Source organism: Ochrobactrum soli (genome assembly GCF_003664555.1).
GTDB classification, from domain to species: Bacteria; Pseudomonadota; Alphaproteobacteria; order Rhizobiales; family Rhizobiaceae; genus Brucella; species Brucella teleogrylli.
On sequence record NZ_RCHH01000014.1, the window covers coordinates 1 to 55,482 of the forward strand.

Genomic DNA, 55,482 nt, shown 5'->3' on the forward strand with positions numbered 1-55,482 from the left:
ACTCGATCCAGAGCCACTTGCACGGCCTGGGATTCTCAATCCGGAAGATGCCTATCGTATCGCGAAGGAATATTTTGACGACCGACTACCGCACGCAAGAGTTTTTGCAAAAACGGCGGGATTTCTTCTGCAGGAGGGTGACATTAAAGAAGCAACCTTCATCCTTCATCAGGCGATAGAACAGGCTTATTCCACCTTCCTATTGGTAACGACAAACTACTCTCCATCTTCACACAACCTAAAATTCTTGCGCCGGCTTGCAGAAGGACAACGCAATGAACTGGCCAAGGCATGGCCGCAAGATCAACAGCGCTACAAGGCATGGTTCAATATCGTCAACGAAGCCTATGTGAAGGCGCGCTATTCTCCGCATTTCGACATTACTGAAGAAGCACTCCGCTGGCTTTTGAAACAAACGAACCTCCTCATCGCCGAGATAGAGAAACTATGTGCCGTTCACCTGGCGAAAAAGAGTGAGGCCCAATAAATGCACATCCCTCTTCGCGTTAGACAGTCATGAACCGTCAATCTACGGTTCTTCAATGGCCGACATGGGACCGTTGAACGAACGCGCTTGGCGAGAGGTGCCAGCGGTTGGTGTAGAAGATACGAACTGCGGTACTCCGGCATCGAACATCAGACGGGAGCCGCAGAACACGACGGGCTTCTTTGCCACAAAGGCTGACCATGTTGGACTTCCTTTCGTTTTCTCAAGCACCTATCGGACGACACCTCGTCCGCGATCGACGCGATGTTGCTGGTGTACGGCGATAATCTCCAGACTCCTTTCTGTTCGAACCGCTTGCTGCAGAACCTGCAAACGCTCCCGCATGACCTGGAATGCCCGGTGTTGCGACGGTGCAATGTGATTGGCTACATCCTTTTCACCAAGCAAAATTGCACCCCAACCGAAACGCTCATCAAGAGCCCGACTAACAACAACAAACTCCCTGGCTATGCGTGGGTCGAGCGAATTTAAACTAACCTGGCGCTTGTTTCCCCTCTGCCTTCGCTCGTTCCGCTTATTAACCAATTGCGAAAGAGCATTTTCGGCCGCCCGCGACAGGCCGGGAATGGCAACCGCCATGCGCCGCCGCTCCTCGATGACTGCTTGTGTCTCCACGTCCAGGGCAGTTGCCCACGACGCACCGAGTGAACGCACCCGACTCGCCACTTCCGGCACAGCTTGAACTGCTTCTTTCCGTTCACGTCCGGCAGCAAATAGCCTGTCCATCAAGCGATCGGAACCACGTAATGCACCATAGGCCGTGGGATCGTTGCTAAGCGCTGCAGCAACTCGCTCACCCCCAAACCCCTTCATGACAAGTTCTTCGACCTTTGCGACAGCTCCCGCAGGATCCCGCCAGATAAGTGTCGCTGTCTCGGTGAGTGCCGCGCGATGATCCCGATAAAGTGTGACATCGATCGCGCGCCTTCGCGCTTCCTCTTCCACCGATGTTTTGAACTCCGTCACGGCAGCAAGCATCGGTAGCATCGGCATAATCTCCTTATGATTTTGGATACTCGCACCGGCAACGATCCTTGAACGATCCTGTTTCTCGGCTAGGTGCTGTTCTGCCGAAAAGCGCCTGACGACGTTGAACAGACGCATGAGTTTTTCGCGGTGCTCGGGTGAGATATTCTCCGGCATGCGTTCAGTCATGTGACGCTCGGCAACCACGTCGGCCTTCTTGGTAAAGGCACTCCAACCGAAGCGAGCCGTCAGAGCGTCGTTGACAGCCTTAACCTCCTGAACCAGTTGGCGGTCCTCCACGACGTAGCGGAAAGCGGTCTTGTAAGCATCGCCCCCACCCCGTTCACGGATAGTCTCAATTTCGATGAGACGCGCCATCGCCGGCTTCGACAGCATTGGGATCGACAGGGACATATGTGCACGCCGTTGCTGCTCACGGATACCGAAGCGTGCGGCCTGACGTCGGAATTCGGTGGCATGGGCGCGCGCCAGCGGCACGAGTTCCGACAGCGCACCCAGCGCCGCATTTTGATCATCACGCGCAGCCCGCCCGTCGACAAAGCGATCCGAACCATGCAGACAGCCGAGGCGCTGCGGCCTGGTCAGGAGATTATCGGCGAGCTGGCGCGGCTCGGTTCGTGCATCGGAAGCGAGAACGTTCAGTCTGGCGAGCGCACCGTCTGCATCACGATAGATCCTTTCCAGCACCGGTCGGAGAATTTCGTTCCGCTCCTTCCAACGATCCGAGCGAAGCTGTGCACGACGGGCGTCTTCGTCGATACTGCGGGCAAAAATCGAAGCGGGCGCGATCAGGTATTTTCCGGCTGTGGAAATTTCCACTGCGTAGGTTTTATTGCCAGTCTCACTATACGTCACGCCACGTTCGCGTTCGATTGCAAAGCCGAGTGCAACACTCGCTCGCTCCCAAAGCTTCGCAATATGCGTCCGCTTTTTCCCAATCCACGCCAGTCGTCCCGAAACATTTTCCTGCATTCCGGTAGTGATCGCGGCGAGTGTATCGATGCCACGCCGCCACGCAAAATCCTGCACATGGGCCCGGTAACCCTCTTCACTCTCGAAATCGAGCGTTGTCGTCTTGGCGCCTGACCGAGACAATCGCGCCACCAGTTGCGTGAATAACTCTGGCCGATGACTCTCGCGCTCAAGGCGCTGCTCGCGCGCATGGGCCGTTTCCTGCAATCCCGCCACCCAGACGTTTCGCTCAACCTGCCGCTCCTCGATCCGCTTTTCACCAGTCTGCTCGTCGACGACGGTCACTTCCACCTTAACCTGTTCAACACCATCTTTGCGCAGTGTGACAGTATCGCCTTTGCGGACACCACTCTCGCCCAATGCCTTTGGAAGGCTGACGCCCCAAAGGCGATGAACGGCACCGTCATCGGTTTTTACATCGGCATAAGGGCTTTCCTTGGCGTCTTCGTCCTCAGGCCGGAATTTAGCCTCGCCGATCTCCACCAGTTCGCCAGCAACGCCAGTGGCATGATCGACACGTGGCTTTCGTCCCCACTCCGGTCTAGGTTCAAAATCCTCGCGTGCTGCATAAAGATCGGCGCGATCGCGGTGACGGGTCATCGAGACATAGGTCAAATGCTGATCCATCATGCCTGAGGCAAGCACAAAGGTCCTGTCCACGGTGACCCCTTGAGATTTATGAATTGTGGCGGCGTAACCATGATCGATATTGCGATAGCTGTCCTCGCTGATCACGACCTCTCGGCCATTATCGAGACGAACTCTTAACAACGTTCCACCCCGCTTATCGCCGGTTGATATGACCGTACCGAGCATTCCGTTCTTCACATATTGCGGACCGAAATGGCGCGCACGTTGTTCGACAAAACGGGCGTTCTCCAGGAAAATAATCCGATCGCTGACCGCAAATTCACGTGCCCCCCGCTCCGTCTGGAATTCGCACGCACCGGTCAGTGCCCCTTCCTCCGCCATCACCTGGCGCAGAGATGCATTGAGACGCTTCACGTCCTCATTGGTATGCGCCAAGACGAGCAACTCGTCACCGCGAAGCTGCCGCGCGGTTTCCTCATTCTCGGCTTTGTGCAACAGGTCGCGCCGTGCATCGGTCCAATCCTCGACGATACGATTGATGATTTCGGTTCGTGTTTCTGCCTCGGCGAGGCGCCCCTGCCGCGCATAGATATCGAGACCTTTTTCCACCTCGCCGTGCGCGAACAGACGAGAAGCCTCGCGTGCCCATTCGTCCCGCTGGCGCCGCACACCGGCAAGTTCGGCAAAACCAATACGGTCACTGATCACGCGAAACGCGGCACCTGCCTGTATTGGCTGAAGCTGCATGGCGTCACCAACCAGAACGACCTTCGCGCCGGCATCCTCAGCCACCTTCAGCACGCGTGCCATCTGTTGCGAGGAGATCATGCCAGCTTCATCGATGACAAGCACGTCGCCGCTTTCAAGCAGGTCCCGACCGCCAACCCATGCCATTTCCAGTGATGCAAGGGTTCGGGACTTGATGCCTGAACTTTCCTCCAGCCCCTCTGCTGCCTTACCAGCAAGTGCCGCCCCGACTACACGACAACCTCGGCTTTCCCAGGCAAGGCGTGCTGCAGCAAGCAGCGTCGACTTGCCCGCACCAGCCAGACCGATAACGGCAGCAATGCCATTGTCCCCGGTGACATGACGGACCGCATCAATCTGTTCGGGATCAAGCTGGAAGGGCTTTTGTGGATCCTGTGTCTCGATTTGACGGATTGCAGCAGCGGTGGCTTTCTCCGATATAGCGAAGCCCGATCGCTTGGACAGAGCATTCGCCGACTGCGCCATGTCATATTCGATGCGAAGAATCTCACGCGTGGTGAAAACGGCGGGCTCTGCCACCTTGCCCGTTTCCGTGTCGACCCGCTGCGCCTTCAATAATACGAGATCATCCGAGGCCATTAACTGTGACCGGATATTGGTGAAATCGACGGGATCATCGACATAGCGATGCAGTGCCCTGGCTATATCCTTCTCATCGAAGGTGGAGCGTTCGTTGGCGAGTTGCTTTAGTAAAAGCTGCGGCTCCGCCAACAACCGGTCTGCCATTTCCTGACGACGCGCCAGGTCGCCGGGCGCAAAAAACATCTCAATCCCCTTGCGCGCGAGCGCCGCCTTTTCTGGCCCGAGGTGCTTTTGCGCGATGCCGTCGAGGCCTTGCTCGGCATAAGAGCGACCGTCGAGGCGTATCTCGTGACCAGCAAGCGCCAGATGCCGATTGGCCGTATCTGCCCAGGCAATCTTCCACGCCTTCATGGTCTCCTTGTCGCCGGCCCAAAGCGTGTAGACGATCCTGCCGTTTGGCCGATCCGGTGTAACGACGCGCAACTGCTCACCGTCCTCTCCAAGAACCGGCACCTTTTTCGGCCCGAACCCTTCTTCCGCCAGGGGTCTGAGCGCCGTCATCAGATGGATATGCGGATTGCCATCCTTGTCGTGATAGACCCAGTCCGCGATCATGCCTTTTGCGGTCAGATTGTCCTGGACGAATTCCTGGACCAAGGCGATATTCTCGGCACGCGTCAGCTCCTCTGGCAAAGCGATGATCAATTCACGCGCAAGCTGTGCGTCTGCCCGCTTCTCAGACGCATCAACCGCGTTCCAAAATATCTCGCTGGCTTTCGCGACGGACTTCCCCTCGACAGCTGACTTCAGCCACGCTGGAATCTCATTCGGAAGCGCCAGTTCCTCATGCACCAGTTCGTTCGCGCCACCGCGATAGCTAAATGAAGTACCGGCCTGTTCGTCCATCATACGAGCGCGATGACGATAGGCCGCAGCCGAGACGATACTGCGTCCCGCTCCCCTTCCAATCACCTGCGCTCTGACGAACATAATCGCCACGTCTGGTTTCCTCTTCTTTCAAGCACGTCGCTCCAGCGACGTATATTGCGCCCTCAAACCGATCGGGCCGCGGGCCGGATTCCGATTCACCAGAAGACGATCAGACTAAAAATTCCGGCATCGGCGTTTTGGGGACTTGTGCAAAGTAACGTATTTTACTATCGTATTCTAGATAGTTAAAAGCGAAATCGAAACTTTGTTGCATGAAAAGGAAACGACAGATGGCCGCAAAATCGTCAATTCTGGATATCGATGCCCAGATCGAGAAGCTGCGTGAACGCAGACGTGCCGCAATCGTTAAATCAGCCGAGCGCTTCGCCAAGGCGGCCACCAAGTCGGGATTAGCGGAGTTGGAAATTGCAGACGAGGACATCGATCGCATCTTCGAAGAGATCACCGCACGATTTCAAAAAGAGAAGAAAGGGACCTCTGGCTCAACTGCTCCGGCACGTCGATCAACGGATCGTGACACTGGAACGTCGGAGGCGATTTCAAATGATGGCTGACCGCAAACTCGAAGCCCGCGAAAAATTCCTGCTTGGTGGCATCGTGGTCAAGGCAGGACTGTCGAGGGCTGACCGGGCTTTTCTGCTCGGCGGCCTGCTTGAACTGGCGCGCGTGACAATAAACTCTCCCGAATATCGGCGGCTACGCGATATTGGCGAAGAGGCATTCAAGTCCCAGGTACAAAAGGTTGAGGCCGTGCGTGACCAGGAGATGCGCGAATGGCATTGAAGGGAAAACTGAGCCCGAGCCTGTTGCTCGTCTTCGTGCCGGTCATTGTCACGGCAATCAGCGTCTATATTATCGGCTGGCGGTGGGCGGAATTGGCGACCGGCATGGCGGGCAAAACAGCATATTGGTTTCTGCGCACCGCTCCGTTACCTGCACTTCTGCTCGGACCGGTCGCCGGACTGTTGACGGTCTGGTCTTTGCCCATGCATCATCGGCGACCGATAGCCATGATGAGCCTCCTGTGCTTTCTCGGAGTCGTTGGCTTCTATGTCTTGCGAGAATACGCGCGTCTGGCTCCATCCGTTGAGCGCGGTCTTGTCAGCTGGGACACCGCACTTTCCTATCTCGATATGGTTGTCGTGGTCGGTGCGTTGTGTGGCTTCATGGCAGTCGCTGCATCGGCCCGTATCTCCACTGTCGTTCCCGAACAGGTCAAGCGTGCCCGACATGCAGCCTTCGGTGACGCCGATTGGCTTTCTATGTCGGCTGCGGGAAAACTCTTCCCACCGGATGGCGACATCGTTGTCGGGGAGCGTTACCGCGTTGACAAGGAAATCGTGCACGAATTGCCCTTCGATCCCGACGATCAAACAACATGGGGACAAGGCGGCAAGGCGCCTCTCCTCACCTATGGGCAGGATTTCGATTCCACGCATATGCTCTTTTTTGCCGGATCGGGAGGTTACAAAACCACCAGCAATGTCGTGCCGACGGCGTTACGCTATACCGGACCGTTGATCTGCCTCGACCCCTCAACCGAGGTCGCGCCAATGGTCGTAGAACATCGCACAGCCAAGCTGGGCCGTGAGGTCATGGTGCTCGATCCGTCAAACCCGTTCATCGGCTTCAACGTACTTAACGGGATCGAAACTTCAAGCAAACCAGAAGAAGACATCGTCGGCGTTGCCCACATGCTCCTGTCGGACACTGCACGCTTCGAAAGCTCGACCGGCTCCTACTTTCAAAGCCAGGCGCATAATCTTCTAACGGGCTTGCTCGCACATGTGATGCTATCGTCAGAATATGAAGGTCGGCGAAATCTGCGCAGCCTGAGACAGATCGTTTCCGAACCTGAGCCATCGGTGCTCGCCATGCTGCGCGACATTCAGGAGAATTCGGGTTCGGCGTTCATTCGCGAAACCTTGGGCGTCTTTACCAACATGACCGAACAGACATTCTCCGGCGTTTATTCGACCGCTTCGAAGGACACGCAATGGCTCTCGCTTGACAATTATGCGGCACTTGTCTGCGGTAATACCTTCAAACCGAGCGACATAGTCACGGGTAAGAAGGATGTGTTTCTTAACATCCCCGCGTCAATCCTGCGCTCCTATCCGGGCATAGGTCGAGTGATCATCGGGGCGCTGATCAACGCCATGATACAGGCCGACGGCCACTTCAAACGACGGGCACTTTTCATGCTCGATGAGGTCGACCTACTCGGCTACATGCGCGCGCTGGAAGAAGCACGCGATCGCGGTCGCAAATACGGCATATCCATGATGCTGATGTACCAATCCGTTGGACAACTGGAACGACACTTCGGAAAGGACGGAGCGATCTCATGGATCGATGGCTGCGCCTTCACGTCCTATGCGGCAATCAAAGCGCTTGATACAGCGCGCAATGTCTCGGCCCAATGTGGCGAGATGACAGTCGAGGTGAAGGGGAGTTCGCGCAACATCGGCTGGGATATAAAGAACGGTGCATCGCGCAAATCAGAAAACGTCAATTTCCAGCGCCGCCCTTTGATCATGCCGCACGAAATCACGCAATCGATGCGGAAAGACGAGCAGATTATTATCGTGCAAGGACACAGTCCGATCCGCTGCGGCAGGGCGATCTACTTCCGAAGGAAGGATATGGATGCTGCAGCAAGCGCCAATCGGTTCGTGAAGCCACATATTTGATCTGTGATATGCTGTGAACACAGGCGTCTTGATTACCGTCATTCCCACTAACGATCGGTGCGACGATAACGTTCGAACGGATCTTCGGCCCCCGGTGGCGTGATCCAGTCGACAAAAAGCGTGTAGCCGAGCGCAAAGGCGACCAAGACAAGTCCCATCAGGCCGAACGCCCAGAACGGCATGCCGTGAGCAGCATCGGGATGGGCAAAAACGACGATCGACATCGGCAGCATGACCAGTGCGGCCAATACCAACATACCGGTGAACGGTCGTAACATGCACAAGAGATAAAAGGCCAAATACCACGCGCTGTAGAATATCGAACGGACGAAAAGACCGAGAATGGCAAATGGTAGCCTCGCCACAAACAGAGGGAGGCGCCAAAAAGCGTTTCTGGACGCTTCAACTGAAACCGGATTAGTTGAGCGAGGTTTGGCAGTTACCAACTTGATCTCCTGCTATGTGCCGCCAGGCAAATCTTTGCCTGTCTTGCTGGTGCGATTTACTCGCTTATTTGCACGAGTCTATCTACGGCAAAAGTACATTGCAAGCGTTGGCATTGCGTCGCATGTGTTAGCCATGAATGGAAACAGAAGCGAGAGTTTAGCGCGGCGTCGAGGTCGCCTGAAAGCGACCTCCGGTTAAACCCGCAATTTCCAGTGGATTGACCGCGTCGCGGCAGTATCTGTCCCTATCATCGATCCACACCGATCGTCATACTGATCAGACCTTAACCTGGGAGGATATTTTCCATGACGACAGCAACCGAGATCGCGGACAAGATCGCCGCCGAGCAGAACCTGACCAAGTCTCAGGCGAAGGCCATTGTGGACAGCGTGTTCCGGCAGATCGCCGAAGCGGCGAAGACCGGCGCCGAGACGAATGTGCCGGGCTTCGGCAAATTCAAGGTCAAAGAGACGCCGGCACGCGAAGGCCGCAATCCGGCGACGGGAGAGACAATCAAGATCGCGGCGTCGAAGAAGCTGACTTTCACGCCAGCGAAAGCGGTGAAGGACGCGCTCAACGGCTGAGGCCGCGCAGCGCGCCCGAGACATGAAACCGCCCTCAATAGGGCGGTTCGTTCTTGAGGAAAGCCGCCTGCTCGACCCAGAGCGCCTCGCGCTCCGCCAGCGCCTTCGCCAGTTCCTTCTCGATCCAGCGGCGCTCGTTGCGATAGACGGCGTTCCGCAGCTCGGCGCGTAGTTCCTCGATGTGCTGATCGATCGACATTGGATATCTCCTTGGTGTTTGTGAAAGACGCCGCCCGCAGTCATGGCAGGCTGGAGGGGTCAAGGAGCGCGGAACGCGACCGCCGGAGGCGGCGAGTGGGGGAGCCGATTTTGTTGGCGGGCGCGCAAGCGATCGGCGGCAAAATTGGGGGGAACCGCTCGTCCTTGAGGCATTCAGGCTGGCATGGCACACTTGGACGGACTGAGCAGACAAAGTTTGGTTCCGTTTGGCACCCGGAAGGAGTGACAGTGGGCTCGATGCCCGCTTTCACTCCCATGTTCACACGGGCCAATCAGTGGCAAAATGCCGGAGCCGGCCCCGATCGCTCGGAGCCGGCTTCCTGCCGCTCAGTTCGGGTTGTTCCAGAGGATCACCTTCTTTGCCGGATCTCCGCCGGGAGCCGGAGCGACATTGCCGAAGATCACACCGATTTCGGGCGCCTCAAGCTTTACCGAGAGGTATTCCTCACCGGTCTGGCGGGCGACGCGGTTCCATCCCGCGCCGATCTCGAAGCCGGTCCGACGATGGATGACGCGGAAGTCGGGGGCTTCGTCGCTTGACTTGCTCGCGTTCGGGACGATTGCGATCGGCGCGTTGACCCGGATGGTGGCGAAAACGCCTTCGAGGCTGCCGTCGGTCTTTTGCATCAAGGTTGCGATCGTGGTGGCCATGGTAGTGTCTCCTGCGGTTGCTCGGGACCATTCCCGATGGCGCACGAAGAGACGGCCGACCTGCTGCGGTCAGCTCGGCTGAAAATTTTGCAAAATTCTATTTTCCGTCAAGGCAAGGGAACCGAAATCGAATTTTGCGAAATTCTCGGGCGGGTCTTACCCCGTCAGGGGTTGACCGCAAAAGCAGGCGGTCGTCTATACGAGCGACATACAACGGGAATGGTTCGGGGCAATCGAGGGGAGCGAAACCATCATGCCTGCCCGACCCACCATTGAACGGAACCGGGCACAGGCTTGCGCGCGTACCTTCGCCGCCATCTGCGCCAATGCGCCATCTCCAGCGCCGCTCCACCCGCGCGGGGGGCATGCGATGAATTCCCTCAGCCGCCATCCCTTTACGGTCCACGATGATTGGCGTGGTGATCGTCCTGCCCATTGCCGGTCATGCGGCAACATCTGGTGAAGCCGGAAATACCCGTGTCCGATATGTGGTCTTCAGCAAGGTCGCCCCCGCCAACGTCCGTCCAGCCGGACAGCATGAAGTTATCCGGAGCACAGCCTGCCGAAAGGCAAACGATACCTGAGCGATCAGGCTGGCTTCGCCGGTGCCAGCCAAGCCGATGTGTAGGGTGGCATCGATTGCACCCGGGTGGTCTTGCATCATATCTTGAAACAGAAACGTCATGAGCGTATATACATTCATGTGTATACGAAAGGAGGTGCAGCTATGCCCCATCTCGCCCGTGTTTTTCAGGCAGGCAACTCACAAGCCGTTCGCCTGCCGAAAGAGTTCCGCTTCAATGTCGAGCGCGTGGAGATCACGCAGGAAGGCGATGCGCTCATCCTTCGCCCGCATGTCGAGACCAAGGAGGCATGGGCATCGCTGAGGGCTGTACTCACCCGCGGGGTCAGCGACGATTTCATGGCGGATGGCCGAAAACAGCCCGACCAGCAGGACCGGCCGGAGCTTGATGCGGTGTTTTTGTGATCTCCCATCTTCTCGACACCAATGCCGTGATCACCTTGATCGGTCGGCGGTCAGATACACTGGTCAGTCGTGTTCTCGGCAGCGTTCCGGGGACGATCGGCCTTTCTTCGATTGTCGCTCATGAGCTTTATTTTGGCGCTCACAAAAGTGCAAAGATCGAGCATAATCTCGAGACGTTGCGCTTGCTGCTCGCCGATTTTCCTGTCCTCGATTTCGACCAGAGGGATGCCTACGTCGCTGGAGAGATCCGGGCGACCCTTGCCGCCAAGGGGACGCCCATCGGCCCCTATGACGCGCTTATCGCCGGTCAGGCAAAGGCGCGAGATCTCGTGGTCGTTACCAACAATACCGGCGAGTTTGCGCGTGTCGAGGGCTTGCGCGTGGAAGACTGGACGCGTTAAACAGACCGTTCCCGGACTGCGGCCTGCTCCTCCCTCACCTCATTCATGCACGGTTAGTGAGATGACCTCTCGACTTTCCAGATTTTCAAGAAAACGGCGCTCATGCGCCGTCTCCTGAGAACTGCCAGACCGGGATCCCGAACCGACGGGCCTTGTCGGCAAGATTCCCGGTGATCCCGGAACCAGGAAAGACGATGACACCTGTCGGTATCACCGATAGCATGGCGTCGTTGCGGCGGAATGGTGCCGCCTTGGCGTGCTTCGTCCAGTCAGGCTTGAAGGCGATCTGCGTCACCTTGCGCGCTTCGGCCCAGCAAGCGGCGATACGTTCGGCTCCTTTGGGCGAGCCACCATGCATCAAGACCAGATCGGGATATTTAGAATGGGCCTTGTCGAGAGCGGCCCAGATCTGCTCATGATCGTTGTAATCCATACCGCCGCCGAAAGCGATCTTGGTGCCGGCCGGGATCAACACCTCGGTCTCGGCACGCCGGCGGGCGGAGAGGAAGTCTCTGGAGTCGATTATCGCTGCGGTCATGTTGGCATGACTGACCTTGGAGCCGGTGCGCGGTCGCCATGCTGATCCGGTCTGCGCCTCGAATAGATCGGCTGCGAAGTCGCGCATGAACTCGAAGGCGTTGCGGCGTTCGAGGAGCGTGATGCCTTCAGCGACATGCCGCTCCAGCTCGACACTTTTGACCTCCGAGCCATCCTGCTCCCCCTGTTCGGTGCGCTGCACGTCCTCGTTGCGCCGAAGTTCTCGCTGGATGCGCACGCCAGCGCGGTGGAAGAGGTTGGGCACCGACCAGAGCAGGTCCTCCAGATCGGGTTCCAGCCGAGTGTCGCCGAGCATCTCAAACAAGGCGCCAAAGATCGTGGTCAGCGCCGACTGAACGACCGGCTCCTCGGGCAGCGGTCGCGGGTCCGGTTCGTCCTGGAATGGGCGGTGGCCGTAAAGCTGCATCTCGTAGATGAAGCGGTCGGTTGGCGAGGATTCGTGGTGCGGTTCAAAGGCGTCGTCGTTGGGAAGCATGAGGTTCATGATGGTCTCCGTCGGTTGTGCCGCGCCTCTCGCGGCCTGACGGCGATCCCTGTCCATGCGGCGGCAGGCCGGAACCGTGGCGCTCTGCGCCGCGGCCCAGCGAAGCGCCGGGCGGCGGAGGAAGGGTTTCTTGCCCCCGCGAGGAATTACGGGCCGCGGCGCGGCCCGTCAGGGGAAGAAACCTGCCCGACCCGCTGAAGGCCCGCCCGCCGCATGGTAAGGGTTGTCTCTCGGCAGACCCGCAGGCGCGCGCCCATCCAGGCGGCGACCGGCATCACACCTGCCATCCCAACCCCGCCGCTGCATCGCGCCTCGCCTCCCCATCACGGCCCGATCACGCTGACAGAAAGGCCTGAGCATCTTCCGGGAGAAGTTGCGCCCGAAGACTGGCGATCAGCCGGTCCGGCCCGAGCTGGCGCAGATCCTCGTTGAAGTCACCCAGTTGCGGGGTGAGCACGAGCGAAAGGATGCCGAGCGATTGCACACGACGGCTCAATCCCTCGATGCCGTGCCGGCCGGCAGCGTCGGCATCGGCGGCAATGTAGAGGCGCTTACATCCGTCCGGCGGCCGGAAGGCGGCGAGGTGATTGGCAGTCAATGCCGAGACCATCGGCATTGCGGGCACCACCGCGATGAGCGACAGGATGCTTTCAAGGCCTTCGCCGACGGTCGTGACGGGTACGGGTCCAAAGACAGGAAAGCGGAAACGCACGGCATTGCCGACCAAGCCGCCAAGAGCACGCCGGGGCGTATTCACCTGTGCCTTGCCAATGCTGCCCGGATCGAGCCCAGAGCGCTCGAGATAGGTGCGATGCACGCCGGTGATCGTTCCGAAGCGATCAGTCACGGCAGCGATCAACGCCGGATAGCTGCTGGTCTCGCCGGTCGTGAGATCGCGATAGTAGCACGATGGATGAAACCTGAGCGCGGGATGCTGTGCCGCCTGCAGGATGCAGCGCTGGCGCAGATAGCTTTCGGCCAGCGTGCCGACAAACGGCTGCGTCATGCGGAACAGGCGTTGGGCCCGTTCATCTGCAGGTCTGTCGATCGGAGGATCGGCAGAAGCGCCGGCTCGTTGGGACGACACGCGACTGGGATGGGGCTCGTTCAGAAATCGCCGCGCCTCCTCAGCCACATCGCGGAAATCGACCAGTCCACAGGTTTCCCGTACGAGATCGAGCAGGTCACCATACTGAGCCGTCGCCGCATCCGCCCACTTGCCCTTGCGAGGACCGGAGAGATGGACATAGAACGACTTGCCTTTGCTATTGGCGACATCGCCAACGATCCAGTAATTGCTGGCCCTTCGGCCGGCGGAGAGATAATGACGGCAGACCGCCTCGGCATCCTGTGCGAGACGGTCCGCAAGATCGGACGCGGACATCATGGTGGTTATCCCCGGCCAGCGACGTCGACGATGCGATGCTGTTCGATGAGACGGGCAAGGATTGCCGGCCCCGCCTCCGAGGTCGGAATGAAGAACCTGACCTTCCAGGCGATCATCTCGGAGAACAGGCCGAAGGACCGGAGCCTGTCACGCATGCCGTCGGTGAAGCCGTTGAGCTCGATGCGATAGTCGTTCATCACCCGGACACGCCGGAGCGTCATGTTGCCGGCAAGCGCGACCACAGAGGAGCCTGCGAGCAGCGACTGCCAGACATCAGCGTCGGTGACGACCTCCGCCTTGTCGAGCCCGAAGTTGCGGCAAAGCCGAGTTAACCCATCCGGCGAGACCAGACGTCCGACGATACGCTCGCCCTCGTCGGTCTGGAGGCGATAGACCCGGCAATAGTCCTGCGGCAGCAGTTTCCAGATAGGCAGCAGGAGGCCCGAGACCATGTGCATGGTCGACACCGAGAATTCGGCAAGGCTGGCGACTTCCGTCTCCCATGCGGCCGAGAAGTTTTGTTCGCCCGCCGCTTCCCAGTTCGTTTCTTCCAACTGGCGCATTTCGAAGCGGATCTCGTCCGTTGGCCGGATCAGTGCGACGCGCGGCTGGATCAAACCGTCGTCGAGCATGACCGAGCGGGCCGGAACCTGCACCGCCGCGCGGCCGGACTTGCCGTTGATCATCAACACCGCGTGCGCATCGCGGGTGGCAAGGCTCAATGCATCGGTGAGCAACATCGGCCTGTTGCGATCCATGCGCTCAATGGTCAACAGATGCGACCGCGCCCCGGTGACCGGATGGGTATAGATCAGTTGCCGGTTCTTCACCGTCTTGCGGTCCGCAGTCAGGGTCTCCAGCCCCTTGTCATAGACACCGGTGGCGATCGCGCCCTCGATGCGCGTGGCCAGCAATTGCTCGAACGCGTCGAACAAGAGATTCTGCATGGCAATGGTGAGCGCAAGCATACGGTTCAGGAACGTGTGGATCGGTGGCAGTTCGTCCTTGAGACCGCCCTCTTGCGCCGTCAGCGACAGGCCGGTGATCGCCTCGAATTTTTCCAGCGAACAGCCGTCGATGCCACCGGCATGAACCAGCTTGTAGAACTGCCTGAGCGCATCGCGGGCATATTGGGATTCGAGATTGTCTTCGCTGCGGAACATGCCCTGACCACCGGTCTGGCGCTGCCCGCGTGTGATCGCGCCGAGCGTGTCGAGGCACCTGGCGATCGTCGACAAAAACCTTCGTTCAGCCTTCACATTGGTCGCAACCATGCGAAAACTCGGCGGCTGCACCTGGTTAGTGCGATGGCTGCGGCCGAGCCCCTGAATTGCCACGTCCGCGCGCCAACCGGCTTCGAGGAGATTATGGAGACGCAAACGCTGGTTCTTCGCACCGAGATCGGCATGGTAGGATCGTCCAGTACCGCCCGCTTCAGAGAAGATCAGGATCGGCTTCTCATCGTCCATGAAGGCGCGGGTCTCATCGATATTGGCGCCGCCCGGTCGGCTTTCGACGGCGAAGCGGTCGATCGTGCTGCTATCCTCACGCCGGATGATGCGGCGCGTGCGGCCTGTGATTTCGGCAACCTGGCTGCTGCCGAATTTCTGGACGATCTGGTCGAGCGCCGTTGGAATGGCGGGAAGGCTGCCGAGCCGTTCGAGCAACATATCCCGGCGAGCGACGGCGTCGCGGCAAAGGACCGGATTGCCATCGGTGTCATAGACCGGACGCGACAGGAGATTGCCTTCGGCGTCGGAATATTCCTCGAAGAGCTGGGTCGGGAAAGAATGGTTGAGATATTCGGCGACGATCTCACGCGGCGTGACATCTACCTGGATGTCGTTCCATTCCGCGGTCGGGATTTCGGCGAGGCGGCGTTCGATCAGAGACTGGCCGGTGGAAATGATCTGGATGATCGCCGCATGCCCCCCTTCGACATCCGACTTGATCGCACTCATCTGTGCCGGCGTCTTCATCGAAGTGAGGAGATGGTTGAAGAAGCGCTGTTTGGTGCTTTCAAAGGCGGAGCGCGCAGCCGCCTTTGCATTTTTGTTGAGGGTGCCGCCACTGGACGTGATGCCGGAAGCCTCCAACGCCTGATCGCGATGATTATGAATGACCTGGTACGCTTCCGCATAGGAATCGTAGATGCGCACCTGCTCCTCGGTCAGTTCGTGTTCGAGGATGTCATATTCGACACCCTCGAAAGATAGGGATCGCGAGGCATAGAGGCCCATGGCCTTGAGATCCCGCGCCAGGACCTCCATCGTCGCCACACCGCCGTCCTCGATCGCTGCTATAAACTCAGAGCGGGTCGAGAAGGGAAAGTCTGCACCGCCCCAGAGGCCGAGGCGCTCGGCATAGGTGAGTTGCTCAACCTCGGATGCGCCAGTGGCGGAAACGTAGATGACGCGGGCATTGGGAAGAGCACGCTGCAGGCGAAGACCGGCACGGCCTTGCTGCGAGGCAGACTTTTCGCCTCGGTCGGATTTGCCGCCTGCGGCGTTGGCCATCGCGTGACCTTCATCGAAGATAATGACCCCGTCGAAACCTTTTGCATTCCCAGACGCGGCTTCGCTACTCCCAGCCTCTCGACGCAGCCAGTCGACGATCTGCTGCACTCGCGATCGCTTGCCTTCGCGCTCGTCGGTGCGCAGAGTGGCGAAGGTGACGAAGAGAATGCCTTCGTCGAGTTTGATCGGTTTGCCCTGGCGGAAGCGTGAGAGTGGCGTGATCAGCAGTTTTTCCTGGCCGAGCGCGCTCCAGTCACGCTGCGCATCCTCGATCAGGGTTTCGGATTTCGATATCCACAAATGGCGACGACGACCCTTCAGCCAATTGTCCAATATGATACCGGCAGCCTGGCGGCCTTTGCCAGCTCCCGTGCCATCACCTAAAAACCAGCCGCGACGAAAACGAACAGCGCCTTCCGTCTCCGGGGTAACGGCCTTCAGGTTGTCGAAACTGGCATCAACGCTCCAGTGGCCAGCGAGATAGCCGGAGTGGGCTTCACCGGCATAGATCACACTCTCGAGCTGAGCGTCGGAGAGATCGTCGCCAGTCACAATGCGCTTCGGCAGATGTGGCCGATAGCTTGGTTTGGGCGGCGCGACCGAGGCCATTGCGACGGATTCGACCAGTTTGTCCAGATGTGGTTTGGCGTCCGGAATGCGGATCGCCTGCAACTGATAGGGTTCGTATATTCCATCAGCGACATCGACGCAAGCATTGTTCGCTCCATCGAGCAGTTCGTAAGAGAGTTCAAGAACGTCATCGTCGATCCGGGGTACTGTTGAGGACGCCAGACGCGGCGCAGCGGTGGCTTAAGGGCGACTTGTCAGGCCCATCACAGCTGCGGGTCGCATGGTGCCGGCAGCTTTACGGGCGGCCATTTTCACTGCACAGGCGTTTAATATTCCGTGGGAGAGCGCGCCGATAGAGTTTGGCGCGGTTGAAGGTGAGCGGGACGGAAGGCCAGATATCCAGGAAAGTAGTGTTTCAAGATCGGGGGCGGCACCACGCGATACAACCAGATTTGCCGGATCAGCAGCGGCGATCTTGTCGATGACCGTCAGGCGGGTTTCCATTGTCGTGCCGTGGCGAGCATAGACGCCACCATTGATTGCAGCACTGAACACAACCGTGCCGCGGCTCTGAAGTCGGACGAAGGCGTCCCGCCATTTCGGATTGTCGGGAGAAAGGCTGGAGCCGGTGATCGCCACCAGCCGTCCGCCATGGACAAGCCGCGTGAAGGCGGAGGCCAGATGACGCCATGTGGCGTCAGCCAAGCGGCCTTCGACATGAATACCGGCAGAAAACGGCGGGTTCATCAGCACGATGGTCGGGCGCACCGCACGATCAAGATAGTCATCGATGTGGGCGGCGTCGTGCTGCGTAACTGATGATCCGGAAAATAACCGGGTCAGAAGATCGTGACGGAGCGGCGCATATTCGTTGAGCACCAGGCGTGCACGTGCGAGTTCCGCGAAGACTGCCATGAGCCCGGTTCCCGCCGACGGTTCGAGTACCATATCACTGGGTATGATCCCGGCAGCACGCGCAGCGACATAAGCGAGCGGCATTGGCGTGGAAAACTGTTGGAGCTGCTGGCTTTCCTCGGAGCGTCGGGTGTGGGTGGGGATCAGTCCTGCGACCTTGGCCAACATGGCCAGTGCTGCGTGGGGCGCGTTCGTGCGGGAGTTGATCGCCCCGCCGAACTTGCGCAGGAACAGGACTTGGGCCACTTCCGTCGCCTCATAGGCGTCTTTCCAGGACCAGAAGCCTTCGGCATCCGAGCCGCCGAAAGCGTTCATCAAAATGGTTCGGAGATCGGCTGCGCCGATAGCATGGCCGCGTTCGAGAAACGGCAGAAGTGCACGGCCGGCATCGAAGATACTGTCTGCACGGTTCGCGGAAACAAGCGAAGCGGCGGCCGTGTTCGCGGCCGGGATCGGGATCACGTTCATGGGAAATCCTGTTGGGAGCGGGAGAGGACACGCCCGCCCGGACGCTCTCCAAACCCCGGCAGCCCCCCTTTTCAGGCCCTTCTCTCCCTCTTCGCTTCGTCGGAACCGTGCCGGCACGCTGGGGAGAACACGATCATGCTGACATGTCGGCTCTCCCGAAATCCTGTTTCTGGCCTAACGGTTTTCTCGCTGAACCCGGACAACGCGGCCAAAAATAAAAAAGCCACCGATGGCGGGCTTTCCAATTATCGTATGACGAGAATGGTATTAACGCGCGACCTTACGAGCCTTTCCCTTTCTAATATGGCCATACGAATGGGACCGCTGATCATCCACGCCCCTGGCGCATTCGCCGGTGGGCAGGTATCCGTCACACCTCGGGGCCAATATTAGTCAATTGCGAGCTTGAGGTTGCCGAAGACCGCCACGCCGCCCGTCGACACCTCATGCAAGACAGCCTTGCCACCAGCAACGACCCAATCTGGGGCTTCCTCAACCGACAATTCCTGAACATGGACGAAATGACGCTCGGCTGCCGCACGCTGCCGTTCGAACGTATTGCGATCCTCAAAAGCATAGAGCGTATCGCCGGGGCCGTCACAGTAGACTATCGCGAAGCAGACAGGATGAACAGCCTCAGAGTGGAAATTCAGGAAGACCGGAGCTGCGGCTGGCTGGCGAAAATTGAGTACAGTAATGGTCATGTTGCTCTCCTGAAACGGAAAGGCCCGGCTATTACCGGGCAGAGGGGTTGGATGCGGCTGGCCGACCGTTCAAGCGCGGAACGCGCTTTCTCCCATCTCCACCGGCCACGCCTTCACCAACCCAACTCCCCTCTTTTCCCGTCCGCTATTGCTTGTCCCTCGCGGCCGCAGTGATTTCGGCATTCTAGTCCTGTCACGAAGATTGCAACCGTAATTCCGCTTTTTACTGACTGTTTTTCGATAGTAAAATATACATTGGCGGTATAAGCTCGATGCTAGAGAAGGAGAACATGGATGCGAAAGTTCGCAATCGGCAATCGCGTGATCGAAGAAACTGGACCTGAACTGCATGGAGTTCTCGCTCAGGCCTACGAACAGCGGCTGCGTCCAATGTGCTTGTGCAAGGCCCCTTCCGTGCCGATGTACATCGCCCGCGTCGAGCACCAGTATCTTGTAAAGCGGATGCCTTTATCGGGGCGCGAGCATGATCCGACCTGCCCATCCTACCAACCTCCCTACGAACTTTCCGGCCTTGGCCCGTTGATCGGCAATGCGATCCAGATCGGCGCCAGCGGCCGAGCTGAACTGAAGCTGGACTTCTCGCTGACGAAGCGCAGTCCGCGGGCTGCACCCACGACGCCGATGGAAGCGTCCGAATCGAGTATCCGCAGCGAGCCGCTGAAACTGTCGTTGCAGGCGATGCTCCACTATCTCTGGGAAGCGGGCGAGTTGACCGAGTGGCGTTCGACCTGGGGTGGCCGGCGTGGCTGGGGCCGGGTCCGTGCGAGCCTTGTCAACGCCGCTTTACAGATGTCGGCGAGGGGCGGTTCTCTGAGTGATATGCTCTACGTGCCGGAGGTCTTTCAGCCGGAGGACAAGGATGGCATTACCGCCCGGCGAGCAGCTGCACTCAAGAGGGTACAGACGACCGGGTCGGGGCCGCGGAAATTGATGATGATCGTAGCCGAGGTGAAGGAATTTTCCCCGGCCCGCGAAGGGCAGAAAATCGTTGTGCGGCACATGCCCTTCCCCTTGATGATTGAGGATGGAGCGTGGCGGCGGCTTGCCGCCCGCTATGAGATCGAGCTCGAACTGTGGCGCTCCAATGAGGCGTTCCACCTGGTCGTCATTGCCACGTTCGGTATTTCAGTCGCGGGCATCGCCTCGGTGGAAGAGGTCGCGCTTATGGTGGTCAACGATCATTGGCTCCCGTTCGAGGATTTTCACGAGCTCAGGCTACTGGAGAAACTCAGCCACCTGAAGCGAAAGATCGTCAAGGGGCTGCGTTTTAACCTCCCGCGGGATACGCCAATCGTGTCGGTGACGATGCCGGAACAGAAGCCGGCACCCGTCGCGATGTTCATCGTCCCTCCGGGTGCCAATGTCGCGTATGAGCGGGCGCTTGCCGACATGATCGAGACACGACCTGAGATCACTCCGTGGGTCTGGCGCGTGGCGGAAGGCGAAATTCCCCGGCTCACCTGATCCGGAAATCCGAGCCTCAACCATTGACAGGATGCGGCGAATAAGAACACCTCCTACCGGAAAATCCATCCGCCACGATCAGCCGGAGCATTATGAAACCCGAGAAAAAGCCATTTATCGTCGAGTTCAAGAACCGGCGTCGACAGTCTACCCAACAAAACTCAATCTGGGGTGCTATTGACCTGAAAGCGGCAAGCAATCAGGTCGCCGGCAATGAAATGGCCGGCATGATTGATGCGAGCACCGCCGAACCGCCATCCGACGCCGACGCTACCTGGCACACGACAGATATCAGCGCCTGATCGCATCATAGACCAGTTTCGGCACCACCCAGCCGTTCACGTAGAAATAGCGCTTTGCCTTGAGGCGGGCGATATAGGCGTCTTGCTCCCTGCAGGAGCCCATCCGATTGAAACGGGTGCGTGAGTAGTCGATCATGCCGTCACTCTCGGACAGTTCGAGCGGGCCAGACGCCGCCAGTTGCTCAATATGAGAGCGTAGTGTCTTCACGACACCTTCGAAGCGATAGTGCCGATCCAGGGCAACCTTCAGGCGACCCGACTGCAGGGGTGAGAGTTCTTCTGTCCTGCACATCGAACGCTCCTTGGTGGAAGAAAATTCAGTCGACATTTCGGTCCTCCAGAGCAGCAAAAGCCCGACACATGGTGGCCGGGCGGTGAAGGGGGTGGATGCGGATTTGTGTTGAGTTGTCGTGATCAGGCGGCGCTTTCTAGCAGTTTCTTCGCCTTCCCTTCGAGTTCGAGCCGGGTATCCTGATGCGACTTTCCCCGCGCTATTGCGGTGATACCCTGTACAAAGTCAAAAATGCTCTCGGGAGGCCTGCCCTCTTCGGATAAAACCGTTTCGATGATCTTGCCGGTTTCAGCCTTGGAGAAACCCCGGCGGCGCAGGAAGGTCTGCCGGTCCTCATCATTGCGGGCGACGACGCGTTCACGGGCAGCGCGAATGCCGGCGATGAAGGGCGCGGGGGAGGAATTTGCGAAAGTCGTCAGTGCCGGCGCGGCCTCGTGCGCGAAACGCTGCGCAGCGAATTTCGAGTGGCGGATGGTAATTTCCTCAAAATTTTCGATGCCCCACAAATTCCTGTTGGCACACACTGCCCGCAGATAAAAGCTCGCAATTCCCAAGGTCTTGCTGCCAACTTCGCTATTCCAGCAATAAAAGCCACGAAAATAAAGATCGGGTTCGCCGTTCGGCAGGCGTCCGGCTTCGATGGGGTGCGTATCGTCCACTAAAAACAGGAAGACGTCCCTGTCGGACGCGTAAAGCGTGGTGATGTCCCTGGTCACATCTACGAAAGGATTGTGCGTCATGGTTTTCCAATCCAAGGTTCCAGGCACCTTCCACATGGTATCGCCAGTGCCATTGCCCGCGATATTCATCACGGCGGCGACAAGCTCATGATCCCATATGCGGCCATATTCGGGACCGGTCACCGCCCGCAGTTCGAGACGGCCGTCGTCCATCTCCAGGGATTTCACCAATTCGGCCTTGTGGCTAAGGAGCCCATGTTGAAGGTTGATGGCGGCGAGTGGCGCGGGAAGCTGGCGCATATAACTCGCAGGTGCGCCAACCAGGCTGCAAAGCTGCCCGTAGCTCCAGTGCGTTGGTGCCAGCGGCTCACGCCCACCGGGAACGATCAGGGACATGCGCTCTGCATTGTCGCGCGTCGCCTCGACACGAATGTCAGCGGTCTCGATAGTACGAACCCGGGCACGCTCGGTTCGGATGCTGACGGCGTGATGAAGATCAAAAAGCGACAGATAACACTCATCGTCCGGGCGCGAGAACCATTCGGACGACACCCGCCCTATGCGTTCGCCGCGGGAAATATCGACCTTGAACCCGGTCGATGCCGGGCGCTGGGTCTGGAGCGGGCTGGAAATCATAGTGTTCATGCTGAAGTCTCCTGAAAAGAATGAAAGAGCCCGGCTCACCGCTCTCGCGGTCAGTCGGGCTGGTGACGGAAGAATGGGTGACGTCGCCGTCAGCCTGGCACGACAATGCAGGCGATCCCGGAAACCTTCTCTCTGGTCCTAGGGCAACCGCCGCTGCGCAAACGTCCCTGCTCTCCTCTTGCGACTTCGCAATAATCGCTTCCAGAAAGACCATTAAAGGTCTATATTCTGGTCAAAAGGAGTTCACAGCTATGAAACTGTCGGAACGGGTCAAACCCATCAGTTACCTCAAGGCGCATGCACCGGAGGTCATTCGCCAGCTCGCCGATGACCGGCAGCCGGTGGTGATCACATTGCATGGCGAGGCGAAAGCCGTGCTTCAGGACGTCACGCAATATGAAGAAACGCAGGAAACGCTGGCGCTTTTGAAGGTGCTGGCGCTAACGAACAAACAGGTGGAGGACAGGAAGGTCCGCCCTGCGAAAGAAACCTTCACACGCCTTCGTGCACGCCTGGCGAAGCCTGGCGCCTGATGCCGTATCAGGTTCTGTTTACCGAGGATGCAGAACGGGATCTTGAAGACCTCTACCGCTTCCTCGCCAGCCGGGATGGCATCCAGACTGCCGAACGGATTCTCGCCGAAATCGAGTACGCCTGTCTGGGGCTTGAGGATTTGCCAGCCAAGGGAAACGTACCGAAGGAATTGACCGGTCTCGGCATCACCGACTATCGGGAGCTGCATCACAAGCCCTGGCGGATGATCTATCGCATCATTGGAGAGAATGTGATCGTCTATTGCGTCGCAGATGGTCGGCGTGACATGCAGTCCTTTCTCGAACGGCGGCTGCTGCGCTGAGTGAGCAGAGCCGCCGATGCGCTTGTTTCACCAGTCATACCGGGCAGATCGCCGACCTGCTCTGCTTCCCAATCGAGCAGAAGAGGGCTGAAGCCTTTCTGGCGCGTTCATAGATGTTCATGACGGGCATACTCGTGTCCAATTTCCAAAAACTGAAAGAGCCCGGTGTAATGACCGGGCCCAGGATTCTATGTTGTAATGATCCGGACGCGGTTATTCAGCGGCTTCCAGATGTTCACCATCGTCAGAGGGATTGACAGAAGCCTCCTCCTCGCCCTCGGTCAAGAAAGCCGGCAAATCGGCATCAGTGATTTTGGAGGTAGTGTCTTCGACACCGTCTTCCGCCACCTCCGCACCGATCTCGGCAACCACAGTGGTTTCGGCGACCGGAAGCCGCAAAACTTCAGGTAGCCATCCGCTGCCTTCCAGCAATCGGGCAGCCTCGCGCGCCATGTCGGGCTTCTTCAGGTGATCAATGAGTTGCGCGAACTGCTCGCCCTTCGCCTCGCGAACCGCCTGCAGGATATGCGCATTTGTCACGCGCCCGAGATAGTTGTCGACAGTCGGTGTCCAGCCCGCCTCCACCATGTCAAATCCGAGCGAGATGGCGAGCTGCCGGGCATGGACATTTTCCTTGACCCGCCTGTTCCATGCCTGGACCGTGGTGTTGATCGACAACGAGACGCAATGGGCAAACAGCGCCATGCGGCTCGGTTCATCAAGCTTGATCAGATAATCCCAGACCTCGTCAGCATTCGCAGGAAGATCATAACCCCACGATTCCTGCCGCTGTTCAATCTCCTTCCCCCATATCGTATCGCCCAGTCCCGAGGTCTGGCCGAAGGTGGAATGCTGCAGCGTGATCTCCAGACACGAGTCTGCCCCGTATCTGTAGAAGATCTTGAGGACCGCAACATGGAGAGCCGCGATGAAGGCCACCACCGGGTCGTTTGCCAGCGCGTTGCGAAGGGCGACAGTGCGGGCGGCTGTCAAATCTTCGACAACACGATCGGAAAGCGGGCGTAGCTTGCCGTCATCGTCTTCCGGCTCCTCGACGCTCGCAGGCCTGCCGTTAATCGAAACTCCACCATTCGCCGAGGCTGCAACGGTATCATTTCCGCCATGCCCATCACCATCATCCGCATCACCGGCATCCACCTCGGCGGTGGGATCATCTTCCGGTCGAACGAAACCGCGTTCGATCTTCAGTTCCCCATTGACGGCAAGTGAGATGAAAACGCCGCCGCGGGAGACCTCTTCCGGATCGAAGACATAGGGCCGGTCGTTCAACACATCGAGTTCGTTGCCGAGTTCCTCAAGCCGGGCCTCGGTTTCCTCGGAATAGTCTTCCGCCTCGGCATATTCGGCGTCGAGCTTGTCGTATTCCGCCTTCAGGGCGTCGTGGCGAGCCAGCTCTTCCTCAGAGTATTGCGCCTGTTTGCCGTAGACCCGGCGAAGAGCGGCGGTATGGCCGTAGGAGAAGTCCAACGCCGCTTCGACCCATTTCCAACCTTCTTCAGCCTTGAGCACTTCCGCGTCGGCGGTCAGCTTTTCGATCACAAGCTGTTCGAGCAACGCCGGATCCTGCAGCCATCCACCATTGTCCGGTTCGAACAGGTCGCGCATGACCACGCCGCCGGCAGCTTCATAAACATCGATGCCAACATAGATGGCGCGGCGATCGGTGGCCCTGACCGCGGTTTCGGTCAGCATGCGACGAATATAATTGGCATCCTGACTGTAGGACCGCGAAACCGTGTCCCAAACCTGTTCCTGGCGAGCGTGATCATTGGTGATCGAGAATGCCATGACCTGCCCGAGCTTCATCTCGTCATTCGCGTAAAGTTCCAGGAGTCGTGGCGAGACCGATACGAGGCGCAAGCGCTGCTTTACCGTCGCCATCGACATGTGGAGGCGAGCGGCGATCTCCTCCTCATCGAGCCCCTGTTCGCGCAGCGTCATGATCGCCCGGAACTCGTCCAGCGGATGAAGATCGACGCGCCTGATGTTTTCGGCAAGCGAATCCTCGACTTCAGGGGTTTCGCCCTTGCTGACGATGCATGGGACGGCGGCCGTTTTCGACAGCTTTTTCTGACTGACCAGCAGTTCCAGCGCGCGATAGCGACGACCGCCGGCCGGGATGCGGAAAATTCCGGTCTCGTTACCATCGGCATCGATCTCGGCGCGGACGTTGAGGCTGGTCAGCAGCCCGCGATGGGCGATGTCTTCGGCAAGCTCCTCGATCGAGACGCCCGCCTTGGTCTTGCGGACGTTCTGCTCGCTCAAGACGAGCTTGTCGAACGGGATGTCACGTCCGGCATTGAGCGTGATTTTCTGGATGGCCTGTGCCATATCTTTTCTCCGTGACGGATTGGCCGGAGCCTTTCTCCGACAACCACAATCCACCACGAACTCCCCTTCCCCCCTCTCCCTCTTTGCTGGCCGCCACCCTCACCGCCTCCTGCCGGGATCCTGTTTGCCGACGCTATTCGCGATACTCAGCGGCGCTGAGCAAGATGGTAAGCGATCACACATGACGTCATGATCTAAAGTTTCGCGTCAGACACAGCTAGATCGCGGAAGTAAATCTCGCTCACCTGGAACCGCCCATCGACCCGTTTGCATTGAACGATGATGTCGATCGCGATTGTCAGCATTTCGCGAATGTCACGTCGCTCAAGATCTCTTCCGCCCTCCGATTCCTTCACCAGCAATGTCAGTTGCTCGAAGGCCAGACGCGCTGAATCTGCGTGGACCGTGGTGATCGAACCGGGGTGTCCGGAATTCACATTACGGATGTAGTAAAAAGCGGTGCCGTCGCGCAACTCCTGTAACAAAATCCGGTCGGGGCGCATACGAAGACAGGATTCCAGGAGATCCTTTGCGCCGATCCTCGCCATTCCCTGGCCACCCTTTGAATAGAAAAGCCGAACATGATTTGGCTGGGGGATTACCAGTTCGGGGGTATCCTCGATAGAAATGATACGCTCACTGTCAGGAATGTGCCTGATCAGCGCTTTGGATAACGTTGTCTTTCCCGAACCGGTTGCACCTGAGATGATGATGTTCTTCCGGGCCAGCACCGCTTCGCTCAAAAACTGTTTCACTGCGCCGGTCCGATAGAGTTCTATCAATCGTTGGTCCGATTGCCCGTGGTGTTCTTCGACATGCCGAACCTCGGCAAAAAGCCCTGCCTGGTCAAGATCATCAAGGCTGAGCGAAACCGAGGATGGTTTGCGGATGGTGAGGCTCACCGTTCCCTTTATCGTCGCTGGCGGCACCACGATCTGGATGCGTTCATCGTCGGGCAAGGTTGCCGACAAGATTGGATTGGTTTCATTGATCGACTGATTGGAAAAACTTGCGACCGCCCGCGCAAGGCGCATCAGCCGGTCATAGGTGAGTTCCGGTATGCTATGTGTCTGCCATCCGACCGATCCTTCTGTCATGACTTTGCCCGGCCTGTTGACGATAATTTCATAGAGTGACTGATCACGCAGAAACGGGGATAGCGGCAACAACAGTTCGCGCACGACGCCGGAATCTACGGCTTCGATCATCGTCTTACCTATTTCGTCACAATCGTGGAGTCCGGCGTAAAGTCACCGAGAACGGCACGGTCGTAAATCCGGTTGCGCGGCTCGGTTACGCGCAGCCCGTACACGCTGGAAAAATCGAGGTCCCGTGCCACGAAGATCGAAACGAGCCCTCCCTGGTGTTTTATCAGGGTTGGCGGGATGTTGATCGACTGTTCGACGGCAATCGCCGCAGCCTGCTGACCGGCACTGGTGGTGTTCTGCGCATCGACGCCACTATCCCGCAGTCGACTGTTTGCATAGGATATCACGTCACCAACGATCGACAATAGAATGGCGCTGCCAAAACGTTCCCACCAGTGTGTGTCGACATGGCCATCCACACCGGCGCGACCGAGGGCATCGGTTGCTGGCGACGCCAGCGTAATGATCACGCCTTTTGGGGTCTTTGCCCGGTTCCAAAGGACGAACTGGCGTTTCTGACCACGGCGAAGTCCACCACGATATTCGCCGACAATTTGTGTGCCTTTCTCCATCAGCACGACGCGACCGTTGTCGGACAGAACATCGCGGCTGATGACGCAGCTCGTAAAGCCCGGCTGATCGGACGAAAGTGCGGTTTCCAGCACGCATGGAATGGATGTCCCCATCGCAACGATAAAATCCCGATTTCCAAGCATGCCTGCACGCGAGCCTTGCAATTGCGTTGGTGTCAGCATGCGGTTGAAGCGCTGATCTTCGTTCTCACGCTCGCCGCCCAAGCTGCCCGGGGTGTTCCCCAACGGGACATAATTTGCATCGGGATCGGCGCCGGCATCACCCTGTTGTCGCCTGGTGGACTGCGTTTTCTCGGCTCCATAGGCCATCACGGGCGCGCGCCGCGCGGCATCGAGCAGTTTGTCGTCGTCAGCAGGTTTCTCTTCTGTCAGGACTGGTGTCGGAAGCTGAACCGCAGGTGGTGCTGCCACAGGCTGGGCCGGCTCTTTGGCCGGCTCGAAATCCGCCGTCTGGCGGATGACAACCCGTTCCGGCTGTGACGTCTCGGAGGACTTGTCTTGTCCGCGCATCGACCAGAGCGCAGAGGAGACAAATGCCACGATGGCAAGTGCGACCGCGCCGCGCTTCAGGGTTGGGTTGTTGTCGATCCGCCGACCGGCCGATGTTTCCGCACGTTCGCCGGGGATCTGCGTGGTTTCTTCGTCCGCCATGATACCTCCTATTGCGCCGTAACTGGCTGCGTTTTCACCACGCGTTCGACGGACGGCGATGTCGTGTTGGTCTCGGGATTGATCCCAACACGATCGTAAGCCTCGTTGAAGATGCACAGCACATCCCCGCCCCTGCGCAGGATGAACTTGCGGCTTATTGCGTGAACGAGAACGAGATTGCCGTCGACGGATTTTGGAACCAGGCTTTCTGTACCGTCGGAATTTTCCATATAGATCGATGGCATTTCCTGATTGCCCACAAAAGCAAAGGTTGTGACCTTGCCGTTGTCATAGATGGCCTGCGGTTCAAGCGACTGTGCGCCTTGGGCGGAATAATGCCAATTCCGCGGCCCATACGCCTCGTGAAGGGACAAAATCCGATCAGCTTCGCCTGCCTGGGCGGCCCGGGCACGTAGAACCGCGTCTTCCTTGCGCCGCGCAGCTTCGTCTGCCGGATAACGGTATTTCAGATAGAAATAAGTGTTCTGCCCGGCCTCAACGCTGCCATCGCGAACCGTCAGTTCCATCTGATAACTGCGCGTCGAGCCATCCCGCCTCGTCGTCACCACCGAAATATTGGTGACAGGCTGATTCTCCCGCGGCTTGAGGAAGAGAATGTTACCAGCCGGCGCCACTTCCCAGGCCACACTGTTACCAAGCGCCACATGCGCTATTTCCTCGTCCACCGCAAACTCGACTTGCACGGATGAGCGTAGCGTACCGACGACTCGGGTGATGTTGTAAGGCTGATAGTCGATAAAGCGAACACGGCTATCCTGAGACGCACCCCGCGGTATTTCCAGAGCCGCAGCGGTCGGGGAAAAGCCAGCGACCAGGAAGAAAACAGGCAAAAATTTCTTTCTCAATTGACCGCCTCCGGATCGGCACGATATTCGCTGACGGCGAAACCCAGGGGATTGACCAATCGGTCGGTGGAGGACATCGGAGCATTGGCGTAAGCGAAAGTGAGCATCGCTACCCAATGCGTAGTGCGCACTTCATCGCCGCGCGTAACGGTGCGCATGTACCGGACAGATGCCACGTTTTTGTTGATCAGCGAGATCGAAACAATATTGATCCGCGCGGTGGCGCCCCGACCATAGATATTTTGCGGCGAATCTGAATTGCTTCCGCGATAGCTTGCAGCAAAGCGCGATTGTTCAGACTGCGTCGACAAAAGCGCAACCGTCCGGAAATTCTCCTCCCCCTCACTCCAGACATAGCCTTCCCGGGCACGCACATATCTTGCAGCAAAATATTTCGTGACGGCCTCATCATAGGTGCCAGCGGTCGAAGTCAGTGCCGAAACCACGTCAACAATCCCTGTCGAATTGTCGACCCGCACGACGAACGGCTCCACCGTCTTCAAAGGCGTGAGAGCGGCAATGGCGAAAACTGAGACAACAGCAACGATACTGGCCGTGATCGCGACAACCCAGGCGATGCGATTTGAGCGTTCAACCTGGATCAGCCGATCCTGATCGAAGCGGCGCGCCTTTTCAAAATAATCCTTGAGGCTATCAGAATTTACCATCTCAACTGCCCTCGCATGGGCGCTTGGAGCCCTCGATATCAAAGTGTGCAAAGGCAGCCGACGTGACCGGAACAGGTTCCTCTGCGAAGGGAGCTGCGCTACTTGACGGGTTCGCGATACTTTCTTTTGCCGATTTCTGCAGTTTCGCATCGCCTTCCCATTGCCACATAGAACGGTTCAATGGACGTCGGGCTTGACCATCGCATTTGGGTAGCGGATGAGAGAGTGAAGCGCAGCCGGAAAGACTTGCGGTCAGTAAAAGTGGCAAAAGAATGCGGATCATCTGCGATTACCTGTCCAGTTTCATACGTGTAGAACGGTCACTTCACTCGGTTGAGCCGACGACGAACCGACCGGATTGTGTGCGAGGTCGCCCAGGCGAGTGTGCCTTCATGCGCATCGCGCGCAGCACCATAGCCATAGGTCAATGATGCGCCGCCGGCCGCAAGTGCCGAGGCAATGCCGGGTAGCTGGTAAAAGACATACAGAGCAGCGATGCAGATGGCGCAAAGAGCGATCGGTCGCATCAGCACATCGCTGTAGCCCTCAATCGCCGTGAAGGTCGTATCAATGCAGGTGATCAGCAGGGAGCCGATGGCGACGACCAGCACCTGCAAGATGACAAAGTTCGCGAGCTGGCCGATCCAGGATTCGGTAAACCGCCGTGTCGATTGGAACATGGCAAGCGCGATGAAAATCGGCCCGATTGCAAGAATGATGGCAAGCGCGAGACGCGCATAGAGCGAGACGATGTAACCGATTGCTGCAACGAGGAAGCTCGCTCCAATCACCATCATGCCACCAATGCCGGTCACGATATCAACCGGCCAGGAAGCACGAGACCAGATCTCGTAAGCGCATTTCTGGCCCTTATCGAGCAAGCTGTCGAAGGTGGAGGCACTCGGTGTCGCTCCGGTGTTCAATGCCTGAGCAATCTCCTTCGGCAGCGTTTCGAAGAAGATGTTGGTGACATAGGTCTGATAGTCGCTGGCGTTTCTGACCAGCATTACGATGATAGCGAGCTTGATTGCCCGGAAGGCAAATTCGAGGATCGGCTCTTGCACCGAGCCACGCAGCACGAGATAGCCGTAAACGACGATGTACAGGGTCAAAGCTGTCGCCAAAGGGCCGCTGACCCAGCTGGCAATATTGGACGTTCCAGTGGAAACGAAGTTTTCGAGCGGGGCCTTGAACTGCCTGTCAACGAAGCTGAACACCTCATACATAGCCTAGCCCCCGAGCGACTTGCGCATATGTTCGAGCCGAAGCTTGCCGTCCGCTGCCTCAGCATTACGACAGTTCGCCGTGTCGGAAATTTCGCCTGGATTGTTACGGCATTTGGCTATCATTTGCGCAAGCAAGGCTTCGTCAGCGACCAGTTCATCAACCGTGTAGATCTTTTCCTGAGGAGCGCAGGCCGCAAGCAGTAGCGTCGTTATAACGAAACCGAACCACCTCATTTGAGTGCAGCCCCCATCGTATCCATGCGCTGGCGCCAATCTTCGGCCTTGCGTTGTTCATCGACCTGGACTTCAGCCTGCTGAACCATCTTCAGACCCTGCATGCGAAGGACATCGTTTTGAAGAAACGCGCTTTCGGCTTGAAGGCGCGCCTGCAGATCGGCGATTTCTTTGGCGTCGGCTGCGCCCGATATCTGCTGACGCAGTTCATCAATCCCGTCGATACGCTTGGTAGCCGCGTCGTAAATCTGCTGCCCGAGACTTAATTGCCCAGCATTCTTGTTCTGGGTGCGCGAAAGTTCCTGCGCGTAGAAATCATTGGCATTCGTGCGATAGGTGGAATTGTTCTCCAGGAATTTGGAAGCGGCATTGCCGAAGTTGCCGGTGCCCGATCCTTTGAACAGACTTTCGATGGCATTAAAGTCCTGCGGAAGCGCCTTACGGATTGAAGAATCGTTCAGCAAACTGGCGACATCGGCCATGTTGGTGATCTTGTTCAACGAACCATAGAGCTGCTGTGCCTGTTCGATCTGCTGGTTCAGCGCATCAAGCTGCGACTTGAGCTGGACGATGCTCTCGATCTGCTTGGCGATCGCCGATTGATCAATAACGGGAATACCTTGTGCATCGGCAAGACTTACTGACGCAAGCAGCGCAGCCGCCTTGAGGAATAATGCCTTTTTGCCATTGCGGATCATGATATCCTCCTTCTTTGCTGGAACACGGTCAACCAGTTCTCTCCGTCGCCAAGCTCGGCGCGGATGGCGTCTGCCAGTTCGACATTCGCCGTGCGCCCCGATAGGATCGCAAGTTCGTCGTCGAAACCGTCGAGGTTCAGTTCAGCAACCACGCTGTTGTGGCCCTGCTTGACGATGAAACGGCGACTTTCGACCGTAAGCTCGCGCGAAATCAGCTCGAACTCGCCTTCGGTAAGCTTGAAGCCATTGACATAATCAGCATGGTCGCCACGCGGATTGGGTAGAAAAATCTGCGTCGGGCATTGCTCGATGATTGTATGGGCAATCGGTGAGACGATGGCATCGCGCGGGCTTTGCGTCGCAAAGAGCATGAGGCCGTTCTGTTTGCGGATGGTCTTCAGCTTATTCTGGGCGAGATCGCGAAAACCCTCATCTTGCAGCGCCTTCCAGAACTCATCGATGACGATGATGATGCGGCGGCCATCGATCAATTGCTCGATGCGATAGAACAGGTAGGCCATCAGCGGTGTGCGGATTTCCTCGTTATCGAGGAAATCGGTCATGTCGTAGCCGATGAACTTCGCACCAATCCCGATATCATCAAACTCATTGTCGAAGACCCAGCCAAGCGGCCCACCCCTCTCCCACCGCCTGAGCCGCGAGGCAATGCCTTCTGGATCGGTATTGTTTAAGAATGTGCGCAACGCGCCGATGGACCTGCGCTCGGCCGGGAGGTCGGCGAGGCCATCGACAGCGGACGCGATGTCGCGCAATTCGATGACAGTCAGCTCTCGCGTCCCCGCTCCGACCAGCTTGCCGATCCAGTTCGCAAGAAAGATCCTGTTCTCTGCGGTCAATTCGAGCGCCTTCAGCGGCGCGCAACCGGTTGAGACGCCGTTTTGGAGCGGCCAATAGGTTCCACCCGCAGCACGAACGAAGAGATCAGCACCCCTGTCCTTGTCGAAGAACACCATATGCGGATCATGTTTTTCGAGCTGCGAGAGCATAAAATTGAGGAGCACCGTCTTGCCAGTGCCTGATGGTCCGCAAACGAGGGTGTTGCCGAGATCGCTGTGATGGAAGTTAAAATAAAATGGCGAGCCGGAAGCTGTCTTTAGCATCGCAACCGCTGCCCCCCATTCATTTCCGTTCTTCTGGCCGGTCGGATATGAATGAAAGGGGGACAATGCTGCAAAATTGCGCGATGTTATCGCGCCCGAGCGCGCGCGATAACGCAGATTACCCGGCAACTGCGCCCACCAGGCTGCCTCAAGGCCAATATCCTCGCGGGCAACAACCGCCCCGCCACTGGTAAGATGCGCGCGCGCATTGGCCATATAGTCAGTGAGTTCCTTCACGCTCGGAGCGAAGACCGAGAGGCCCAGATGATGTTCCCCCAGCACGAAGCGGTTGGATTCAAGGTCATCCATGGCATCGCTGAGTTCCTCAATCTGCGACGCCGCCTTGTCAGCTGCACTCACCATCTGGTTTTGCTTTCGACCCATGATCGTGCGGGCATCTGCCTTGGACGTAAAGGCGAAGGACTGCGTGAGAATGAGTTCAAATGGCGCAGTCAAAATGCTGTCGAGCATGCCTGCGCGTGTGGTTGCTGGATATTCCTTGAAACCGAACATGCCCGCATAGCGGGTTTCTGCTTCGTGACGGATTTCGACCGTCTCCCGACCGAAAATCACCCTGTCCGAATAGATTGCCGAAGAGATCGGACCTTCCGTCAAAGGCACAGGTTCTCGCCGCCCACCGACAAGCTGGTGAAGAAACTCGCTCGGTTCGGAAAACAGGATACCGTCTTGTTCACAGAGAGACAGAATACGGGGCCCAAAGCGCTTTAGCCCTGCCGTAACATCTACGACCTTGTCTTTCAGGTGTTTCAGTGCCTCTTCATCCATCTCAACGCCGGACCGTTTCGCCTTGCGCAGACGCGAGAGAACACTGGCTGCTTTTTCGACTGGACCGCGGTTTGGATAGCTGACAAGTGTGAGATAAAGATCATTGCGAAACAGGTCCTCGCTGACCATCCGTTCGCGGTATCTGGTATTGAGACTATCGGAAAATGAATTGGCAAAATGCCCTTCGGGATAGTCGTTGTCCCGGCGACGAATGACATGCGTCCAAAGCGCCAGTCGCTCATCGGCAATATTGCGATAGAGCGTGTTCAGACTACGATGCAGACCATTGAGATCGAGAACATCAGCGGTCTCGAAAGAAACGCCCTCCAGCACGAGCACGCTCATCAATGCCCGGGAATCAAGCGCAATGGTCGTATCGTCAACATGCCGGACATAGGGAATGAAGGTCTCAGGTCCAAGTTCGCGAGACCGCAGCGTTGCAAGACTAGGCAAGGCTCAGATCCCTTTCGTCGTAACGCCGCACAAGTTTCAACGGCGAAAGCGTCGCGCCTCCCCAATAGGCTGCGTTGCGGGACCGACCACGGGTTTCGACCCACGCAAGCAGAATGCGAAACATATTATGGTCATGCTTGACGAGGGTCCGGAACACGAAATGAAAGGCGATGCCAACCAGGGCGTAAGCGATCGATCCGGCAGCGATATAGAGGATGGTTGTCAGCATGACATTGATGCCCATCGCTTCCATGGTCACGCCAGCAATCATTGCCGGGCGCGTGCAAGCCAGAAACAGCGTGTCTTCTTCGAGGACGGGTGTGCTTGTCATGAGCGTCAGCTGCCAACAATAGTGCCGACGAGCTCCGAAGCGCCCGCAATCACCCCGATGCCGATGATCCAATAGCCCGCGCGCCTCAAATCCATGTATCCAAACATCCACGCAATCGCGATAATGATGACCGCGATTGTCGCGAGCAGCCTGAAGATGTTACCGGTCAGGAGATCGACGATATTTTGCAGTATGGTCTCGATGCCAGCTGACTGTGCAAAAGCCGGCTCTGCTAACGCCGTAACGATGGCGATGCCCATGAGCATGGAAGCGACAAGGGGACGTGTTTTGGACTTCGAAATCATTCACTTTGCTCCGATCGATCATTCTGGAAAACGAGAACAGACGAGAGCCGCCTCGAACGAAACACGTCCCACGTTACTGGCTCTTCGTTTTGGGTGACTTTTGTGCCGATTTTGGCGGCCGCTTGTTCCTTGGCCTGATCCTTCCGGGCATCCTCCCGGTTCGGCTCGACGAGGACGAGCGACTTTAGTCTTGGTGAAAGGCGCTTTGCTTCGTCGCGCACCTGTTCGTCATATCGAACCATTTCGCCAAGGGATGGATCGTCTCGCCCATAATAGGACTGAAGCATAACCATCTCGGCACCTTCCGGATCACGGCCGAAACGTTGGGCGAGACGATAATAGCCATCAAGAAGCGTGGCTGTAGCCTTGAGATTCAGGCAAGGATCGAAGGCATCGGAAACGGAAAGGTTCAGTCTTTGAAGCTGTTCTACGCCGATCCCACCCAATCCAATCTGGATATCCTGACGGCCCGCGACGAGCGATGTCGCTATCTCGATCGCCTCGGCTTTACTCGCCGGCTGCGCGGCAACCGGCTTGCCGCTATTGATGCGAATATTGAAGGACTGAAACTTGCTCTCGAGACTAACGACAGCGGCCAAAGTTTCGATCTGAACCATTGGAGCGCAGTTTTGTGCGATGTCGACGAATGCAGCACCCATCGCTCAATACCAGACGCGCTGTTTGCCGACGCCATCGATAGACACGTCGATATAATGTGGCTGTTTCCGAATGTTCGGACGCGTGAGGGGATAGCCCGTGCACTGAAGTCGACCGTCCAGGCGCTGCAGTCGGGCCGACAGGACCGAGTTGGATTGACTTCCGCGATTGTCACGATCCAAAGCGCACAGGGAACGCCTCACGTTCTGCAGAGTGATGGAAACGCAGGTCACCTCTTGGCCCAAAGGGCCGTAGCTGCGCGAAAGCCGATAGCCTGCATCGCAATAATATGGTTCGTAACCTGGACGCGAACTTTGAAATCCCGCACCGCTACAGGCTGGAAAACGATGACCTTTCGCAAGTTCGCGCCAGAGTTTCTGGATCGGAGGATTGCATTCAGCAAATTCAGTTGGCCCTCCCGGATTGGAAAGGCAGAGGATGACCTTGCATCCCCATTCATCAGCGCGCGCATTGCCGGAATAAATCAGGTAAGGTAATGCAAGAGACGAGAGAGTTAGCAGGCAATTAAGTAGAAGGTTTTTCATGGACTTGCCCCTCCGAAACGATGACACCACTCTATGGAAGCGGCGTCATACGGTAATGCAATGCATTTTGACTAACGTATATACCACAGTTAAATGACATGACAAGAGCGCTTAAATCTCAATTGCACAGTCTCGCCTTTTCCGGACTGATCCTTCACGAGATCCTCGACAATCCGATGGAAGGCGAGACCCCGCAGGCGCGCGTGAAAGAGATCGGCATGATGACGATCCTTTACACGATGACGCAGACGCACCAGAAGCTAAATCTAACTAATATAATGGAAATCACTGAACTAACGCGTAGCGGCGTGAAGGAGACAGTCGATCTCCTCGTGAAACGCGGCATGTTGACCGAAACCATGGTGACGAACTCCATGGGCCGTGGAACAGCGCGACAATTCGAGATATCCAAAAGCCTTCTGGACAAGCTGCAAAGCTTTGAAAGCTGAACAAATAGAATTTAACTGATTTATTTACGTCTTAAAAATCAGGAGCGGTACAGGCACGCACCGCGTGAACGAAGATTTGATCTTAAGGGACCATCGCTAACCGCTCGGCGGACGTCCTCAGTTTGCTGCGATACTGCAGCAGCCAGCAAACATCGTGCGATCGCTGTTGCGCAACGAAATCACGGCTTGCAGGGCATAGGTTCTGTCACTCATTCCATCAGAGCATTGTTTGGGAAAGATCACGGCGGTCATGTCACCGGCCTCAACGGCACGGATACGATCTCCGGCAAAGCCGCGATCACTGACCGATCGGCGCGAATAGAGCCTTTCTGGCGCATCCAAGACTTTCAACCTGACTTCCTTGGCCGAAAAACTGATATTCCAGAATGGCTCAGTCCCGTGGCAGCGTAGCGATTGAGGTAGTTTGCCGTTATCCCATACGCTAGGCTGCGCCTGCAGAAAACGCGCTTCAACCTAACCGCTGCTTTCTGCACCATTCACCAGAGCCCATTCGCCATTGGAGGCGAGCTCGATCACTTCGACGCCTTTAGCGCCGGACGCCAGACTACCGATAACGGTTGCGTCCTGCTTCGCCTCACCGTGAATATCGAGTTTCTCATTGACCTCGATGCCGGTGACGGTGAAAAGCTCCGGCAAGACAGGTGATTGGGCAAAGGCAATTATGGGAACAAGCAGGAAAAACAGGCTGAGGATACGCATGTTGCCCTCATTCATTGACCATTATGAAAATGCCTGAACATCAGTATTGTGGCAACTCCGTGTGAGTTGACATGCGCATGGGGTCGGGAATTTAAATAATGCTGCTGATAAATAAGAGCGTTCCGAGACCACAGGCAAGTGCCATAACGACAAACGGGACAGCCGGTATCGGACCGAGCCAGTTCGGATAATCGGATACGCGTGCAGTACGTATCACTTCCTCGCCTTCGGTCAGAAGCGACTTCAACGCACCGGATCTGTGAAAATCGGGGTTGCCCTCCATGGCCCTCTCCTCTTTGTATGGATCGATTTTTACCATCGAGACAAAAAACAGTCATCCCTAACTTTCGTCCATTTCTACGTCGTTTGACGGATAACAGACCGGGAACACAGGGACCGGCGTCACCCTCGTACCGGAGGGCGGAGCGCATCAGTCCATCGGTCAGCAACTGATCGGCATGAGCCAGGATGGCCTTGCCAGTTTCGAACCGGCCTTCCTTGACGAACTTTCAGTCATTATGGACTGATCTTTCGACTACATGCAACGAGAGGGGCATGCGAAACATGATCCCCGAACCTGGTTGCGCGACGAAGCTGGCGGATCGATTTATCTGCGCCTGACGACACGACCAATCGAGCAGATCACGCGTCGGGAAGATCCAGCGTTCCGTCAGGGCGTCATCGACGGCGCTTACTGGCTGCGTGAACCCCGACCGAACACGCGCCTCGTTCTGGCCTATCAGGGTTGTGTGGCGCCCGAAGTTCTGACGGCCGCAGGCCGCCTTGCAGAGACACAAAGAGACGTTGCCGTGCTCGCTGTCACCTCGGCAGATCGCCTGAACGCTGGCTGGACAGCGGCTCAGCGGGCGCGACGCCACGGATTTGGAGAGGCCGTGAGCCATATTGAACGGCTTCTGACCCCCGTTCCTTCACATGCGCATTTCATCACCGTTACGGATGGACACCCTGCAACGCTCGGCTGGCTGGGCTCCGTTCATGGCAACGCGACCACATCGCTGGGCGTTGAACATTTCGGCCAGACGGGAACCATCGCTGATCTCTATGCGCATTTTGGTATCGATACAGATTCAATTATCGATGCCGCGGAGGCTATCTCCCGGCGTTTCGCCAAAGCAGGTTAGGGTCACAAGAACGACCCTGCATTCGCAGCAATCTCCCGCTTGTCAAAGCGGGAGATTTAACGCCCTTCTGAATTCGGCTGATCAGTGATGCTGTAGTATCTCACCGAGGAAGGTTCGTGTGCGGGGATGCGCCGGCGCTCGAAAGAATGTTTCGGGATCATTCTCTTCGAGAATCTCTCCGTCCGCCATGAAGATGACCCGGTCCGCAACCTGACGAGCGAAGCCCATTTCATGCGTCACGCAGATCATCGTCATGCCATCGCGGGCAAGCGACACCATCGTATCAAGAACTTCCTTGACCATTTCGGGATCGAGCGCCGAAGTCGGCTCATCGAAAAGCATGGCCTTGGGCTCCATGCATAGCGCCCGCGCAATAGCAACGCGCTGTTGCTGTCCACCGGAAAGCTGCGCGGGATATTTTTCGGCCTGATCACCGATACGCACCCGGTCGAGATATTTTCGTGCCGTCGCTTCCGCTTCGTCCCGCGAAATTTTGCGCACCCGCATCGGCGCCAGAATGCAGTTCTCCAACACGGTCTTATGTGGAAACAGGTTGAACTGCTGAAAGACCATACCAACTTCACGGCGCACCGCATCAATGGCTTTCTGGTCTTCCTTGACCGCGTGACCGGCAACGACGATCTCGCCGCCCTGGCTCGCTTCCAATCGGTTGATGCAACGGATCAGGGTGGATTTGCCGGACCCCGATGGACCACACAGAACGATCTTCTCTCCCTTTGCGACCGTCAGGGAGACCTTTTTCAGCGCATAGAAGTTGCCATACCACTTCTCCACGTCGCGCATCATGATCATCGGTTGCGCATCTGACTTTTTCTCAGTTGTCATGAGAAGTTCCCTTTCTTATCTGGAGAGGCCGGCGGCCATGCGTCGTTCAATACGCCTGCCCCACAAGGAGAGCGGCCAGCACATGGCGAAGTACATCGCCCCTACAACACCGAACACAAGAAGCGGTCGGTAGATCTGATTGGAGATAATCGAACCGGCGCGGGTCAGTTCAATGAAGCCAACAATCGCGGCAAGCGACGTGCCCTTCAGAAGCTGAACAAGAAAGCCAACGGTGGCCGGCAACGATAGTTTAAACGCTTGCGGCATGATGACGTCGACCATCAGGCTGTAGCGATGCAGTCCAAGTGCATCCGCCGCTTCAGTCTGCCCTTTCGGAACGGCTTCAATCGCGCCACGCCAGATTTCACCCAGAAAGGCCGAAGCGTGCGCGGCGAGGGCTATGCCCACCGCCGCCCAGGCCGGGAGATCGAAACCAAGAAGGGGCAAGCCGAAATAGGCAACAAAGAGCTGCATCAGCAAAGGCGTGCCCTGAAAGAGACCTATCCAGCCGATTGCGATAGCCCGAACCCATTTGAGCTTCGATACCCGCATCAGAGCGATGATGATGCCGGAGACAATACCGCCAGCAAACGCCATAACGGTCAGGATGAGCGTCCAGCCGAGACCTTGCAGCAGATAGGTGAATTCTTGCAGTCCCATAAGTCGTCCTCCTCAACGCTGCGGATAGCTGAATGCACGTCGCCCGATGGCGGCAAGCGACCACATCGTCACCAGCGAGATCACGAGATAAATGCCGGTCAGCGTGAAATAGGTTTCAAAGCTGCGGAATGTTTCCGCCTCGATGCGCTGTCCCGCTGAGGTCAACTCATAGGCGGAGATGGAGGTGCAAATTGCGGTCGTGAGCGTGAGCAGGATGAACTGGCTCGACAGTGATGGATATATCGCGCGCAACGCTGGTTTCAGAACGATCATACGGAACACTTCGTGCCGGTGAAGACCGAGCGCCAGTCCCGCTTCCGTCTGGCCTTTCGGAATGCTTTCGACCCCGCCACGGATAATCTCAATGGCATAGGCACCACCATTCAACCCGAGGGCAAGAATGGCCGTCAGTGTGGGATTGAGCCGTACACCCGCAAGAGGCAATGCAAAGAAGATGAAGTAAATCTGTACCAGAAACGGCGTGTTGCGGATCACCTCAACAAAGGTCGTGACCAGAAAGGATGGGATCACCTTATGCGTCCGCAAGATTGCAACCCCCACGACACCGATGATGGTGGCGAGTGTCATGCCGACGACGGCCAGGAACAGCGTTCCCAGTGTCCCATAGATCAGCGAGGGCCAGGCATCCGCGACGACGCTGAAATCAAGTGTCATGTTCTAACCTCCTCCAGCAGGGCGTTCAGTCCCATTCGGGTTCCCATTCAAAACGGGAGAACCGTTCGCCGCGTGCAAGCGCATGGATTGCCGCCATATCTTCCGGGGACAATTCAAAATCAAAAATATCCCGGTTGGACTTCATATTCTCAGGTTTGGCGGAGCGCGGAATGGCGCCAACATTGTTCTGCTGTAGAAGCCAGCGCAAGGTAACCTGACCAGCGGACTTTCCGTATTTGCGCCCAAGCTCGACAAGGATATCCGAACTGAAAACCTTGCCCCGCGCTATCGGCTGATAGGCATTTAAAAGCATGCCAGCCTCACGCATGCGCTTAAGGAGCTTCTCCTGCGACAGATAAGGGTGATACTCGACCTGATTGCAGAACAACTCGGCTTTATGAACATCCAGCGCTTCGTCCAGAAGTGCGACCGTGAAATTGCTGACGCCGATCAGGCGGGTCTTACCGCTCGCTTTTGCTTCTGCAAAAGCTGAAAGCGTTTCGCCGAGAGGAACAGTCTTGCTCGGCCAGTGCACCAGAAGCAGATCGACATAGTCAAAGCCAAGCCGCTCCAAGCTTTCATCGACCCGGCGGGAAACTGTTTCCGGATCAAGATCGGTGAACCAGATTTTGGACGTAACGAACAAGTCTCCGCGTGCGACACCGCTCTCGCGAACAGCGCGCCCCACTTCAACCTCGTTGCCATAGCGAATGGCCGTATCGATCTGACGATAGCCAAGCTCAATCGCCGTGCGGATTGCAGCTTCGCCTTCCGGCCCTTTCAGTTCGAACGTGCCCAGTCCAAGGCTGGGGATCGTCACGCCCTGAATGGTCTTGGTTTCAAAGTTTTTCACGCTACAACCTCCCCGGTCACTTTGGCCAGTATGTCATTTGATGCCCGCAGCGTTCGCTTCGCCCATTCAGCAACGGACAAGCCTTTCGACTGACGATCATTCGGGATTTCGACCGCAACCGGGATATCAGCCGGCAAAGCATCGAACATACCAATGAGATCGAGCTCGCCTTCTCCTGGCAGGAACCGCTCGTGGCGTGCGGCAAAATTCAGCTCTTCACGACTTTCCGGGATTTTGGCCGGAGCATCGCAAATCTGCGCATAGTGCAGCCATTGGCGCGGCACAGTGGCAATTTCTTCGATCGTGGTGCGCGCTCGCGAAACATGGAGCGTATCGATAATCACGCCCTGATTTGGCTGGTCAGCCGCAGTCAGCACGCGGGTCGCCGCCGCAAGATCGCGGAGTTCGGACTGCGGCATGAACTCCAGATCCATCGACAAACCGAAAGGACGCGCAGCCTCACACAGTTTCACAAAGGAGTGGGTCAAACGCACCTCGTCGGCGTCATCACCCGCAACCAGAATGGCACGTGCACCCAATTGGGCCGAACAATCCAGAAACGGCAGATATGGCTCGGGATCGAAATCCGGTCCTATGCGGATCATCTCGATGTCGAATACCTCGACGCCCTTGTCATTCATGAGGCTGATAAGTGATTTCACACGGGCTGGCTCGTCCATCAGCGCATAAGCCAGTCCTCCGGGAACAGCGGGCAGCAGGCGAAAACCGAGATAATCGTAACCTGCTTCCGCTGCGGCCAGCACGGCTTCTTCCGGCGCGACGCCAAGCCCGGTCAGGAACGAGAGTGATGTCTTTCTGCTCGTCATGCCGCCACTCCGGCTGTGTTCAGCATTTCCGCAAGGGTCACGGTACGGTCCTCACGTCCCGCAACATCGACCGCAAGCGTGGCGGCGAGCGTCAACATGCCATCGCGTGCCGTGATCAACGGCTTGGCATTGCCATGGATCACATCGACGAAATGGTCGAGCTGGTTCACATAGGTCAGCGAGCCATCACCGGGCCGGTATTCGCGGATCAGCGGATGCTGCCAATGATCACTTTCCTCCGCGTGTCGCCATAGATACATATCGGAAACGGACAATGCTGCCTTGCGTCCGGCAAGGAAGAGGCATGGTCCGGGTTGTGCCGGATGATAGAGCGCCTGACCGGACGTATATTCCCAGGCCCAGGGGCTGACGGCACCATCGGAAATCAGGAACGTGCCCAGTACCCCATTGACGAAGCGGATCGAGATACTTGCAGTATCTTCCACTTCGAAGCCGCGGCGCGCAGATGACGTAAAGGCGCGTATACTTTCGATCTCGCCTACCAGATAGCGCAGCACATCAATGTCGTGGATCAGATTGATCAGCAGCACCCCACCACCCAATTTGCGTCGCCATTCCGTATTGAAATAGTCATCGGGCTTGTCAAACAAGGTCATGCCATTGACGGCAACCAGAGGGCCGAGTTCGCCCGCGTCAATGGCACGCTTTGCCGACCGGATATCCGGGCTGTGACGCCGCTGATGCCCGACGAGCACAGCAACACCCGAACGTTCGGATGCTTCTACAATCCGGTTGGCTGACGCCAGACTTTCCGCAATCGGCTTTTCGATCAGGCAAGGTACACCGCGCTCGATGCAAGCCAGAGCTGCCGGTGCATGCAACTGGTTTGGCAGGGCGATGATGGCACCGTCCAGCTTTGCCTCATCGAGCATCGTGCCATAGTCGGAGAAATGCGGGACGGAAAGCCGTGCCGCCATTTCAGCAGCGGCTGGCGTCGGGTCGCAAATGGCGGCAATTTTCGCGCGCCGGTTGGAAGTTAGAAGTTCCGCATGTTCGCGGCCAATCAGGCCCGCCCCCATAAGACCAATGCGTGTCATGCCGTCATCTCCGTCATTGCCCTGAGAGCAAGGCGATACCCTTGAGCTCCAAAACCTGCCATCACGGCTGTTGCCGTTCTCGATACGAGCGACTTGTGATAGATTTCCTCACGCTGATGTACGTTGGAAATGTGCAGCTCGATCTTGGGACCATTGAAGGTCTTGAGTGCATCAAGAATAGCAATCGAGGTGAAAGTAAAGGCGGCCGGATTGATGATGATCCCAACCGCTTCGTGACGTGCGGTATGGATAGCTTCGATGATTTCACCTTCGAAGTTCGACTGGCGAAACTCAATCGCCACACCAAACTCTGCGGCATCTGCCTCCACCCAGGAACGAATTTCATCGAGCGTCGTTCGACCGTAAATTTCCGGCTCACGCTGACCGAGCAGATTAAGGTTGGGGCCGTTCAGTATGAAGATTTTACGCATGTTCAAACTTTCCGTGGAAACGAGGGCGCGACTTCACAATCGTGGCCGCACACCTCGCCTCATCATGCTGTATTGGAATTGTCGCTGATCTTATTCGACTGTGTAGGGCACGCCTTCGAGCTTCTCCGGGAAATTCGGAAGCTTGTCTTCGCCGAGCCACTTCTTGTTGATCGCCTCAAGACGGCCATCTGCCTTGATCTTGTCGATGAACTGGTTCAGCCAGGCATTGATTTCCTTGTCGCCAAGCTTGGTCGTAACGCCCATCCACTGTTCATTGAAGACCAGTTTCTGCTCGTAATCGTTGCCCGGTGCAGCCTTGTCGAGATTGATCTTGTAGGTGGTGTTGCCACCAATGGCATCGACCTGCCCGGATACCAGCGCCTGCATTGTCGAACTGTCATCATCGAAACGGCGGATATTGGCGACATCGCCCAGAAGACTGGTGATTGACTTGTCCTGCGCAGCGCCGCGCGGCACGCCTATACGAAGGCTTTTCGCGTCTTCAATCTTGGTAATGTTGTTCTTGGCGCTCGACAGAAGAATGATCTTCAACCCGGCATAGGGCTTGGTGAACTGGACAGCTTTCGCGCGATCAGGATACATGCCCATGACCGCCATCTGCAGATCGACCTTGCCGGTCAAAAGGTTGGGAATACGTGCAGCAACGGCGTTTGGCACGAACTCGACCTTGACACCCATTTCCTCGCCGATCAGCTTCGCAACATCGACGTCATAGCCGACATTGTTGCCTGTGGAGTCGATTGAACCCCATGGGGCCTGTTCGCCCATCACGCCGATGCGAACGACGCCTGCGCTTTTGATTTTCTCCAGGGCCTGTGCATGGGCTGCAGAAGCGCCGAATACCATAGCCACGCCTGCAAAAAGCGTCAGTGCAGCATTACGAATTGAGAATTTGCCCGGCATTGATGGTCCTCCTCAGGGTTTGTGCCGTTTTGTCCAGACAGCGACTCCTCTTCGCTACCGGACCTGTGTTCATTTTTTATTAACCAACCAGTTGGTTGATGTCAATCCACGTGATATCCCTGTCCGCAGATCGATGACTTATGCTCAAGCTGCTGCCCAATTCCTTCCAATGTGGTAAGAGGACAGCCAGTCCGAGGAATCCAGATGACGAATACCGATACGATGCCAACACAGAACACGCTCGATCCTGGGCAACGATCGCCGGAAAAACGCAGGCGCCTTCTGCTTGAATCCGCTATTGCGGAATTTTCGACCCATGGAATTGGCGGCGCTCGGGTGGATCGCATTGCGCAGCGGGCGAATTCCAATAAGGCGATGGTCTACCATTATTTCGGCAGCAAGGAGGAACTCTACCTTGCGGCCATGGAACACCTATATGTCGGCATCCGTTCCGCTGAAGAGCAGCTGTTGCTTGATCCCGCCGACCCCATTGGCGCGATGAAAGCGCTGATCTCCTTTACCTTCCGTTATTACATCGACAATCCAGCCTTCGTGCGGATGATCAATACCGAGAACCTGCATGGCGCCGTCCATTTGCAGGCGGCGACCGGCATGGAGGGGCTCAACAGCGCCATCGTCAACAGAGTATCGACGATTATCGAGAGCGGTGTCGCCCAGGGACTTTTCCGTCATGTCGATCCGCTCGATCTCTATATCTCCATCTCTGCGCTTGGTTTTACCTATGTCTCCAACCGGCACACGCTGAAGGTCCTGTTCGGTCGTGAACTCCTTGCGGAAGACGCTATCGATGCCCGCTTGCAGACGATGACCGACATGATCCTGCGATTTATCGCTGTAGATGGCCATCAGGCTGCTCTCGCCACTGCACGATAATGGGCAACGGTCTGGGCAATCCCGTCACGCAGCGACGTGACGGGGATGGCTCCCAGCAGACGCTTGTTGTCGGTTGCCGCGATATTGGGCGCCATCGGTACGGCTTCACCGGCAAAGTCGATTTTGGCACCGGGTATTTCTGACCGGATCGCCCGGATGACGTCGGGCACATCCTCGCATGCGCCACCCAGCGAAAAGGCGTGCGCACCTTCGTAAGATCGTGTTGCCGCAGCCGCAAACGCCGCCGCCACATCAGCCACGAAAACCATGTCCTGCGGCCCTGAATAGCCAATTGTATAAGAATTGCCACGAACCGCTTCGCGACAGGCAATTGTCGGCCCGGCGGTTAGCCCGCTTTCCCGGCCCGGCCCGTAAACAACGGTGGGACGCAGGCCGATACTGGCAATACCAGAATCATGCCAATAGGCTCTGGCGCTTCCCTCGCATGCGAGTTTGAAAGCACCATACTGCGTGACCGGATAAGGCGTCAGCCCATCGTCCGGGCCAAAGACAGCGGCACTGCTGGCATAGGCTACCCGCCCAATCGCATTTGCCTTGGCGGCTTCGAAGACATTCAGCGTACCAATCAGATTGACCGTTGCACCCAGCACCGGATCGTTCTTGCAAGCGGGCGTTAAAAGTGCTGCAAGATGGACGATAGAGGTACAATCGCTGGCAGCCGCCTTTACAGCCTCTGCATCTGCGATATCGCCTTGATACCACTCAACCTGCTCAGCCTCGTCGCCGACAATTTCCCGCAGAATACGTCGATCACTGGTACGGTCGAATATCCGCACTTCGTGAGCTTGCGCCTTCAACGCCTTCAAAATCCATCCGCCCAGAAAACCGGCCCCACCGGTAACGAGGACCCGCGTCATGCTGCCCCCTGCATATCTTCGGAGGTCAGTGAAAAGGCGGCATCGTAAATATTGCTGATGGGAGAAGAAAGAACGCCGGTTTCAATTGCCAGTTGCTCAATCTGTGGCAGCGCCGAATGAAGTCCCGGATTTGAAGACCCTTCAATGAGAACCACCACATCGAAACCGCTTTCGCTCATTTCGGCACGCAACTCGGTTTCCCTGGTGCGAACGCTCGAAACTTCGTTGCGCGAAATACCGATATGCACGCAAGCGACACCACGAACGGCGAGCATCTTGTCCGCAAGCCCCTGCGCCTTCGCCCTCAGCCCTTCCTCTCCTTCGCTCCCCGAAAGATCGAAGCGGATCGTTGCCACAGAGCCTCCGTCGCCAGTACCGGCGGTCGCTATCCGTTCGCAGGCGACGCGCAGAAAGTTGCGAAAGCTCGGCGCGACGGCAGCAGTCCACCGCGTTGGATTGTTCAGACGTTCGAGATAAGCTGGTGACCGAAATGTTTCGACTGTTTCGCCAGCATAGATTGTCCCGAAGACATATCGGGCGGCAGCAGGCGCGTGCAGCCGCTTGCCAGTCTTGAAGCCGGGTATCGAGAGGCGTTCAGGCATATGTTCCCGTGTGTGCCACTCGATATATTCGTCATGGGCACCATCTTCGATGTCGTGCCAAATCGCCAGAAAGGCAGAGCCCTTCAGTCCCATATTCTTCTCCTCCATTCTGCTTGCCCCGCGTCCTCCCGCTTGACAAGTCGGTCGTTTCCGACCCATTTAGGCTACTAGAATGTTAGTATTCTAAAGAATGTCAAGCACAAGATTCGCTGTCCGTTTGGGAGCACCAAACATCTCATTCACAGGGCCGCGCGAAAGCGGGCCGGATTATTAGGGAGGAAAGCCATTATGGCAGAACAGGAAACATCACGCGTCGCGATTGTAACCGGCGGTGCGGGAGGGCTCGGATTTCCTATTGCGGCACGCCTTGCGGCCAAAGGGCACAAGGTCGCGCTTTGGGATATCAACCGCGAGCGCGTGGAGGAAGCCGCTGCAAAATTGCCGGGCGCCAAAGGTTATGTGGTGAATGTGATGGATGCCGCCGAGGTTGAAGCTGCAACCGCGCGGGTTGTGGCTGAGATGGGGCCACTCGGCATCCTCGTTACCAGCGCCGGTCACAATGGCCCTCTGGAGCAATTCGAAAAATATCCCCATGACGGCTGGCGGTTCGTCATGTCGCTCAATCTGGATGCCGTTTTCTATTGCTGCCAGTCGGCGGTGCGCGAAATGCGCAAAACCGGATATGGCCGCGTCGTCAATATCGCCTCCATCGCCGGCAAGGAGGGCAATCCGAACGCGGTCGCTTATTCCGCCTCCAAAGCGGGCGTTATTGGCCTGACGAAATCCGTCGGAAAGGAGCTTGCAACCACGCAGATTCGCGTCAACTGCGTCACTCCCGCAGCTATCGAAACCGAGATGATGAACCAGCTTACGCCGGAATTCAAAGCCTTTGTAACCGCGAAAATACCGGTCGGCAGGCTCGGAGAAGCCGATGAAGTTGCAGCACTCGTGAGCTGGCTCGCCTCAGAGGAATGTTCTTTCTCAACCGGCGCGGTCTTCGATGTGTCCGGCGGTCGCGCAACCTATTGAGGCCGCAGCATGTATAAAAAACATCCTCTCTCCCTCGCCTATCTGACCGTCTTCGGTTGCCCACCCGTTGATAACGTCAAGATCGCAGCGTCCTGCGGTTATGATATGGTCAGTCTGCGGCTAATCGCCCCGCACGGACTGGAACTCGCCCATCCCATTGTCGGCCAAAAGCCGCTGCTCCGGGAGATCAAGGCCGCCGCCGCAGATACCGGTGTCTCGTTCTATGACGGGGAAGTATTTACGCTTTTACCACAGACCGATATTGCGGCATGGCTACCAATCATCGAAACGGCTGGCGAATTGCGCATGCCGGTGATGCAGATCACCTGCGAAGACCCCGACCTGTCGCGGTCTTCGGACAATCTGGAGCAGATCGCCGATGCTGCAGCACAATACGACATCAAAATGGCGGTAGAGTTCATGCGCTGGCGTTCGACGGCGACGATCCAGGATGCAACGCGCCTTGCCACCGCATCAGGCCGGAACAATGTCGGGCTCCTGATCGATGCGCTGCATCTGTCCCGGTCGGGCGGTAATCCCGGTGATGTTGCGTCCCTGCCGGAAGGACTGGCGCTCTATCTGCAACTTTGCGATGCACCGGCTGAACAGCCGGTGGACAATGCCGGTTGCATTGCTGAGGCCCGAACTGGACGGATGTTCCCCGGCGACGGTGGTCTTTGGTTGCGCGAACTGATGTCCGTACTGCCCGACGATGTCGTCATCAGCGTCGAAACTCCGCATAAAGGCGATACCGAACTTAGTTTCCTTGAACGTGCCGAAAAGGGAATGGCGGCAACAAAATGCTTCCTCGACAGTATGTAACTGTCAGAGTGTCATGGCACCGGGGGTGTTGCTTCGCCCCCGGTGGACGCGTACAGGAATCATTTATACTGCATTGAGAAGTTATTTTAGCTGCAACAAGGAAAGGGTCCGCAGAAATGCATTCAAAACCGCGATCCTCGCTGGGTGCACGGGTGACCGACAGGTTGCGGCGGGCAATTATAGACGGTGAACTTGAACTGGGGGATGCGCTGTCGGAAGACAAGCTCGCAACCGCGCTCGGTGTCAGCCGCAGTCCCGTCAAGGAAGCCTTCGCCATTCTTGAGCAGCAGGGTCTGATTGATGTGCAACCCCAGCGGGGCACTTTTGTTTTCCTGCCGACCCATGAAGATACCGTCAATCTGTGCGAGTTCCGAAAGACTATCGAAGTTGAAGCGGTACGTCTCGCCATGGTGCGCAGGCGTGATGAAACGTTGAACGCGATGCGCATCGCAGCGAAAGACATGGTTGAGGCATGTGAGGCTGGCGATGTTTTGCGCAGTGCCCGGGCCGACGATCATTTTCACGACGCGGCGCTGGAAAATTGTGGCAATCCCTACCTCGTTAACGCCTATCATCTGGTCGCCAGCAAAGTTGCGGCGTTGCGGTCGCATCGCTCGTCTTTGCCAACCCGCAAATTTTCCAGCGCGGAGCATCTGGTCATTGTCGATCTTCTGGAAAACAACCAGATTGCCGAAGCGCTGCAGCAACTTTCTGCACATATCATGATGATGGCTGAGCGTTACGGCATAGATAATGAGCCGGTACGCGCGCTGGGTACGCGAGCCGCTCGCGGCGCCAGGCTCGATCATATCGGACCGCTTCCAGATTAGCGCATAATCCGGGCGGAGCGAACCAAGCGTCCACGGGTTCAACCCCATCGAACCCCGCGCCCCAAGTGAACCGTAGTCAACCCTCGTGCATAACAGCAACGCGGCTTCGAGAACGCGCGGGCGATAAAGCACGCAATGCCACATTTGGGAGAAGGAACACAATGAAAGCGCTGGTTTATCTGGGTAAAGAAAACATGGTTTATCGCGAAGTCGATGAACCGCAAGCTGGCCCCCGCACAGCGCTTCTCAAGATCAAGGCGTGTGGCATCTGCGGCTCGGACATGCATGGTTATCACGGACACGACCCGCGTCGGGTTCCACCGATGATTATGGGACATGAAATAGCTGGTGTTGTGGAAACAGGATTTTTGGCCGGGCAGCGTGTGGCGGTCAATCCACTTTTGACCTGCGGAGAATGCACCGAGTGCCTGTCCGGGGCGCAACAGCTGTGTGAGAACCAGCGTAACATAGGGCTCCCGCCGCATGCAGGCGGCTTTGCCGAACGGATCGTGGTCCCAGAACGCAATCTGGTGAAAATTCCAGACGACATGGATTTTCGTGTGGCCGCGCTCGCCGAACCGGTAGCGGTCGCCTATCATGGAGTTCTTCTCGGGACAAACAATTTGCGTCGTCCGCTTTCGGCAGCGCGCGTTGCGGTGCTTGGCGGGGGAGCCATCGGACTGGCGACCGCGCTTGTCACAATTGCCCAAGGGGCGGGTGCTGTAATGCTTGCAGAACCAAATCCTATTCGCCGCCGGACCGCGTCTGCCGCCAGTTCCGCGATTATCGCCTACGATCCCAACGATGCGTCATCGGCGCCTCCGGCGAACTCGGTCGATCTGATCTTTGACGCGGTCGGCGCGAAGCAAACGAGAGAGGCAGCATTCTTGATGGCACGCCGCGGGGCTACGATTGTGCATCTCGGCCTTCTGCCGGGATCGGAAGGCGTGGATGTCAGACGGATCACGCTTGCGGAAATCGCTTTCATCGGCTCCTATTGTTATTCAATGGCGGATTTTCGGGAAACAGTCGCGCTGCTGGCATCCGGGCGACTGGGTCCGCTCAATTGGGTCGAAAGCCGGCATTTATCCGAAGGGAGCCAAGCCTTCCGCGATCTTGATAGGGGGCACACCGCCGCCGCCAAGATCGTCTTAACCATCTAAGCGATTGCCCGAAGGTTTGCGCCCCTTCCCCGTCAGCTTCTATCCGTGGGAACCAAAAGTGCCACACTGCCCGATTGTTCGCCACGGCTTGGGTCAATTCTTCTGACGGCGCACTGTAATCGCCTTGACTGTCTTGGCTCATATGCCACAAAGAGCATAGGTAACTGAAATGGGATACTATGAGCGCTCTTGAAAAATCGCTGACCATCATCGAGCTGCTCGCGGCTCGTCCTGCCGGTCTGTCCGTCTCAGCGATTGCCCAGCATGTCAATCAGCCTCCAAGTGGCGTGCACCGCACGCTTAACGAATTGATTCGACTTGGTTATGTTCGTCAAGTTCAGGATCAAGGAGACTATGCGCTCACCATGAAGCTCGCAGCGCTCGGTGTAGGTTTTCTCGGCCGCACGGGCGTTGGAGATGTGGCTCAGCCCATATTGGACCGGTTGGCCCAAACCAGCGGCGAGTTGATTCGTCTCTCGGTGATTGATGGCGACGATCTGATCTGGGTCGCGGTTGCACAAGGCGCGACCGGCGGTTTGCGTTATGATCCCGGACAAGAACAGGGCGTCAATGTTCATCTGGCCACAAGCGCAGGTGGTCAGGCGTGGCTTGCCTCGATGACCGATGAAGAGGCTCTGCACCGGGTTGCGCAACAGGGCCTCGTCAACAGCAACAAGCCCTCCGGTCCTGGTGCTCCCACCACGATCACTGAACTTCTGAAAGTGTTGGCGCAGACACGCAAGCGTGGCTATTCCATTTCGGTCAATAGCTACATTATTGGCATGGCTGCGATGGCTGTGCCGGTTCGCAGCGGCGGCGAGGTTATTAGCTGCCTTTCCATCGCCGGACCAACTGTCCGCATGACACCGGAGCGGATGGCGGAGCTTGCACCGCACCTCACCCGGGCAGCAGAAGAGATCGGTCTTGCGGCGAGTGGATCGCGCTACTTTCCCGGCTTGCACAAGCGAAGCTGAGGCCCGTCCGGCATAGAGCATTTCCAGCAAAAGTGCGGAACGCCTACGCGGGGAAATCAGTCCACTGGACTGATTTCTGATCCCGCTTCGATACGTAGGATAATGCTTAAAAACAAATAAATAGAGCGGTTCCACGATTCCTTCTTAACCGGAACCGCTCTAAAGCAAAAGCCCCGAAGGGAATGATCCTTTCGGGGCTTCTTTTGTTTCGGAGGATTAACGCAGAGCTGAAAAAAGCTTAGCCAGCCTTGCGTAAGTTTTGTTGTTCAGACAGCGCCCAGCCCAGAGGTTGCAGCTTTTGCAAAGCGTCCTGAATTGCGGCGTCCGGTTCGGAACTGAGAATTTCCACGACCGACAGTCCCCGATAATCCGACGCGGCCAGTGCTTTGGCCGCCGCCACGAAATCAACGCTGCCCGTTCCGATGGGGTCGTGCTTCCAGGCGCTTTTCCCGGTGTCGGACATGTGCAGTATATCGAGGTAAGGGACCACTAGCGGGATCGCTTCACTCAGGTCCTCACTGATGAAATGCGCGTTGGCCAGATCGTAGCAGATGGTCAAAGCGGGGCTCGCAAATTCTTCCACCCATTTGACCATGCTCTTTGCATCCGGCAAAACCCCCATCGGAATGTTTTCCAGAAACACCTTTACCCCAGCCCGCTCCGCATAAGCGACCGTCTTTTCGAGAGAACCCCGGAACCAGCCCTCCAACTGCGCCTTTGGTGGCGCATTTAGGGAATTATATCGCCCTGATACGGAGACAAAGCCTTGGGCCCCAAGTTCGTAGGTCGCGTCCAATAGTTTCTTGTTGAAGCCGACCGTCATTTCGCGGATTTCTTCGCGGGGCGAAGCAAGATTATGGTCCAGGCTCTGTGCCGTCAGCGAATGAATGGTCAAGCCTTCCGCTTCCAGAAACCGACGGATGCGCGCATAATCACGCGCCGTCATATTCTGGATGTCGAGATGCGCCGGGCTGACCATCACATCGAAATGCGTGAAGCCAAGCTTCGCCAGACGCTTCAAAGACTCTTCCAGCGGCACTGTCCAGGCATCACTGATCGTACTCACTCCAAGAGGAAACGAGGCCATTTCTTCTTCTCCCGTTTTGATCGTCGCGACTTATTTCAGAGGCGAATTTGCAGTCGGAAAAGCGATGGTCGAACGCATGTCGGTCGTCAGCCAATCCGGCCCGCCTTTCGGTGGCCACACGTTTTTGGCAACGGAATCTGCACGGATCTGGCCGCGCTCGTTCACCGAAGCGAAAGGCCAGATATGCGTCATGCGCGGCTTGCCGTCGACGCCATACATGCAGATGGTCAGCTTTGAGAGTTCCGTGCGCGCCGGTACAGCCGCTTCCCATGCCTTTATCGTTGGCTCCAGACCACCGGTCTTGAGAACATAGGTACGGAATTCATAGGCAGGACCAAAGCTGCCAGTCTCAATCGGCGGCAGAAATGGAAATGGCGCATAGCCTTCAAGTTCCAGTCCGGTCAGCCATTCGGCAGCACCAAACGGACTGGCCGCGCGAAGTGTGCGCTCACGCTCGACTTCAAAATCGCCGGTGGTATCAAAGCCGCGCAGAACCAGAACCTTATTCAACGCGCCAATATCGGCATAGAAAATGCCCAGAAGACGCCCCTTGCCTTCCCCCGCGAATGCTTCCACTGCCGGCGCAACCTTGGCGGCTGCCCCCATGGTCGTGGAAAGAGTTGCGATTTCATAGCGTTGCATGTTTCTTCCTTTCATTCGTGATAACGTCGGGCGCATCTTGTGACACATCGGTAAGCTTTCCGGCGGCGTGTTTAGCCACACGCCATCCAAACACCACGGCTGGACCAATGGTCGTGCCCGGCCCCGGATAGGTCCCGCGAAAGATGGAGGCGAGATCATTGCCGCAAGCATAAAGTCCATGGATCGGCTCACCGTTCTCATTGAGAACCCGGCCAAATTCATCGCCGGAAAGACCTGCACTGGAGGCGAGATCGGATGGGCGCACAGCCATGGCGTAATAGGGACCGGCACCAACCGGCCCTAAGCACGGATTAGGGCTGAAGCTCGCGTCGCCATTGAACCGGTTCATCACCGATGTGCCGCGCCCAAAGTCTTCATCAATACCGGTTGCGGCAGAACGATTATAGGCTTCGACGGTCTGGACAAGCATGCCCGCGTCGCAACCGATCTTGGCCGCCAGTTCCGGCAAGGTCTCGCCCTCGATCACATATCCGGCCTTGAGCATGGCTTTCAGGTTCTTCGCCCCCGGCAGGATCATCCCCATACCATAGCGATGCAGAAATGCTACGTCGCAAACCAGGTGGGCTGGATTGGCGCCATTACCAATCTGACCCATCGAAAAATCATGATAGGAATTGGATTCATTGACGAAGCGCTTGCCCGCAGCGTCAACCGCCAGAAGGCCCGGCTTGGCGCGGTCGAGGATGATATGCGGCCACACGGCCAGCGATCCGTCTGCCCGACGATAGGACGAGCATGGCATCCAAAGGGCGGGGCTATCGCCGCCATCTTCGAAGCGCGCGCCTATCGCCATTGCCACATCCGCTCCATCGCCGGTGTTGGTGACAGGCGCCAGCGAATAATCGCGCGCCGCTTCAGGAAACAGCCGGTCGCGGATTTTCTTGTTCCAGCATACGCCCCCCGTCGCCAGCACGACCCCTTTGCGAGCCCTGATGCGACGCAGTCCCAATGGCCCCTCCAACACCGCGCCAACAACGCGGCCATCCTCCACAATCAGTTCGTGAACGCCGGTTTCGAACAGCACCGGCACCTTTGCCTTGCGCAGACTAAAGAGAAGCCGTGCCACCAGTGCATTGCCCATCAAAAGGCGTGTTCCGCGCTTGTGACTGAGGCGGTCGAGCACATAGCGCCCGACGATCTGGACGGTGCTGCGGAAATTGGCGATGGAGCCGAAGGGTTGCAGCAAGGCGCCCAGTTCATTGCGTCCCACCATCATACCGCCAAGTCCCATGAATTCGCGGCGCGGCGGACGAACCCGGTCGAAATCATCACGCTCCAGCAGGCGACCATCAAAAGTGACTGGACCCAAAGCCCGGCCCCCATAGGCAGAACCTGGCCCGTCGAGATAGTCGGGATGTGCAAGAGCGGCGGCAAATTTCACATCGGTGCGACGGTCGAGTTCCTCGATAGCCTCGCGCCCTGAGGCGAGAAACGCCTCGCGCAGCCGAATGCCGCTGCGATTGGCGACAACGCTTTCCAGAAAAGCGCGCGCATCCTCGACTGTATCAGAAACGCCTGCTTCTTCAGAAAGATGTGTTCCCGGCACCCAAGTGGTGCCGCCCGAGGTTGAGGTTGTGCCACCAACCTGTTTTGTCTTTTCACATAGGAGGACATTTAGCCCCTCCAGAGCACCAACCAGCGCCACCGTCATGCCACCAGCGCCTGCACCGCAAACCAGGAGATCGACTTCGTCCGCTTTGTGCTGATCATGCTCAGATCGCATATTCTGTTTCCTTGCTGTTGGAGTGAGTGCTCTCAGTCGCAGCTTGCTTGGCAATGGTTTCAGCTGCGATGAACCCAAAAGTCATGGCAGGGCCGAGTGTGATACCACCACTTGGATAGTGACCACCCATAATGCTGTTCATGTCGTTGCCGGCTGCATAAAGACCGGCAATTGGCTGGCCCGAAGCATCGAGGACACGCGCAGATGCATCGGTCTCGATACCGGTAAATGTACCCAGACTGCCTGGTACAATTCGCACCGCATAGAAAGGTCCATTGCGCATGGGAGCAATACAGGGATTGGGTTTCTGATCAGGGTCACCCTGAACCCGCTGATAGAGTGTCTGGCCGCGATTGAATTGCGGGTCTTCTCCCCATTGCGCATCACGGTTGAACGCTGTGACGGTCGCGTTGAGACCCGCCGCGTCGATGCCGCAGCGTTCAGCCAATTCGGT

Annotated in this window: 59 protein-coding genes and 2 pseudogenes (1 of these 61 only partly in view); 19 read left to right on the top strand and 42 right to left on the bottom strand. The window is 57.3% G+C overall.

Annotated elements, in window-relative coordinates; genetic code table 11:
• The coding region (locus D8666_RS18720) for a HEPN domain-containing protein (protein ID WP_121538995.1) at window positions 1-487 on the top strand (487 nt) is incomplete at its 5' end.
• Window positions 488-718: 231 nt separating this feature from the next.
• Here the strand turns inward: D8666_RS18720 and traA are convergent.
• The gene (gene traA / locus D8666_RS18725; RefSeq protein WP_121538996.1) at window positions 719-5,347 is read right to left on the bottom strand and encodes a Ti-type conjugative transfer relaxase TraA; all 4,629 of its coding nucleotides are present in this window, start codon (window positions 5,345-5,347) and stop codon (window positions 719-721) included.
• A gap of 221 nt (window positions 5,348-5,568) precedes the next feature.
• On the opposite strand from traA, the gene D8666_RS18730 reads away from it, so the two are divergent.
• Genes D8666_RS18730 through traG form a run of 3 tightly spaced genes read left to right on the top strand, consistent with a single transcriptional unit; the run spans window position 5,569 to window position 7,992 of the window.
• Entirely contained in the window at window positions 5,569-5,853 is a 285-nt protein-coding gene (locus tag D8666_RS18730) for a TraC family protein (protein ID WP_121538997.1), read from the top strand.
• Window positions 5,843-6,082, top strand: coding sequence for a conjugal transfer protein TraD (locus D8666_RS18735; RefSeq protein ID WP_121538998.1), 240 nt, complete (start codon window positions 5,843-5,845; stop codon window positions 6,080-6,082). The genes D8666_RS18730 and D8666_RS18735 overlap by 11 nt, the downstream gene beginning before the upstream one ends.
• A complete protein-coding gene (traG, locus tag D8666_RS18740) occupies window positions 6,073-7,992 on the top strand; it encodes a Ti-type conjugative transfer system protein TraG (RefSeq protein WP_121538999.1) in 1,920 nt (639 codons plus the stop codon). The genes D8666_RS18735 and traG overlap by 10 nt, the downstream gene beginning before the upstream one ends.
• A gap of 47 nt (window positions 7,993-8,039) precedes the next feature.
• On the opposite strand, the gene D8666_RS24490 is transcribed toward traG, so the two are convergent.
• A complete protein-coding gene (locus D8666_RS24490; RefSeq protein ID WP_235859013.1) occupies window positions 8,040-8,438 on the bottom strand; it encodes a hypothetical protein in 399 nt (132 codons plus the stop codon).
• Window positions 8,439-8,744: 306 nt separating this feature from the next.
• Between D8666_RS24490 and D8666_RS18750 the strand changes: the two genes are divergently transcribed.
• Window positions 8,745-9,023 (top strand): HU family DNA-binding protein, encoded by a 279-nt coding sequence (locus D8666_RS18750; protein ID WP_121539000.1) that lies wholly within the window; start codon window positions 8,745-8,747, stop codon window positions 9,021-9,023.
• 34 nt (window positions 9,024-9,057) lie between these two features.
• Here the strand turns inward: D8666_RS18750 and D8666_RS24285 are convergent, their stop codons facing one another.
• The 3 genes from D8666_RS24285 to D8666_RS24290 form a co-directional block, all read right to left on the bottom strand.
• Window positions 9,058-9,222: a hypothetical protein gene (locus tag D8666_RS24285; protein ID WP_167836118.1), complete on the bottom strand. Its 165-nt coding sequence runs from the start codon at window positions 9,220-9,222 to the stop codon at window positions 9,058-9,060.
• A 347-nt stretch (window positions 9,223-9,569) separates the two neighbouring features.
• The gene (locus tag D8666_RS18755) at window positions 9,570-9,893 is read right to left on the bottom strand and encodes a DUF736 domain-containing protein (protein ID WP_121539001.1); all 324 of its coding nucleotides are present in this window, start codon (window positions 9,891-9,893) and stop codon (window positions 9,570-9,572) included.
• A 395-nt stretch (window positions 9,894-10,288) separates the two neighbouring features.
• Complete coding sequence (locus tag D8666_RS24290) at window positions 10,289-10,432, bottom strand: hypothetical protein (RefSeq protein ID WP_167836119.1); 144 nt, start codon at window positions 10,430-10,432, stop codon at window positions 10,289-10,291.
• Between the two features lie 188 nt (window positions 10,433-10,620).
• Between D8666_RS24290 and D8666_RS18765 the strand changes: the two genes are divergently transcribed.
• Together D8666_RS18765 and D8666_RS18770 are read left to right on the top strand one after the other, a co-directional pair.
• The gene (locus tag D8666_RS18765; protein WP_121539002.1) at window positions 10,621-10,881 is read left to right on the top strand and encodes an antitoxin; all 261 of its coding nucleotides are present in this window, start codon (window positions 10,621-10,623) and stop codon (window positions 10,879-10,881) included.
• Complete coding sequence (locus tag D8666_RS18770; RefSeq protein WP_121539003.1) at window positions 10,878-11,282, top strand: type II toxin-antitoxin system VapC family toxin; 405 nt, start codon at window positions 10,878-10,880, stop codon at window positions 11,280-11,282. The genes D8666_RS18765 and D8666_RS18770 overlap by 4 nt, the downstream gene beginning before the upstream one ends.
• A 100-nt stretch (window positions 11,283-11,382) precedes the next feature.
• On the opposite strand, the gene D8666_RS18775 is transcribed toward D8666_RS18770, so the two are convergent.
• From D8666_RS18775 to D8666_RS18795, 4 genes and pseudogenes are all read right to left on the bottom strand, one after another.
• Complete coding sequence (locus tag D8666_RS18775) at window positions 11,383-12,324, bottom strand: DUF2493 domain-containing protein (protein ID WP_121539004.1); 942 nt, start codon at window positions 12,322-12,324, stop codon at window positions 11,383-11,385.
• A 334-nt stretch (window positions 12,325-12,658) separates the two neighbouring features.
• Complete coding sequence (locus D8666_RS18780) at window positions 12,659-13,711, bottom strand: DUF7146 domain-containing protein (protein ID WP_121539005.1); 1,053 nt, start codon at window positions 13,709-13,711, stop codon at window positions 12,659-12,661.
• A 5-nt stretch (window positions 13,712-13,716) separates the two neighbouring features.
• A pseudogene (locus D8666_RS18785) lies at window positions 13,717-18,180 on the bottom strand (strawberry notch-like NTP hydrolase domain-containing protein).
• Between the two features lie 389 nt (window positions 18,181-18,569).
• Window positions 18,570-18,884 carry a hypothetical protein gene (locus D8666_RS18795; RefSeq protein ID WP_121539007.1) on the bottom strand — a complete coding sequence of 105 codons (315 nt, stop codon included), beginning with the start codon at window positions 18,882-18,884 and terminating at the stop codon, window positions 18,570-18,572.
• A gap of 294 nt (window positions 18,885-19,178) precedes the next feature.
• Between D8666_RS18795 and D8666_RS18800 the strand changes: the two genes are divergently transcribed.
• Both D8666_RS18800 and D8666_RS18805 read left to right on the top strand, forming a co-directional pair.
• Complete coding sequence (locus D8666_RS18800; RefSeq protein ID WP_121539008.1) at window positions 19,179-20,369, top strand: DUF1173 domain-containing protein; 1,191 nt, start codon at window positions 19,179-19,181, stop codon at window positions 20,367-20,369.
• Between the two features lie 92 nt (window positions 20,370-20,461).
• The gene (locus D8666_RS18805) at window positions 20,462-20,671 is read left to right on the top strand and encodes a hypothetical protein (protein ID WP_121539009.1); all 210 of its coding nucleotides are present in this window, start codon (window positions 20,462-20,464) and stop codon (window positions 20,669-20,671) included.
• Here the strand turns inward: D8666_RS18805 and D8666_RS18810 are convergent.
• Together D8666_RS18810 and D8666_RS18815 are read right to left on the bottom strand one after the other, a co-directional pair.
• A complete protein-coding gene (locus D8666_RS18810; RefSeq protein ID WP_121539078.1) occupies window positions 20,661-20,963 on the bottom strand; it encodes a hypothetical protein in 303 nt (100 codons plus the stop codon). The two genes, D8666_RS18805 and D8666_RS18810, sit on opposite strands and share 11 nt — an antisense overlap.
• A 122-nt stretch (window positions 20,964-21,085) precedes the next feature.
• A complete protein-coding gene (locus tag D8666_RS18815) occupies window positions 21,086-22,288 on the bottom strand; it encodes a DUF932 domain-containing protein (protein ID WP_121539010.1) in 1,203 nt (400 codons plus the stop codon).
• A 251-nt stretch (window positions 22,289-22,539) separates the two neighbouring features.
• Between D8666_RS18815 and D8666_RS18820 the strand changes: the two genes are divergently transcribed.
• Window positions 22,540-22,821 (top strand): type II toxin-antitoxin system Phd/YefM family antitoxin, encoded by a 282-nt coding sequence (locus D8666_RS18820; protein WP_121539011.1) that lies wholly within the window; start codon window positions 22,540-22,542, stop codon window positions 22,819-22,821.
• Window positions 22,821-23,144 carry a type II toxin-antitoxin system RelE/ParE family toxin gene (locus tag D8666_RS18825; RefSeq protein WP_121539012.1) on the top strand — a complete coding sequence of 108 codons (324 nt, stop codon included), beginning with the start codon at window positions 22,821-22,823 and terminating at the stop codon, window positions 23,142-23,144. The genes D8666_RS18820 and D8666_RS18825 overlap by 1 nt, the downstream gene beginning before the upstream one ends.
• A 213-nt stretch (window positions 23,145-23,357) precedes the next feature.
• Here D8666_RS18825 and D8666_RS18830 read toward each other — a convergent pair whose 3' ends face one another.
• From D8666_RS18830 to D8666_RS18895, 14 genes are all read right to left on the bottom strand, one after another.
• Window positions 23,358-25,496: a ParB/RepB/Spo0J family partition protein gene (locus D8666_RS18830; protein ID WP_121539013.1), complete on the bottom strand. Its 2,139-nt coding sequence runs from the start codon at window positions 25,494-25,496 to the stop codon at window positions 23,358-23,360.
• Window positions 25,497-25,690: 194 nt separating this feature from the next.
• A complete protein-coding gene (gene virB11, locus D8666_RS18835) occupies window positions 25,691-26,704 on the bottom strand; it encodes a P-type DNA transfer ATPase VirB11 (protein WP_121539014.1) in 1,014 nt (337 codons plus the stop codon).
• 8 nt (window positions 26,705-26,712) lie between these two features.
• Window positions 26,713-27,888, bottom strand: coding sequence for a type IV secretion system protein VirB10 (gene virB10 / locus D8666_RS18840; protein ID WP_121539015.1), 1,176 nt, complete (start codon window positions 27,886-27,888; stop codon window positions 26,713-26,715).
• Window positions 27,889-27,896: 8 nt separating this feature from the next.
• Window positions 27,897-28,754, bottom strand: coding sequence for a P-type conjugative transfer protein VirB9 (gene virB9, locus D8666_RS18845; protein ID WP_121539016.1), 858 nt, complete (start codon window positions 28,752-28,754; stop codon window positions 27,897-27,899).
• Window positions 28,751-29,422 (bottom strand): VirB8 family type IV secretion system protein, encoded by a 672-nt coding sequence (locus D8666_RS18850; protein ID WP_121539017.1) that lies wholly within the window; start codon window positions 29,420-29,422, stop codon window positions 28,751-28,753. The genes virB9 and D8666_RS18850 overlap by 4 nt, the downstream gene beginning before the upstream one ends.
• A 1-nt stretch (window position 29,423) precedes the next feature.
• Window positions 29,424-29,705, bottom strand: a complete 282-nt coding sequence (locus D8666_RS24495) for a hypothetical protein (RefSeq protein ID WP_121539018.1) — start codon at window positions 29,703-29,705, stop codon at window positions 29,424-29,426.
• 37 nt (window positions 29,706-29,742) lie between these two features.
• Entirely contained in the window at window positions 29,743-30,648 is a 906-nt protein-coding gene (locus tag D8666_RS18860) for a TrbL/VirB6 family protein (protein WP_121539019.1), read from the bottom strand.
• A gap of 3 nt (window positions 30,649-30,651) precedes the next feature.
• Window positions 30,652-30,882, bottom strand: a complete 231-nt coding sequence (locus D8666_RS18865) for an EexN family lipoprotein (RefSeq protein WP_121539020.1) — start codon at window positions 30,880-30,882, stop codon at window positions 30,652-30,654.
• The gene (gene virB5 / locus D8666_RS18870; protein WP_121539021.1) at window positions 30,879-31,580 is read right to left on the bottom strand and encodes a P-type DNA transfer protein VirB5; all 702 of its coding nucleotides are present in this window, start codon (window positions 31,578-31,580) and stop codon (window positions 30,879-30,881) included. Before virB5 ends, D8666_RS18865 begins: the two co-directional genes overlap by 4 nt.
• Window positions 31,577-33,940 (bottom strand): VirB4 family type IV secretion/conjugal transfer ATPase, encoded by a 2,364-nt coding sequence (locus D8666_RS18875; RefSeq protein ID WP_121539022.1) that lies wholly within the window; start codon window positions 33,938-33,940, stop codon window positions 31,577-31,579. The genes virB5 and D8666_RS18875 overlap by 4 nt, the downstream gene beginning before the upstream one ends.
• On the bottom strand, window positions 33,933-34,271 hold the full coding sequence (locus D8666_RS18880; protein ID WP_121539023.1) for a VirB3 family type IV secretion system protein: 339 nt from the start codon (window positions 34,269-34,271) through the stop codon (window positions 33,933-33,935). The genes D8666_RS18875 and D8666_RS18880 overlap by 8 nt, the downstream gene beginning before the upstream one ends.
• A 5-nt stretch (window positions 34,272-34,276) precedes the next feature.
• Window positions 34,277-34,576, bottom strand: coding sequence for a TrbC/VirB2 family protein (locus D8666_RS18885; RefSeq protein ID WP_121539024.1), 300 nt, complete (start codon window positions 34,574-34,576; stop codon window positions 34,277-34,279).
• Window positions 34,573-35,235, bottom strand: a complete 663-nt coding sequence (locus D8666_RS18890) for a lysozyme family protein (RefSeq protein WP_121539025.1) — start codon at window positions 35,233-35,235, stop codon at window positions 34,573-34,575. The genes D8666_RS18885 and D8666_RS18890 overlap by 4 nt, the downstream gene beginning before the upstream one ends.
• A 3-nt stretch (window positions 35,236-35,238) precedes the next feature.
• Window positions 35,239-35,778 carry a hypothetical protein gene (locus D8666_RS18895; RefSeq protein WP_121539026.1) on the bottom strand — a complete coding sequence of 180 codons (540 nt, stop codon included), beginning with the start codon at window positions 35,776-35,778 and terminating at the stop codon, window positions 35,239-35,241.
• Between the two features lie 98 nt (window positions 35,779-35,876).
• On the opposite strand from D8666_RS18895, the gene D8666_RS18900 reads away from it, so the two are divergent.
• Window positions 35,877-36,227 (top strand): MarR family transcriptional regulator, encoded by a 351-nt coding sequence (locus D8666_RS18900; protein ID WP_078341111.1) that lies wholly within the window; start codon window positions 35,877-35,879, stop codon window positions 36,225-36,227.
• A gap of 117 nt (window positions 36,228-36,344) precedes the next feature.
• Here the strand turns inward: D8666_RS18900 and D8666_RS18905 are convergent, their stop codons facing one another.
• The 3 genes from D8666_RS18905 to D8666_RS18915 form a co-directional block, all read right to left on the bottom strand.
• Window positions 36,345-36,578, bottom strand: a complete 234-nt coding sequence (locus D8666_RS18905) for a hypothetical protein (protein ID WP_121539027.1) — start codon at window positions 36,576-36,578, stop codon at window positions 36,345-36,347.
• A 123-nt stretch (window positions 36,579-36,701) separates the two neighbouring features.
• On the bottom strand, window positions 36,702-36,947 hold the full coding sequence (locus D8666_RS18910) for a hypothetical protein (RefSeq protein WP_121539028.1): 246 nt from the start codon (window positions 36,945-36,947) through the stop codon (window positions 36,702-36,704).
• Window positions 36,948-37,038: 91 nt separating this feature from the next.
• Window positions 37,039-37,230: a hypothetical protein gene (locus D8666_RS18915; protein WP_121539029.1), complete on the bottom strand. Its 192-nt coding sequence runs from the start codon at window positions 37,228-37,230 to the stop codon at window positions 37,039-37,041.
• A gap of 106 nt (window positions 37,231-37,336) precedes the next feature.
• Between D8666_RS18915 and D8666_RS18920 the strand changes: the two are divergent.
• Window positions 37,337-38,089: pseudogene (locus D8666_RS18920) on the top strand (transketolase-like TK C-terminal-containing protein); the annotation flags it as partial.
• Between the two features lie 81 nt (window positions 38,090-38,170).
• Here D8666_RS18920 and D8666_RS18925 read toward each other — a convergent pair.
• The 8 genes from D8666_RS18925 to D8666_RS18960 all read right to left on the bottom strand — a co-directional run bounded on the left by D8666_RS18925 (window position 38,171) and on the right by D8666_RS18960 (window position 44,363).
• Window positions 38,171-38,935, bottom strand: a complete 765-nt coding sequence (locus D8666_RS18925) for an amino acid ABC transporter ATP-binding protein (protein ID WP_121539030.1) — start codon at window positions 38,933-38,935, stop codon at window positions 38,171-38,173.
• A gap of 15 nt (window positions 38,936-38,950) precedes the next feature.
• On the bottom strand, window positions 38,951-39,595 hold the full coding sequence (locus D8666_RS18930) for an amino acid ABC transporter permease (RefSeq protein WP_121539031.1): 645 nt from the start codon (window positions 39,593-39,595) through the stop codon (window positions 38,951-38,953).
• Between the two features lie 12 nt (window positions 39,596-39,607).
• Window positions 39,608-40,270, bottom strand: a complete 663-nt coding sequence (locus tag D8666_RS18935; protein WP_121539032.1) for an amino acid ABC transporter permease — start codon at window positions 40,268-40,270, stop codon at window positions 39,608-39,610.
• 25 nt (window positions 40,271-40,295) lie between these two features.
• Window positions 40,296-41,123: an aldo/keto reductase gene (locus D8666_RS18940; protein ID WP_121539033.1), complete on the bottom strand. Its 828-nt coding sequence runs from the start codon at window positions 41,121-41,123 to the stop codon at window positions 40,296-40,298.
• Window positions 41,120-41,950, bottom strand: coding sequence for a sugar phosphate isomerase/epimerase family protein (locus D8666_RS18945; protein WP_121539034.1), 831 nt, complete (start codon window positions 41,948-41,950; stop codon window positions 41,120-41,122). The genes D8666_RS18940 and D8666_RS18945 overlap by 4 nt, the downstream gene beginning before the upstream one ends.
• Window positions 41,947-43,008, bottom strand: coding sequence for a Gfo/Idh/MocA family protein (locus D8666_RS18950; RefSeq protein WP_121539035.1), 1,062 nt, complete (start codon window positions 43,006-43,008; stop codon window positions 41,947-41,949). The genes D8666_RS18945 and D8666_RS18950 overlap by 4 nt, the downstream gene beginning before the upstream one ends.
• A complete protein-coding gene (gene aroQ / locus D8666_RS18955; protein WP_121539036.1) occupies window positions 43,005-43,439 on the bottom strand; it encodes a type II 3-dehydroquinate dehydratase in 435 nt (144 codons plus the stop codon). Before aroQ ends, D8666_RS18950 begins: the two co-directional genes overlap by 4 nt.
• A 90-nt stretch (window positions 43,440-43,529) precedes the next feature.
• Window positions 43,530-44,363 (bottom strand): transporter substrate-binding domain-containing protein, encoded by an 834-nt coding sequence (locus D8666_RS18960; protein WP_121539037.1) that lies wholly within the window; start codon window positions 44,361-44,363, stop codon window positions 43,530-43,532.
• 204 nt (window positions 44,364-44,567) lie between these two features.
• Here D8666_RS18960 and D8666_RS18965 point away from each other — a divergent pair, with 204 nt between their 5' ends.
• Window positions 44,568-45,257 (top strand): TetR/AcrR family transcriptional regulator, encoded by a 690-nt coding sequence (locus D8666_RS18965; protein WP_121539038.1) that lies wholly within the window; start codon window positions 44,568-44,570, stop codon window positions 45,255-45,257.
• Here the strand turns inward: D8666_RS18965 and D8666_RS18970 are convergent.
• The gene (locus D8666_RS18970) at window positions 45,230-46,135 is read right to left on the bottom strand and encodes an NAD-dependent epimerase/dehydratase family protein (protein ID WP_121539039.1); all 906 of its coding nucleotides are present in this window, start codon (window positions 46,133-46,135) and stop codon (window positions 45,230-45,232) included. The genes D8666_RS18965 and D8666_RS18970 overlap by 28 nt on opposite strands.
• On the bottom strand, window positions 46,132-46,830 hold the full coding sequence (locus tag D8666_RS18975) for a hypothetical protein (RefSeq protein ID WP_121539040.1): 699 nt from the start codon (window positions 46,828-46,830) through the stop codon (window positions 46,132-46,134). Before D8666_RS18975 ends, D8666_RS18970 begins: the two co-directional genes overlap by 4 nt.
• Window positions 46,831-47,025: 195 nt before the next feature.
• Here D8666_RS18975 and D8666_RS18980 point away from each other — a divergent pair, with 195 nt between their 5' ends.
• The 5 genes from D8666_RS18980 (at window position 47,026) to D8666_RS19000 (ending at window position 51,555) form a co-directional block, all read left to right on the top strand.
• Complete coding sequence (locus tag D8666_RS18980) at window positions 47,026-47,766, top strand: SDR family NAD(P)-dependent oxidoreductase (RefSeq protein WP_109365641.1); 741 nt, start codon at window positions 47,026-47,028, stop codon at window positions 47,764-47,766.
• Between the two features lie 9 nt (window positions 47,767-47,775).
• On the top strand, window positions 47,776-48,588 hold the full coding sequence (locus tag D8666_RS18985; RefSeq protein ID WP_121539041.1) for a sugar phosphate isomerase/epimerase family protein: 813 nt from the start codon (window positions 47,776-47,778) through the stop codon (window positions 48,586-48,588).
• A 116-nt stretch (window positions 48,589-48,704) separates the two neighbouring features.
• Window positions 48,705-49,418, top strand: a complete 714-nt coding sequence (locus D8666_RS18990) for a GntR family transcriptional regulator (RefSeq protein WP_109365639.1) — start codon at window positions 48,705-48,707, stop codon at window positions 49,416-49,418.
• Window positions 49,419-49,579: 161 nt separating this feature from the next.
• On the top strand, window positions 49,580-50,581 hold the full coding sequence (locus D8666_RS18995; protein ID WP_109365638.1) for a zinc-dependent alcohol dehydrogenase: 1,002 nt from the start codon (window positions 49,580-49,582) through the stop codon (window positions 50,579-50,581).
• Between the two features lie 179 nt (window positions 50,582-50,760).
• Window positions 50,761-51,555 carry an IclR family transcriptional regulator gene (locus tag D8666_RS19000; RefSeq protein ID WP_109365637.1) on the top strand — a complete coding sequence of 265 codons (795 nt, stop codon included), beginning with the start codon at window positions 50,761-50,763 and terminating at the stop codon, window positions 51,553-51,555.
• A gap of 238 nt (window positions 51,556-51,793) precedes the next feature.
• Here D8666_RS19000 and D8666_RS19005 read toward each other — a convergent pair whose 3' ends face one another.
• The 4 genes in view from D8666_RS19005 to D8666_RS19020 are tightly spaced (at most 30 nt apart) and all read right to left on the bottom strand, a layout consistent with a single transcriptional unit that may run on beyond the window.
• Window positions 51,794-52,642, bottom strand: a complete 849-nt coding sequence (locus D8666_RS19005; RefSeq protein ID WP_109365636.1) for a sugar phosphate isomerase/epimerase family protein — start codon at window positions 52,640-52,642, stop codon at window positions 51,794-51,796.
• A gap of 30 nt (window positions 52,643-52,672) precedes the next feature.
• Entirely contained in the window at window positions 52,673-53,284 is a 612-nt protein-coding gene (locus D8666_RS19010; RefSeq protein WP_109365635.1) for an NIPSNAP family protein, read from the bottom strand.
• Window positions 53,271-55,028, bottom strand: a complete 1,758-nt coding sequence (locus tag D8666_RS19015) for an FAD-binding protein (protein WP_121539042.1) — start codon at window positions 55,026-55,028, stop codon at window positions 53,271-53,273. Before D8666_RS19015 ends, D8666_RS19010 begins: the two co-directional genes overlap by 14 nt.
• Window positions 55,018-55,482, bottom strand: partial view of an FAD-dependent oxidoreductase gene (locus tag D8666_RS19020; protein ID WP_121539043.1) — the end only. Its footprint extends 1,320 nt past the window's final position; 465 of the gene's 1,785 nt are visible here — the last part of the coding sequence; its start codon lies beyond the right edge, outside the window; the stop codon is at window positions 55,018-55,020. Before D8666_RS19020 ends, D8666_RS19015 begins: the two co-directional genes overlap by 11 nt.

What these genes read in the sequence shown, in the direction of transcription:
- D8666_RS18730 (WP_121538997.1), top strand. Translation starts at nt 5,569, where the DNA reads ATGGCCGCAAAATCGTCAATTCTGGATATCGATGCCCAGATCGAGAAG.
- D8666_RS18735 (WP_121538998.1), top strand. Translation starts at nt 5,843, where the DNA reads ATGATGGCTGACCGCAAACTCGAAGCCCGCGAAAAATTCCTGCTTGGT.
- traG (WP_121538999.1), top strand. Translation starts at nt 6,073, where the DNA reads ATGGCATTGAAGGGAAAACTGAGCCCGAGCCTGTTGCTCGTCTTCGTG.
- D8666_RS18750 (WP_121539000.1), top strand. Translation starts at nt 8,745, where the DNA reads ATGACGACAGCAACCGAGATCGCGGACAAGATCGCCGCCGAGCAGAAC.
- D8666_RS24285 (WP_167836118.1), bottom strand. Translation starts at nt 9,222, where the DNA reads ATGTCGATCGATCAGCACATCGAGGAACTACGCGCCGAGCTGCGGAAC.
- D8666_RS18755 (WP_121539001.1), bottom strand. Translation starts at nt 9,893, where the DNA reads ATGGCCACCACGATCGCAACCTTGATGCAAAAGACCGACGGCAGCCTC.
- D8666_RS24290 (WP_167836119.1), bottom strand. Translation starts at nt 10,432, where the DNA reads ATGCTGTCCGGCTGGACGGACGTTGGCGGGGGCGACCTTGCTGAAGAC.
- D8666_RS18765 (WP_121539002.1), top strand. Translation starts at nt 10,621, where the DNA reads ATGCCCCATCTCGCCCGTGTTTTTCAGGCAGGCAACTCACAAGCCGTT.
- D8666_RS18775 (WP_121539004.1), bottom strand. Translation starts at nt 12,324, where the DNA reads ATGAACCTCATGCTTCCCAACGACGACGCCTTTGAACCGCACCACGAA.
- D8666_RS18780 (WP_121539005.1), bottom strand. Translation starts at nt 13,711, where the DNA reads ATGATGTCCGCGTCCGATCTTGCGGACCGTCTCGCACAGGATGCCGAG.
- D8666_RS18795 (WP_121539007.1), bottom strand. Translation starts at nt 18,884, where the DNA reads ATGACCATTACTGTACTCAATTTTCGCCAGCCAGCCGCAGCTCCGGTC.
- D8666_RS18800 (WP_121539008.1), top strand. Translation starts at nt 19,179, where the DNA reads ATGCGAAAGTTCGCAATCGGCAATCGCGTGATCGAAGAAACTGGACCT.
- D8666_RS18805 (WP_121539009.1), top strand. Translation starts at nt 20,462, where the DNA reads ATGAAACCCGAGAAAAAGCCATTTATCGTCGAGTTCAAGAACCGGCGT.
- D8666_RS18810 (WP_121539078.1), bottom strand. Translation starts at nt 20,963, where the DNA reads ATGTGCAGGACAGAAGAACTCTCACCCCTGCAGTCGGGTCGCCTGAAG.
- D8666_RS18815 (WP_121539010.1), bottom strand. Translation starts at nt 22,288, where the DNA reads ATGAACACTATGATTTCCAGCCCGCTCCAGACCCAGCGCCCGGCATCG.
- D8666_RS18820 (WP_121539011.1), top strand. Translation starts at nt 22,540, where the DNA reads ATGAAACTGTCGGAACGGGTCAAACCCATCAGTTACCTCAAGGCGCAT.
- D8666_RS18825 (WP_121539012.1), top strand. Translation starts at nt 22,821, where the DNA reads ATGCCGTATCAGGTTCTGTTTACCGAGGATGCAGAACGGGATCTTGAA.
- D8666_RS18830 (WP_121539013.1), bottom strand. Translation starts at nt 25,496, where the DNA reads ATGGCACAGGCCATCCAGAAAATCACGCTCAATGCCGGACGTGACATC.
- virB11 (WP_121539014.1), bottom strand. Translation starts at nt 26,704, where the DNA reads ATGATCGAAGCCGTAGATTCCGGCGTCGTGCGCGAACTGTTGTTGCCG.
- virB10 (WP_121539015.1), bottom strand. Translation starts at nt 27,888, where the DNA reads ATGGCGGACGAAGAAACCACGCAGATCCCCGGCGAACGTGCGGAAACA.
- D8666_RS18850 (WP_121539017.1), bottom strand. Translation starts at nt 29,422, where the DNA reads ATGGTAAATTCTGATAGCCTCAAGGATTATTTTGAAAAGGCGCGCCGC.
- D8666_RS24495 (WP_121539018.1), bottom strand. Translation starts at nt 29,705, where the DNA reads ATGATCCGCATTCTTTTGCCACTTTTACTGACCGCAAGTCTTTCCGGC.
- D8666_RS18860 (WP_121539019.1), bottom strand. Translation starts at nt 30,648, where the DNA reads ATGTATGAGGTGTTCAGCTTCGTTGACAGGCAGTTCAAGGCCCCGCTC.
- D8666_RS18865 (WP_121539020.1), bottom strand. Translation starts at nt 30,882, where the DNA reads ATGAGGTGGTTCGGTTTCGTTATAACGACGCTACTGCTTGCGGCCTGC.
- virB5 (WP_121539021.1), bottom strand. Translation starts at nt 31,580, where the DNA reads ATGATCCGCAATGGCAAAAAGGCATTATTCCTCAAGGCGGCTGCGCTG.
- D8666_RS18880 (WP_121539023.1), bottom strand. Translation starts at nt 34,271, where the DNA reads ATGACAAGCACACCCGTCCTCGAAGAAGACACGCTGTTTCTGGCTTGC.
- D8666_RS18885 (WP_121539024.1), bottom strand. Translation starts at nt 34,576, where the DNA reads ATGATTTCGAAGTCCAAAACACGTCCCCTTGTCGCTTCCATGCTCATG.
- D8666_RS18890 (WP_121539025.1), bottom strand. Translation starts at nt 35,235, where the DNA reads ATGGGTGCTGCATTCGTCGACATCGCACAAAACTGCGCTCCAATGGTT.
- D8666_RS18895 (WP_121539026.1), bottom strand. Translation starts at nt 35,778, where the DNA reads ATGAAAAACCTTCTACTTAATTGCCTGCTAACTCTCTCGTCTCTTGCA.
- D8666_RS18900 (WP_078341111.1), top strand. Translation starts at nt 35,877, where the DNA reads ATGACAAGAGCGCTTAAATCTCAATTGCACAGTCTCGCCTTTTCCGGA.
- D8666_RS18910 (WP_121539028.1), bottom strand. Translation starts at nt 36,947, where the DNA reads ATGCGTATCCTCAGCCTGTTTTTCCTGCTTGTTCCCATAATTGCCTTT.
- D8666_RS18915 (WP_121539029.1), bottom strand. Translation starts at nt 37,230, where the DNA reads ATGGAGGGCAACCCCGATTTTCACAGATCCGGTGCGTTGAAGTCGCTT.
- D8666_RS18925 (WP_121539030.1), bottom strand. Translation starts at nt 38,935, where the DNA reads ATGACAACTGAGAAAAAGTCAGATGCGCAACCGATGATCATGATGCGC.
- D8666_RS18930 (WP_121539031.1), bottom strand. Translation starts at nt 39,595, where the DNA reads ATGGGACTGCAAGAATTCACCTATCTGCTGCAAGGTCTCGGCTGGACG.
- D8666_RS18935 (WP_121539032.1), bottom strand. Translation starts at nt 40,270, where the DNA reads ATGACACTTGATTTCAGCGTCGTCGCGGATGCCTGGCCCTCGCTGATC.
- D8666_RS18945 (WP_121539034.1), bottom strand. Translation starts at nt 41,950, where the DNA reads ATGACGAGCAGAAAGACATCACTCTCGTTCCTGACCGGGCTTGGCGTC.
- D8666_RS18950 (WP_121539035.1), bottom strand. Translation starts at nt 43,008, where the DNA reads ATGACACGCATTGGTCTTATGGGGGCGGGCCTGATTGGCCGCGAACAT.
- aroQ (WP_121539036.1), bottom strand. Translation starts at nt 43,439, where the DNA reads ATGCGTAAAATCTTCATACTGAACGGCCCCAACCTTAATCTGCTCGGT.
- D8666_RS18960 (WP_121539037.1), bottom strand. Translation starts at nt 44,363, where the DNA reads ATGCCGGGCAAATTCTCAATTCGTAATGCTGCACTGACGCTTTTTGCA.
- D8666_RS18965 (WP_121539038.1), top strand. Translation starts at nt 44,568, where the DNA reads ATGACGAATACCGATACGATGCCAACACAGAACACGCTCGATCCTGGG.
- D8666_RS18970 (WP_121539039.1), bottom strand. Translation starts at nt 46,135, where the DNA reads ATGACGCGGGTCCTCGTTACCGGTGGGGCCGGTTTTCTGGGCGGATGG.
- D8666_RS18975 (WP_121539040.1), bottom strand. Translation starts at nt 46,830, where the DNA reads ATGGGACTGAAGGGCTCTGCCTTTCTGGCGATTTGGCACGACATCGAA.
- D8666_RS18980 (WP_109365641.1), top strand. Translation starts at nt 47,026, where the DNA reads ATGGCAGAACAGGAAACATCACGCGTCGCGATTGTAACCGGCGGTGCG.
- D8666_RS18985 (WP_121539041.1), top strand. Translation starts at nt 47,776, where the DNA reads ATGTATAAAAAACATCCTCTCTCCCTCGCCTATCTGACCGTCTTCGGT.
- D8666_RS18990 (WP_109365639.1), top strand. Translation starts at nt 48,705, where the DNA reads ATGCATTCAAAACCGCGATCCTCGCTGGGTGCACGGGTGACCGACAGG.
- D8666_RS18995 (WP_109365638.1), top strand. Translation starts at nt 49,580, where the DNA reads ATGAAAGCGCTGGTTTATCTGGGTAAAGAAAACATGGTTTATCGCGAA.
- D8666_RS19000 (WP_109365637.1), top strand. Translation starts at nt 50,761, where the DNA reads ATGAGCGCTCTTGAAAAATCGCTGACCATCATCGAGCTGCTCGCGGCT.
- D8666_RS19005 (WP_109365636.1), bottom strand. Translation starts at nt 52,642, where the DNA reads ATGGCCTCGTTTCCTCTTGGAGTGAGTACGATCAGTGATGCCTGGACA.
- D8666_RS19010 (WP_109365635.1), bottom strand. Translation starts at nt 53,284, where the DNA reads ATGCAACGCTATGAAATCGCAACTCTTTCCACGACCATGGGGGCAGCC.
- D8666_RS19015 (WP_121539042.1), bottom strand. Translation starts at nt 55,028, where the DNA reads ATGCGATCTGAGCATGATCAGCACAAAGCGGACGAAGTCGATCTCCTG.